This is a genomic window from Solemya velesiana gill symbiont, assembly GCF_002020805.1.
Lineage (GTDB): Bacteria > Pseudomonadota > Gammaproteobacteria > Chromatiales > Chromatiaceae > Sedimenticola_A.
The window spans coordinates 1-42,559 of record NZ_MPRJ01000008.1; the positions used below are offsets into that span (position 1 = coordinate 1).

General features: G+C 56.8%; 37 protein-coding genes and 2 pseudogenes. 21 read left to right on the plus strand and 18 right to left on the minus strand.

The genetic code is table 11. The features are described 5' to 3' along the window. Positions 1-170: 170 nt before the first annotated feature. Positions 171-566 (plus strand): HU family DNA-binding protein, encoded by a 396-nt coding sequence (locus BOW53_RS01905; protein ID WP_078485837.1) that lies wholly within the window; start codon positions 171-173, stop codon positions 564-566. A gap of 67 nt (positions 567-633) precedes the next feature. On the opposite strand, the gene BOW53_RS01910 is transcribed toward BOW53_RS01905, so the two are convergent. The 3 genes from BOW53_RS01910 to BOW53_RS01920 all read right to left on the minus strand — a co-directional run bounded on the left by BOW53_RS01910 (position 634) and on the right by BOW53_RS01920 (position 3,912). After that, on the minus strand, positions 634-1,164 hold the full coding sequence (locus BOW53_RS01910) for a retropepsin-like aspartic protease family protein (protein ID WP_245831958.1): 531 nt from the start codon (positions 1,162-1,164) through the stop codon (positions 634-636). 180 nt (positions 1,165-1,344) lie between these two features. After that, on the minus strand, positions 1,345-1,809 hold the full coding sequence (locus tag BOW53_RS01915; protein ID WP_172838729.1) for an MlaC/ttg2D family ABC transporter substrate-binding protein: 465 nt from the start codon (positions 1,807-1,809) through the stop codon (positions 1,345-1,347). A gap of 261 nt (positions 1,810-2,070) precedes the next feature. Further along, a complete protein-coding gene (locus BOW53_RS01920) occupies positions 2,071-3,912 on the minus strand; it encodes a hypothetical protein (RefSeq protein ID WP_135606960.1) in 1,842 nt (613 codons plus the stop codon). Positions 3,913-4,574: 662 nt separating this feature from the next. On the opposite strand from BOW53_RS01920, the gene glk reads away from it, so the two are divergent. The 7 genes and pseudogenes from glk (at position 4,575) to BOW53_RS01955 (ending at position 8,882) form a co-directional block, all read left to right on the plus strand. After that, the gene (gene glk, locus BOW53_RS01925; RefSeq protein WP_078485841.1) at positions 4,575-5,552 is read left to right on the plus strand and encodes a glucokinase; all 978 of its coding nucleotides are present in this window, start codon (positions 4,575-4,577) and stop codon (positions 5,550-5,552) included. 322 nt (positions 5,553-5,874) lie between these two features. Continuing rightward, a complete protein-coding gene (locus BOW53_RS01930; RefSeq protein WP_135606961.1) occupies positions 5,875-6,282 on the plus strand; it encodes a thioredoxin domain-containing protein in 408 nt (135 codons plus the stop codon). After that, positions 6,279-6,452 carry a HEAT repeat domain-containing protein gene (locus tag BOW53_RS01935; RefSeq protein WP_172838730.1) on the plus strand — a complete coding sequence of 58 codons (174 nt, stop codon included), beginning with the start codon at positions 6,279-6,281 and terminating at the stop codon, positions 6,450-6,452. The genes BOW53_RS01930 and BOW53_RS01935 overlap by 4 nt, the downstream gene beginning before the upstream one ends. A 149-nt stretch (positions 6,453-6,601) precedes the next feature. Beyond that, entirely contained in the window at positions 6,602-7,156 is a 555-nt protein-coding gene (locus BOW53_RS01940; RefSeq protein WP_078485844.1) for a hypothetical protein, read from the plus strand. Next, positions 7,146-7,531: pseudogene (locus tag BOW53_RS01945) on the plus strand (DUF423 domain-containing protein). The gene BOW53_RS01940 and the pseudogene BOW53_RS01945 overlap by 11 nt, the downstream one beginning before the upstream one ends. Continuing rightward, positions 7,528-8,460 (plus strand): class I SAM-dependent methyltransferase, encoded by a 933-nt coding sequence (locus BOW53_RS01950; protein WP_078485845.1) that lies wholly within the window; start codon positions 7,528-7,530, stop codon positions 8,458-8,460. Before BOW53_RS01945 ends, BOW53_RS01950 begins: the two are co-directional and overlap by 4 nt. Continuing rightward, on the plus strand, positions 8,457-8,882 hold the full coding sequence (locus BOW53_RS01955) for a YqaA family protein (protein WP_078485846.1): 426 nt from the start codon (positions 8,457-8,459) through the stop codon (positions 8,880-8,882). The genes BOW53_RS01950 and BOW53_RS01955 overlap by 4 nt, the downstream gene beginning before the upstream one ends. A gap of 56 nt (positions 8,883-8,938) precedes the next feature. Here BOW53_RS01955 and BOW53_RS01960 read toward each other — a convergent pair whose 3' ends face one another. From BOW53_RS01960 to BOW53_RS01970, 3 genes are all read right to left on the minus strand, one after another. Further along, complete coding sequence (locus tag BOW53_RS01960; protein ID WP_078485847.1) at positions 8,939-9,643, minus strand: hypothetical protein; 705 nt, start codon at positions 9,641-9,643, stop codon at positions 8,939-8,941. Between the two features lie 194 nt (positions 9,644-9,837). Next, the gene (locus BOW53_RS01965; protein WP_078485848.1) at positions 9,838-10,476 is read right to left on the minus strand and encodes a response regulator; all 639 of its coding nucleotides are present in this window, start codon (positions 10,474-10,476) and stop codon (positions 9,838-9,840) included. Continuing rightward, positions 10,473-12,302, minus strand: a complete 1,830-nt coding sequence (locus BOW53_RS01970) for a sensor histidine kinase (RefSeq protein ID WP_135606962.1) — start codon at positions 12,300-12,302, stop codon at positions 10,473-10,475. Before BOW53_RS01970 ends, BOW53_RS01965 begins: the two co-directional genes overlap by 4 nt. A gap of 550 nt (positions 12,303-12,852) precedes the next feature. On the opposite strand from BOW53_RS01970, the gene BOW53_RS13645 reads away from it, so the two are divergent. The 6 genes from BOW53_RS13645 (at position 12,853) to BOW53_RS01995 (ending at position 17,578) form a co-directional block, all read left to right on the plus strand. Then, positions 12,853-13,398, plus strand: coding sequence for a hypothetical protein (locus BOW53_RS13645; protein ID WP_342748389.1), 546 nt, complete (start codon positions 12,853-12,855; stop codon positions 13,396-13,398). Beyond that, entirely contained in the window at positions 13,392-14,237 is an 846-nt protein-coding gene (locus BOW53_RS13650) for a hypothetical protein (protein ID WP_342748390.1), read from the plus strand. The genes BOW53_RS13645 and BOW53_RS13650 overlap by 7 nt, the downstream gene beginning before the upstream one ends. Next, a complete protein-coding gene (locus tag BOW53_RS01980) occupies positions 14,237-15,076 on the plus strand; it encodes a metallophosphoesterase family protein (protein WP_245831960.1) in 840 nt (279 codons plus the stop codon). The genes BOW53_RS13650 and BOW53_RS01980 overlap by 1 nt, the downstream gene beginning before the upstream one ends. A 69-nt stretch (positions 15,077-15,145) precedes the next feature. Next, positions 15,146-16,510, plus strand: coding sequence for a sigma-54-dependent transcriptional regulator (locus tag BOW53_RS01985; protein WP_078485850.1), 1,365 nt, complete (start codon positions 15,146-15,148; stop codon positions 16,508-16,510). A gap of 174 nt (positions 16,511-16,684) precedes the next feature. Beyond that, positions 16,685-17,221 (plus strand): sigma-70 family RNA polymerase sigma factor, encoded by a 537-nt coding sequence (locus BOW53_RS01990; protein WP_078485851.1) that lies wholly within the window; start codon positions 16,685-16,687, stop codon positions 17,219-17,221. Positions 17,222-17,245: 24 nt separating this feature from the next. Further along, on the plus strand, positions 17,246-17,578 hold the full coding sequence (locus BOW53_RS01995; RefSeq protein WP_281254010.1) for a response regulator: 333 nt from the start codon (positions 17,246-17,248) through the stop codon (positions 17,576-17,578). A gap of 6 nt (positions 17,579-17,584) precedes the next feature. On the opposite strand, the gene BOW53_RS02000 is transcribed toward BOW53_RS01995, so the two are convergent. From BOW53_RS02000 to def, 10 genes and pseudogenes are all read right to left on the minus strand, one after another. Further along, positions 17,585-18,013, minus strand: coding sequence for a hypothetical protein (locus tag BOW53_RS02000; protein ID WP_078485853.1), 429 nt, complete (start codon positions 18,011-18,013; stop codon positions 17,585-17,587). A gap of 94 nt (positions 18,014-18,107) precedes the next feature. Then, positions 18,108-19,026 (minus strand): annotated as a pseudogene (locus BOW53_RS02005) (AEC family transporter). A gap of 19 nt (positions 19,027-19,045) precedes the next feature. Further along, positions 19,046-20,497, minus strand: a complete 1,452-nt coding sequence (locus BOW53_RS02010) for a TrkH family potassium uptake protein (RefSeq protein ID WP_078485854.1) — start codon at positions 20,495-20,497, stop codon at positions 19,046-19,048. A 76-nt stretch (positions 20,498-20,573) separates the two neighbouring features. After that, entirely contained in the window at positions 20,574-21,947 is a 1,374-nt protein-coding gene (gene trkA / locus BOW53_RS02015; protein WP_078485855.1) for a Trk system potassium transporter TrkA, read from the minus strand. A gap of 81 nt (positions 21,948-22,028) precedes the next feature. Next, positions 22,029-23,399: a sigma-54-dependent transcriptional regulator gene (locus tag BOW53_RS02020; RefSeq protein ID WP_078485856.1), complete on the minus strand. Its 1,371-nt coding sequence runs from the start codon at positions 23,397-23,399 to the stop codon at positions 22,029-22,031. Next, positions 23,396-25,624: a sensor histidine kinase gene (locus BOW53_RS02025; RefSeq protein WP_078485857.1), complete on the minus strand. Its 2,229-nt coding sequence runs from the start codon at positions 25,622-25,624 to the stop codon at positions 23,396-23,398. Before BOW53_RS02025 ends, BOW53_RS02020 begins: the two co-directional genes overlap by 4 nt. After that, the gene (locus tag BOW53_RS02030) at positions 25,606-26,184 is read right to left on the minus strand and encodes a DUF4390 domain-containing protein (RefSeq protein ID WP_078485858.1); all 579 of its coding nucleotides are present in this window, start codon (positions 26,182-26,184) and stop codon (positions 25,606-25,608) included. The genes BOW53_RS02025 and BOW53_RS02030 overlap by 19 nt, the downstream gene beginning before the upstream one ends. Further along, positions 26,181-27,533: a 16S rRNA (cytosine(967)-C(5))-methyltransferase RsmB gene (rsmB, locus tag BOW53_RS02035; RefSeq protein ID WP_425442882.1), complete on the minus strand. Its 1,353-nt coding sequence runs from the start codon at positions 27,531-27,533 to the stop codon at positions 26,181-26,183. The genes BOW53_RS02030 and rsmB overlap by 4 nt, the downstream gene beginning before the upstream one ends. Next, entirely contained in the window at positions 27,517-28,443 is a 927-nt protein-coding gene (fmt, locus tag BOW53_RS02040) for a methionyl-tRNA formyltransferase (RefSeq protein WP_078485869.1), read from the minus strand. Before fmt ends, rsmB begins: the two co-directional genes overlap by 17 nt. A gap of 144 nt (positions 28,444-28,587) precedes the next feature. Then, on the minus strand, positions 28,588-29,121 hold the full coding sequence (def, locus tag BOW53_RS02045) for a peptide deformylase (RefSeq protein ID WP_078485860.1): 534 nt from the start codon (positions 29,119-29,121) through the stop codon (positions 28,588-28,590). Between the two features lie 140 nt (positions 29,122-29,261). On the opposite strand from def, the gene BOW53_RS02050 reads away from it, so the two are divergent. The 7 genes from BOW53_RS02050 (at position 29,262) to recQ (ending at position 41,509) form a co-directional block, all read left to right on the plus strand. Continuing rightward, positions 29,262-30,299 (plus strand): LysM peptidoglycan-binding domain-containing protein, encoded by a 1,038-nt coding sequence (locus BOW53_RS02050; protein ID WP_078485861.1) that lies wholly within the window; start codon positions 29,262-29,264, stop codon positions 30,297-30,299. Between the two features lie 5 nt (positions 30,300-30,304). After that, positions 30,305-31,471 carry a DNA-processing protein DprA gene (gene dprA / locus BOW53_RS02055; protein ID WP_078485862.1) on the plus strand — a complete coding sequence of 389 codons (1,167 nt, stop codon included), beginning with the start codon at positions 30,305-30,307 and terminating at the stop codon, positions 31,469-31,471. Between the two features lie 94 nt (positions 31,472-31,565). Next, positions 31,566-32,042, plus strand: coding sequence for a Smg family protein (locus BOW53_RS02060; protein WP_078485863.1), 477 nt, complete (start codon positions 31,566-31,568; stop codon positions 32,040-32,042). Between the two features lie 125 nt (positions 32,043-32,167). Continuing rightward, entirely contained in the window at positions 32,168-34,447 is a 2,280-nt protein-coding gene (gene topA, locus BOW53_RS02065; RefSeq protein ID WP_078485864.1) for a type I DNA topoisomerase, read from the plus strand. Positions 34,448-34,697: 250 nt separating this feature from the next. Continuing rightward, entirely contained in the window at positions 34,698-36,053 is a 1,356-nt protein-coding gene (locus BOW53_RS02070) for an efflux RND transporter periplasmic adaptor subunit (RefSeq protein ID WP_078485865.1), read from the plus strand. Further along, complete coding sequence (locus tag BOW53_RS02075; RefSeq protein ID WP_078485866.1) at positions 36,053-39,175, plus strand: efflux RND transporter permease subunit; 3,123 nt, start codon at positions 36,053-36,055, stop codon at positions 39,173-39,175. Before BOW53_RS02070 ends, BOW53_RS02075 begins: the two co-directional genes overlap by 1 nt. 183 nt (positions 39,176-39,358) lie before the next feature. Next, on the plus strand, positions 39,359-41,509 hold the full coding sequence (recQ, locus tag BOW53_RS02080) for a DNA helicase RecQ (RefSeq protein ID WP_425442881.1): 2,151 nt from the start codon (positions 39,359-39,361) through the stop codon (positions 41,507-41,509). 47 nt (positions 41,510-41,556) lie between these two features. Here recQ and BOW53_RS02085 read toward each other — a convergent pair whose 3' ends face one another. Together BOW53_RS02085 and BOW53_RS12665 are read right to left on the minus strand one after the other, a co-directional pair. After that, positions 41,557-42,117: an APC family permease gene (locus tag BOW53_RS02085; protein WP_078485867.1), complete on the minus strand. Its 561-nt coding sequence runs from the start codon at positions 42,115-42,117 to the stop codon at positions 41,557-41,559. Next, entirely contained in the window at positions 42,118-42,288 is a 171-nt protein-coding gene (locus tag BOW53_RS12665) for a hypothetical protein (protein WP_172838731.1), read from the minus strand. Positions 42,289-42,559: the final 271 nt, after the last annotated feature.

Below are 42,559 nucleotides of genomic sequence, written 5' to 3' on the forward strand. Positions count from 1 at the left end.
GTAGCTCATAAGTGCTTCGTCTCTTGGTCGGGAGAAGCGCCGACTCTACCAGCTGGCCCTTCAACTACCAATTGCACTTATTATCCGAAACCGCCTTTTATAACGGTTGGAAAAATAACAAACTATGCTATTTTTACGATGCAACATCTCACGATCACCAGGAGTCATAAATGGCCGTTAAGAAAAAAACCGCGAAGAAGACAGCTGCCAGGAAGGCACCGGCAAAAGCCGCTGCTCCTGCTAAACTGAAATCCATCGGGAAAAAGCAGACCAAGCTGCAGATCATGCAGGCTATCGCTGAAGATACTGGCCTCACCCGCAAACAGGTCGGAGAGGTTTTCAACTCTCTTGGCGACCTGATCCAGCGCCACATGCAGCGCAGGGGTTCTGGTGAGTTCGCCATTCCGGAGATCGGCGTAAAGATCCGCCGCGACAAAAAGTCAGCCCGCAAGGCACGTATGGGACGCAACCCTACCACTGGCGAAACCATCAAGATTGCAGCCAAGCCGGCTACTACCGTAGTCAAGGTAACTGTACTTAAAGCCCTCAAAGACACCCTGGGCTAAAACGCAGGTTGTTTACGGCATAAAAAACGGCGCCCCTGGCGCCGTTTTTTATTGTTCCCCCCAACCCTCAATACTGCCGTAGCGTCAGGCTTCCATCACGCTGGACGAGCTCAAGTTTTTTAAGGAAGCTCATCCCCAACAGCACTTCGTCGTCGCCCAACAACGTTGGCAGAATACTGGCCCTTACGCCCTCAACACTTATGCTTCCAAGGCTGACACGATCAAGAACCGTCCTCCAGGACATCACGTTGCCATTGGCAGTACGGCTCGTAAAAGCCGGACCGCGCTTCAATCCAATGCGATCAGCCAATACCTGGGGAATTGCAACGTCCGTAGCCCCCGTATCCAGCAGAAATACAACGGGAACACCGTTTATGCGACCGCTGGCGACATAGTGCCCCGCCCTGTTCCTCTCCAGCACTACTTCGCGAACACCTTGCTCATCCACAATGACTTCAATATCACTGTTAGGGTTGACTGCCCGCTCGAGCTGGTCCTGGAACAGCAATGTAAGCAGTCCGATCAGCAAGACCCACCCACCAATCATCATTCCCTTGCCAAGACGACGGGCACCCTCTTTATTTCCTACACCACTCATATTCACTTAACCGCCCACATAAACGTGGATGACACGATATAAAAGACCCCTGGCATACAAAGTAAAGCTGTTACTAAACGGGCTTACCATGCTAGACACCCTGGAGAAAAACGATCTCTCATTGTGACAACAAAAAAGGGCCGGAGATCCGGCCCTCTTCATAAAATACCAGGTAACCGATTACCTGTAACGGGGCCAGCTTCTGTAGCCAGGCGTTTGTGACCTGAAATATTGCCTGTAGTAGGCTAATGCACTGTTACCGTTTGCCTCCACGTCAAACACCTTCCAGCCATCGCTGCTGCGATAGAAGCGGAATTTCATGCGGGCGGGATAGCGGCCAGGATTCTGAATCGAAACATTGACAGAAACAACTCCTCCCCGACCCCTTCGGGTAGTCGGCATGGTGTAGTTCTGGCCTGAAAAACCTTTCAACTTTTTCGCCAGCGTCCCCAGAAAATTCTGTTTCAATTTAGACGCCATCTTCCCACGCTGCTTCTCGTTCATCTGATGCCAACGGGGCCCGCTGCTCCAGCGCGCCATGTAGTCGAAATCAAAATAGGGGGCGATTTCAGTATTAAGGAAAGCGGCGAGTTGCTTTGGATTAGGACGCTGCTTTCCACCGACAAACTTCATCAATTTCTTCAAACCCTGCTGCAGGATCGCAGAGGGTGCAGGCGCCTGCGCCTGGCGAGCCATTCCAGGCCCATATCCATAACGACCCGGCTGGGACTGTACCGTACCCGCCGAAAAAACCAATACGCTCAACAAAGCCACTGACCAGAAACGCATACTCCCTCCTCCATTTATTTATTATGCTGGAATACAGCTAAGCTGTTTCCCAACAAAACACACACTCGCCGGATTTACAAGATAAATCCGGTGAGTGTGTTTAATTGGAATCAGAGTTCATCCCACAGTTCGTCGAAATCCAGGTCTTCCCCCTTCAGCTGTACTCAGAGGAGGCGCTTCAACCACGATCTCCTCGGCTTCCACCTCCTCGACAATCGCGTCGCTGACCGCCATCTCGTCAAAAGAGACCTGAACAAATGAAGCCGAACCGTCGAGCATCTTGTTCAGATTGATTTTATGCTCCTTGTTTCCATAGATGAGCGTGATCTTGTCATCTTCCGCTGAAAAGAACGGCTCCGTAATCAACGACTGGCTACCCGCCTGGGAACTCTGCAGTAACCCTGGAATGATCTCCATATCACCCGAGGCACGTTGACGATTGACGCCAACCGGTACCGTATCGCCCTGAAACAGCTCCACGCCAAAATCAATGGTATCTCCACCCTCGGACATCAACCACCGGATGACCCCCAGATGCAGATCTCCCAAGAGGCCACTGATCCGTTTTTGAACGGCGACCAGGTCCCCCACATGCACTGAAGTTCGGCCTGAACCAAACCATCCGAGGTGGAAGCCGTTCTGGCTCTCGTCGATTATCCAGCAGTCCCTGGCTGGCTCACCTTCTATCTCATCGCCTCTGTCGAACACTTCAACCGGTTTCTCCAACTCTTCCTGGGCCGCACGCTCTGAAAAACCGGTCAAATGACCCGCACCCTCCACTACGTGCTCATCGAACTCAGGATGTCTCGGTACCGGCTCCTCCTCTCCCTCACCAGCAAAGGCGTTCACCCCATAACCGCCAGAAACAACCTCGTTCAGATCTGATCCGCCCATCACTGCGTAAACGTTTTCCAGGCCACTGTAGAGGATCACATCGCCAGTGGACTCGGTCCGGTCAGTTGCCCGCTTCGCACCGATACCCCAAGTGAGCATCAGCCTGGCCAACAGATCCGAGGATACAGAATCCCTGACACTCATTGGGCGATTGGAGCCAACCGGAACGGCCGATGAATTGACACGCTCCAGTTCCTCGGCGAGGAATTCCGCCAATCCCTGGGTGTCAAGAATCCAGCCTCGCTCCACTTGCTCATCACTACCCAGCCCCTTGTAGCGAGGCGCTTCATCCGCCTTGCTGTCAACCAGAAAGAGCCCGGTATCGCCATCTGCCTTGCCAAGCTCTATCAGGTTGCTCTTGGGTGCCCAGCGTTGCAAAGCAAAATAGACCCGCTCAACTTCGCCCTGCAGCATCCGGTAGGGTCCGGAGAGCGAAAGCAGCAGGATCTGCTTATAGAGCGAGGTTGCAGTCTGCAGGTCTCCCACTCTGGGATCTTCGTTTTCCAGGGGTTTCTCGTGTAGATTGTGATCGGCAGCATAGCTGTAGAGACCATGGGTCTCATGCCACAGCCACTTTGGCGCGGGCTGATAGAGTTGAAAGGAACGCAACAGCATCTGCCCGAGAAAGTAGATGACCTTGTGTATTGCCTCTGCCCGTCCGCCCTTGTGAAGCACCCTGCCGGCCAGGGACTCGTGATGAAACTGGTTCAACGCCAGCTTGTAGGCCTGTACAACCAGGGTACACAGCGCTGTCACGAGTTCCGCGGCGGTTTTGTTGCGCTTGCTCAATGGCGGTGGCTCACGCAGATAATGCTCAGCCAGCGTCTGAAGCACAAACTGAAGCGGCTGGTCCATTAGCGCCAGCATTCGCATACGCTCTGTTGGTGCGATTTCAGTACTGTTCATCTGCTTGAGCTTGGCATAAAGCTCTTTTGCAGTCTGGCCCACATTACCTGTTGGCAACCCCTGCACCCAGTCCTCAAATGACTTGATTGTAAAGCTATCGTCCCCCGGAGCAGGTGGCTCGCAATTGGGCAATAAAAAAGGATTGCTGGATTTTGTCACGCCAAACTCCTTTCTATGCTGACACTGACTCCACTCTCGACTGCAGGCACCGAAATATCGGGCAGCCATCAAAAATCAGTTCAATTATTATGTTTATCCTCACCATCCTATCAGCGTTCCCTGGAATACAGCATCAGAATGCTCTTTCAGTCCCGCATCGACAGGAATGGGTATAAAAACCAGTATTCCCCAAACTCAGTATAGACGCTCATCCCTGGTTTATGATGCTGCTGGGTAAAACAATTCCGGTTTCGCTACTGAAACGACATATGCCACCAACTTCGTATATACCGCCTCTACGGTTTTATCGGAAATTCCGGTCACATTTCAGCTCGTCTAAATTGCGGCAGACAAAATACGAGTATCTTACCGAGTTCTTATATAGCGACTGATTTATGTCCCCAATCCATGCTTCCCGACCTGCGGCCTATAAATCTACCGGCGCCGTAATATGAGCCTTCTTTGAAGGGCATTTCTTTGCCTGAAACCAGGGAACACGATACGCCACCATGGGTTCGCTGCCCGAAGACTCACCCCGCCGGAGCCAGTATCAGCGATTTTTACAAATAAAATCAATCATATGAATATTGATAAAGACAAACTTAATCTGCTGTACTACCCTGCACTACGAACTAATAAATACATTCAGGATAAGGAGTTGCATGGACATCATTACTGGCGATATTGGTGGCACCAATGCCCGTTTGGCCCTTTGCCGGATCGGTGCTAATGACATAGAGATTGTCACACAGACCACTTATCCCAGCGGGGAATACGCCTCACTCGAAAAGATAGTAAAAACTTTCAGTGAAAACCTCGAAAGTGAGCCGGATGCCGCCTGCTTCGGCCTTCCCTGCCCCATCACCGGCGGTGTATGCAACACCACCAACCTGCCATGGAAAATCAGCCAGAAGCGACTGCAAAACACCCTCGGAGGAACCGAAACGCACCTGATCAACGACCTCGAGGCCCTGGCCTGGGGTATTGGCGGACTGAGCCAAAGTGACTTCCTGACCCTGCAGGAGGGAAATGGCGACGGTGCCGGCAACGCCATGGTTATCGCAGCTGGAACCGGACTAGGCCAGGCAGGTCTCTACTGGGACGGCGATGTGCATCTCCCATTTGCCACGGAAGGCGGGCATTGCGATTTCGCCCCTGCCGACGAATTGCAGATTGAGTTATTGCGGTTTGCACAGAGAAAGCATCAGCATGTCAGCTGGGAGCGCCTTGTATCCGGCCCTGGACTGGCGACCATCTACGACTTCATGCTCGAGTATCGGGATGTTCCGGCCCCCGATTGGTTCGAGGAGCTCAAAGAGGGCGACGATGTCGCTGAAATTGTCTCTACAAAGGCGATCCAGGAGGTGGACGATCTCTACACCGAGGCAGTCGGCCTCTTTATCAGGCTGCTTGGGACGGAAGCCGGTAACCAGGCGCTTAAAATGAAAGCGACTGGCGGCGTATTCATAGGCGGCGGGATCGCACCAAAAATGCTCGACTGGATACAGATGCCGTTCTTCATGGAAGCCTTCCTGAGCAAGGGCCGCATGCGGCCACTCCTCGAACAGATGCCTGTACATGTAATCACAACCAACAACACCGCTTTACTGGGAGCGGCTATCTATCAACAAAGCATCTGATCAAACAAAACCTGAGAGTTCACAGAAAGTTCACTGCAAAACGAGTTTCTTGCTATTTCAAATCAGCGAAAGATCTATTACCTGCATGCGTTATCTCGACCAAACTGACCAGAAGAAGGCAACTTTCAATCGCCATGCTTAGGAAATCTGACTAACATTTTGTCTGCCCACAAAACCCAAGGAAACCCTCCGTTTTGCCTGCTTCCTGAAGATCAGATATGGTGCGCAAAATTGATCTTCATTCGAGAACCCCGATGACCGAAAACCGAACCCCGCCAGGCGCCCTGCTACTGATAGCCCCGCCTGCCCTCACTGCCCGTCGGTGCTGGACTCCCTTGGTCGATTGTTAAAGGAGGGCAAGCTAGGACGACTGGAGGTCATCAACCTGGGAGAACATCCCGAGGTTGCCGAGGAACTGGGGGTGCGTTCTGTCCCTTGGACCCGCATCGGCACGTTTGAAATCGCCGGCAACCACACTTATGGCGAACTGAAGAAATGGGCAGATAATGCCCAAAGCGGTGAAGGGACGACCGCCTACTACCAGCACCTGCTTGAGAACCAGCAGCTCGAACAGGTGATTGCACAGATCAGAGAACGGCCAGGCACCCTGGTCAATCTTGTGGTTCTGCTCGCTTCCCTGGCCCCCCCATGGCAGTCCGCATCGGAATCGGTGCCGTGCTGGAGGATTTTGCTGGTACAGAACTACTGGAAACCATCGTCCCGGAATTGATAAGACTCACCCGAGCTGAAGAGCCCCAGATACGCGCCGACGCCTGCCACTATCTCAGCCTCACTGAAAACAGCGAAGCGCTCAATGCAATCCGCCCCCTGTTAGCAGACGAGGACCCCGAAGTGCGTGAAATCGCCATGGAATCCATCGCCATCCTCGAAGCAGTTTAAAATTTGGCGTAGAGAATATCGCGCTTTTGTAAGCAAAAAGAGAAGATCAGGCACCCCAAGAATACATTGCACCCCTCAAAGATCCCTGTGATCGTGAAATCCACGGGGTTAAAATCCTCTGAATAGTTGCCAAACCAAGGAAATCAACCATGGCCCAATTGCCCGATCGGCATCAGCAGATCATTACCATACATGCCGCTTTCATCAACCAGGTGGTGCAGTTCAGCCAGAGCGAGGCCGACCGCCTCCACTATGAACAGTTGCTCAAGAGCGCAGAGGAGAACGGATGGGCCGGCCTTGTCAGCGCCATTCGCCAAATCGTCGCCGGCCAGCGGGACATGAGCGCCATCAAGGGACTGGACGAAGAGGACCAGGTGATCGCCAAGGCGATCATGCGCGGTCTGCATAATCCCGCCACCCTGCCCGACCCCAACGCCAAGCCGGATCCGACTATGGCTGTACCCGGAATGGCCGGGATGATCCAGGCGGCAGCCAGTGGAAACGTGGAAGCCCTGACACTCATCTCCAACATGGCAGAACAGATGAGCAAGGCCGGCGGACCCATGGCCAGGTTGGCCTCGTTGATCCGCCCCCTGATCAACGGTGAACGGGATCTGGACAAACTCTGCAAGGGAATGAACACCCAGACCGAGCAACTGGTCCTGGGAATCCTCGATGAACTGGCCAAGACCGATGTTCACTAGGGCAAGGCTTTTTCTGATTCTTGGTGCACTGAACGGCTTCCTGGCCGTCGCCCTGGGTGCCTTCGGAGCACATGCCATTCGTGGCCAGGTGAGCGACTATCACTACGATGTATTCCAGACCGCGGTGCAGTACCAGGTGCTGCATGCATTGGCTCTGTTAGTGGTTGGCCTGCTGGCTTTTCATTTCCCGTCACCCTGGCTTAAACGTGCTGCATGGCTTTTTTTGGTGGAATTGTGCTGTTCTCCGGAAGCCTCTATCTCTTGGCCACTGTGGGTTCACGCACCCTGGGTATCATCACCCCCATCGGCGGCCTCGCCTTCCTGATGGGATGGGCCAGCCTGCTCATGGCCCTATGGCGAATGGACAGGGAATGACCGATTTCACCCCCTTTATCAACCGGCTGAAAAAAAACACCCGGCATATCAGCAAGTGGGCGAGGCGGCGCGGAATCAGCTGTTATCGGCTCTATGATCGGGATATCCCCGAGTTTCCGCTGGCAGTGGACTGGTATGAAGGGCGGGTGCATCTCCAGGAGTTCGCAAAGCAGAGCAGGTCATTCAGTGAGCAGGCCAACGAACTGGCCACAGCCATCGCAGACGCCCTGGACATCTCAGCCGAAAATATCGTTTTCAAGACAAGGGAGCGCCAACGGGGTCTATCCCAGTACGAAAAGAGTGACGAGCAAAGCGACGATTTCGTGGTGCAGGAAGACGGGCTAAGATTTCTGGTCAACCTGCAACGCTACCTGGATACCGGACTGTTTCTGGACCACCGACAGACCCGCGCCATGGTGAGGGAACTGGCCAGGGACAAGCGCTTTCTCAACCTCTTCGCCTATACCGGAAGCTTCACGGTCTACGCTGCCGCCGGCAGCGCGACGACATCGGTCACAGTCGATCTATCCAACACCTATCAGGATTGGTCGAAGCGAAACTTCGAACTCAATGCAATGGATCTCGATCTGCACCGACTGGTCCGTGAAGATGTATTCGGCTTTTTGGAGAAAGCGGCTTCAAAAAAGGAGAGATTCGACCTGATCGTAATGGACCCGCCCAGCTTCTCCAATTCCAAGAAAATGAAAGAAGTGCTGGACGTGCAGCGTGACCACCTGCGACTTATCAGAGGCTGCCTGGAAATTCTCAATCCCAAGGGAGAACTCTTCTTCTCGAACAACCTGAAGCGATTCAGGCTCGATCCAGAAATTGAGCAATTTGCGAATATCGAAGACATCTCCACGCAGACACAGCCTGAAGACTTCAAGCGACATAAACCCCACCACTGCTGGCGGATCAGTCATAAATGAACGAGACACTTGCCCTCTGGACACTTTTCTCCAGCAGTTTTCTCGCCTCCACCCTCTTGCCCGGTGGTTCCGAAGCAGTATTGGGATATACCGCAATTGAATCGACTGCATCCCTGCTCACCCTATGGAGCACGGCAACTGCCGGAAACACCCTTGGCGGCCTTACCAGCTGGGCTATTGGCTGGTGGCTGTTACGCCGCTTCCCGGACCGTGGACTGCATAAACCTGAACATCAGAAGGCACAACATCGGATTCAGCGATACGGTAGCCCACTCCTGCTACTCTCATGGTTGCCGGTGGTCGGCGATCCTCTCTGCCTGGCCGCAGGATGGAGCGGTATCCGATTGCTCCCAGCAGCACTGTTTATCGTCATCGGAAAAGGTTTACGTTATGGGATACTGCTCGCCCTACTCCCCCAGTAGTGGGGAGCAGGGTAGCATGTTCACCTTATAATCAAGCAGGCTGTAATTTTCCCTGGTCACATCCATACCTGTGATGCCATGGGTTGCAGGCGCGCGTCGTTTCCATACCACTTTTGCAGGTAATTTATCGCTTTTAGGTCCCGCACTGCATTGGGTTTCAATGCAATGGACAGGCTGTCAATTGTATTCTCCGTACCATCAGCCACATCTTCATTGACAGCACAAAGCGCATAGGTGTGACCGACATCAGAGGTGGTCATAACCTGAACAGTTTTTCTGATTACAACATCCTCCACCCTATGATTTACCAGTCTGTTTTTTGTGGAGAGTTCAGCCCACCCATTGAAAATTGACGCCAACTGAAACGTTTTTCGAAGTTGAACCGTTGACACATCCGATATGTTCTCGGGATAGACCACATCCACAAGTTGGTCCGGCTCAGCTCCAGCCAATGCCGCGCATCGCTCTCCAACTGCCATCATTCTGAACTCCGTCAAATCCAGAATCATGCTGTTGCTGGACGAAAGCGTAACAAGTTCATAGAGCAACCCGGGGTCGATTCTGGTAATGCCACACAGCAGCCATATCCGATCAATCATGCACTGTTCAGATATGGCACGGGCACTCTTCTCCGACATCTTCCCAGTCTTCAACCATTTGTATACCGCTTGTTCAGATGCCTCCGCATAACGCGAAACCTGCCGATAGGTGAGTCCGTCGCGTTTCATTATGAAGCGTAGCCTTTCTTGAAGTGTATTCATCCGTTTCGTCTTCCCTGCCAAGTTTCAACCGAGATAGCCCAAGGTCCATGCTGACCTGTTGTTTTGGGCGATTTAGAGCTGATCTAAACATGATATTTTCTCGAGTTGATTTGCAGCGGATAGGTACTTAATTCCTTGTAAGAAGTTCAGAATACACACACTAGGCTCTAATCCTACGTCACACGTAAGTGACGCTACATTACCAGGCCGTGTTTAAATGCATAGTAGGTGAGCTCCGCATTATTCTTGACATGCAGCTTTTCAAGTATGCGGCTGCGGTAAGTACTGATTGTCTTGACACTAAGAGAGAGACTTTCTGCAATTTCGCCTACTGTCTCGCCTGAAGCAATACGACAAAAAACTTGATATTCGCGGTTGGATAATGATTCATGAAGACTCTGCTCACTGTCACCCAGAAGCTGTTCGTTCAATAACTCACCCACTTCAGGACTTATATATTTGCGGCCTTCGGCAATCATACGAATTGCCATTACCAGTTGTTCTGGCGCGCTCTCTTTGGTCATGTAACCCGAAGCACCACTCTTCAGCAGGCGTATGGCGTATTGCTCAGGCGGATAGATACTCAAAATCAGAACAGGCAATTTCTTGTTTTCAGCACGCACCCGGTTCAAGGCTTCAATCCCGGCCATACCCGGCATGGCGATGTCCAACAGCAGCACATCCCAATGGCCTTCGCGAAGTTTCTTAATTACCTCATGCCCATCCGCCGCCTCGCCAGCAACCACCAGATCATCCGTATAATCTAGAATGGCTTTCAATCCCTGGCGAACGATAGCGTGATCGTCAGCTATCAAAACATGTATTTTTTTCATTCCGGTGCGTCTCTTAGGGGCAGCGATATTCTAATAACCGTGCCAATACCCTTAAATCCCCGAATTCTGAATTCTCCATCCAGTGTTGCTATTCGTTCAGACATAACCCTGACGCCATGTGATTGAAAATGATTGACATCTTCTTCAGAGATACCAATCCCGTTATCTCTGATCAATACGCGCATAAAACCGGCTTGCTGTTTTATGATGACATCCACTCGCCCCGCATTGGCATGGCGCAGCACATTGGTCAATGCTTCCTGAATGACTCGAAATACAGCGATCTTTACCAAGGAATCAGAAATCTCGTACTTAAGATCTATCCTGAGATTGCATGGAATACCGCTTCGCTTCTCAAATTCCGAGGCATGCCATTCGATTGCAGGTTGCAGCCCCAAGTCGTCCAGAATAGTCGGTCGCAGCTCGGTAACGATCCGGCGAATTGACGCAATGGCTGAATCCAGCAGTACATCCATGGACCGGGTCTTCTCTACAACAAACGCTTGCTTGTGTCCGACAGATTTACGAATCCAGGATGCGTCTAATTTAAGCGCTGTCAGTGCCCCCCCCAGTTCATCGTGAATCTCACGCGCAAGTCGGGATTTCTCTTCTTCGGTTATGGTTTGCAGATGGTTCGAAAGTGCCCGCAAGTGCTTCTCACTTTTAGACAGTGCCTCGGTACGCGCCCGCCCCCGCTCTTCCAGTCGCTCGTTTGCAATATCCAACTCCCGATTGGTCTGCTCAAGGGTGGCAAACATTTTATTGAAGCCTAGAGTCAACTGCCCAAACTCATCCCTTGAATCCCAGGAAATTCGGCGGGAAAGATTCTTATCTGCAGATACCCCGATCACAGCCGAGGTTAACAACCCTAAAGGTTTGGTAAAGTACCGGGTGATCACCAGCATCATGGCAATACCCCAGATGCACCATATCAGCGTGGCAGGCACTAACCATTCAAACATGGAAGCGAATCGCCCCTCCATCTCAACTTCAGGCAAGAATGCAATGACGGACCATCCACTTTCCCCGACAACAGATCTTGCTCCATAGCCAGGCTCGCCTGACACCCTCAACTGTTCAGGAAAATGCGTTTTGCCTGTCAAGGACCGGTGCCAATAGACCTCGACATTCCCTCCTTTTCCCTTTTCTGCAAAGTCACGCCCCGGCTTGTGATGCAATACTGGGACATCACCCGCATCAAGCAACAATAGGCTTGCGCCCTCAGGAAGCGGCACGCCATTCAACAACGTGATTATTTCACTCAAGGGCTTGACTGCCACCAGGGTTCCCAGATCATTGTCAAACATATCCACATGTCTGCAGGCGCCCACGAAGACCGGCCCATCCAGCCCATCCCAGTTATCCCGCAAACCAAACCAGACTTTATTCGGTGTGTTATTAGCCTGTTGAAAAACCCTCACATCCGAGAAGTTTCTGAAAACAGTGACCGGCTGCCCCTTCGCCACACCTACAGTCTCCAAACCATGGAAATTCAATAAAGACAGGGCTACGAATTGCTGACTCCCTGCAAACATCCGCTCCAACTCATCTGCTGCAAGTGTAGCTTTGTACTTCACAAGTTCGGGACTATTGGCCAGCGCACTGAGTTGGTGAGCGGAGAGACTGTAAACCGTGTTCATGCTGGCAGCTGCCCCCAACGCAGCCAGCTTCAGTTGGCGTGCCTCGTCGGCATAGATGTTCTTGGATTCATGTTCGTAATAGACATACACGAACAAGAAGGCAACACCTAATATCATCGCAGCCTGGTAGGTCACAAGACGAGTGCCAATAGAGTGACGCAGGGATATTCCAGTCTTTTCACTCACTGGGAATCCCCACCTGTCGAAGCTTCATGGTGGCACACAGCTGCGGAATACATATCTGCACCTGGAGCGACAAAAAGGTACTTGAATTCTCGGTCAAAAACTGCGACTCAGCTATGAGAGATACCAGCAAAAGCGAACTAATCCCGTTGCTGATATTAGGCGAAGACATTGACAACCCCTTTGTAACAAGCCCGTTGGACATGCAATAGCATAGCCTGATCACGACCGTAATAGTAATAATTTTCCCATTCAGGGATATTCAGAAGTATCCGGCTAACCACCTATATTAACCCACCAGCACTATCTGCGGTGCCATGCACATGATGCTCACACCCTGGATGCCCGGAACACCACCCAGTACATCCTGGTTACCACATCCATTGGAAATAATCTGCAAATCCAATGGTAACAGCTATTGCACTACGCGGATTTTCACGGGATAACACTGGGTGGAATACTTCCCCGGCGGAACCGGTCCCTTACTGAATCAGTGAGGACATTTTTCAAATAACAGTACAACAACGGTTAGACATTCCCAGAGGCCAACACTATGGAATTAGCACTCCCCGCCATCGTCGCATTCATCGCCTTGGCATCGATCATGCTCGCACCCAAGGCACGAGGTGAAGGCGCCTTTTTCAAGGGGCTGTCACCTGCCGGCCACCAACCACGTCTGCTGACCCTGACCTTTTCCCAGGTCACCACCTGGATATTTGCCAGATCACTGATGAACGCGGCCATTCTTGGGTTCTATTACGGCATCTGGGGCACCCTGGCATGCGCTGCCTATTACCTCTCTTTCCTTACCGGCGGCAGGATCATCGACAGCCTTCGCTTCCAACATGGCTACGACAGTGTTCAGGCCTTTCTCTCTGACCGGTTCGGGCGCTGGGGAACGCGCTGCTACAACTTCGTTATAGGCATCCGGTTAGTCAGTGAAGTGTTCGCCAACCTGCTGGTCATCGGTATCCTCTTCGGTGCCGCTGGCAGCGAAGCCTATACCCTGGCAGTTGTCGGACTCGCAGCAATCACTCTTTTCTACTCGATGCTGGCGGCCTCCACGCCTCACTGCGCACAGATTTCTTTCAGATGCTGATCTTCATGCTGGTACTGACGCTGCTAATCGCTCTCGCATTCGGCGGTGGTCATTTCAGTTTCGACACGCTCCTGTTCAAGCCATTTGACATCTCACAACCCGGACCGATGCTGATGCTGGTCGCCTTTCTCCAGATCTGGAGCTACCCGATGCATGACCCGGTTATGATGGATCGAGGCTTCCTGTCCGATCGCGAAACCACGCGCAGAAGCTTCCTGCATGCCGCATGGATCAGCGCACTCTGCATCACCCTGTTCGGCAGTCTCGGCGTAATCGCCGGTGCCAACGCAGAAGCAGGCGAGGCAATGAATGCCGTACTCACGCGTCTGCTCGGGGATTTGCCCATGCTGCTGTTCAATGCAGCCCTGGTAATCTCCGCCATGTCCACGCTGGACAGCACCCTCTCCAGCTCAAGCAAGCTTGTCGCATCGGACATGGGCGTCATCGACGCCAGCCTGCGCAACGGTCGACTCACCATGGCCCTCTTCATGCTCGCCGGCTTGGCGCTGGTATTTGTTGGAAACAAGGACCTGTTCAGCGCGGTTGCGGTCAGCGGCACAGCCTCTCTCTACCTGGCGCCGGTGATCTTCTTCTCCCTCTGGGGCAGACGAACCGAAATTCCGGTTTGGAGCTATCTCGCCAGCCTCCTGCTCGCAATAAGCGGAGCTGCGCTCTATTTCACCGAGTCAGCGGGACATACCCAATGGTTGGGTGATATCCACAAGTACACCAAGCTGCTCTATATCTCCATTACGGTAATGGGTGTCGGCTGCCTGTTCTTCTGGGTCGGCGAAAAGGCATCCGGCCGCAACGCCGAAACCGCAACTTCCACGGCCTGATGATGGACCTGGGCCAATTCGAAGAGCCCCTGCTGCTGTTTGGAGGACCCTACAGCAACCTGCAGGCAACCCAGGCGCTGCACATGGAAACCGATCGACTGGGTATCCCGCCCGAACGTGTGATCTGCAATGGCGATATTGTTGCCTACTGTGCGCAGCCCGAGGAGACAGTGGATTTTGTCCGCGACTGGGGCATTCATGTTGTGGCGGGAAATTACAAAACCTCCCTTGCCGCGGGCAGCCCTGACTGCGGCTGCGGCTTTGAAGCCGGCACAGCCTGCGCCCTGCTCTCAGACAACTGGTACCCCTTCGCCAATGCCGCCATAAGCGATGAAAACCGAAACTGGATGCAGGGACTACCCCATGCCATCCGGTTCGGCCTCAACAGTTTCAAATTCCACGTAATCCACGGCACACCCAGCGCAATCAACCGTTTTGTCTTTGCCTCGACACCCAGGCAAGAGAAACAGGCTGAGCTTGAGACAGCCCGTACCGACGTGATCATCGGTGGCCACTGCGGCATACCCTTTGGTGAACGACTGGGCAACGGCTACTGGCTCAACACGGGTGTTATCGGTATGCCGGCCAACGATGCCACCAGGGAAGGATGGTACCTTCTGATTGCAGGAGAGCGTCACGGCATCCGGGCCAGCTGGCATCGCCTGGGCTATGACAACCAACAGGCATATAGCGCCATGACCGAGGCCGGAATGAACAACGGTTATGCCGATGCCCTTCAGAGCGGCCTCTGGCCGAGCATGGACGTACTGCCTGAAAGTGAACGGACATTAAGGGGAAAACCCATATCTCTGGATGACATGATACTTGAACGGGATTGAAGCAAAGGACGTCAATCTCGGTTATCCCCTGTTTATCCGCGCACGCAAAAGGGGTGTTAATCTGCAGGCATGAAAAACCGATTGCTCATCATCGAGGATGACGCCGGACTCAACCAGATGCTCCAGTTCCATTTCGAGGATCTGGGTTTTGATGTAACCGGTGTCAGCAACTGCAGCGAGGGCATGCTGCAGCTGAATGAAAACGCCTTCGACCTGCTGCTTCTTGATCAGCAGCTGCCAGATGGAAACGGTCTCGACCTGCTGACAGAGATCTGCCAGAAGACACCGGGGCAGGCGGTGATCATGATGACTGGACAACATGACCTGGAACTGGCGATCCAGGCAATCAAGGCAGGCGCTGCTGACTTCATCCACAAGCCGATCAGGACCGAAGCGCTGCAGCACGTCGTTGAAAGGGTGCTGGAGAACAAGCGCCTCTCGAGGCAAGTTGAAGCATTGCAGCAAGAGACGCCGGATGACCTGGAACAACGGGAACTGATCGGCCGCAGCGATGCGATGCTGAAGGTCAGTAAAGAGATCGCCCTCAGCGCCGCCAGTGACGCCACGGTCCTGATCACAGGCGAGTCCGGCACAGGCAAGGAGGTGGTTGCGCGCCTGATACACATGCACTCAGGCAAAAGCGGTCCTTTCACCCCCGTCAACTGTGCCGCCATCGTGGACACACTCCTTGAGAGTGAACTGTTTGGCCATGAAAAGGGGGCCTTCACCGGGGCAGAAGCACGCAAACCCGGCAAGTTCGAACTGGCCCAGGACGGCACCATTTTCCTTGATGAAATCGGCGAACTGGCTCAGCCACTCCAGGCCAAACTGCTGCGCGCCCTCCAGGAACAGATGTTCGAACGGGTGGGGGGTACCCAGCAGATAAGGAGCAACGCCCGGGTCATCGCCGCCACCAACAGGGACCTGTTTGCCGAGGTGAACGCCGGCAACTTCCGCGAGGATCTCGCCTACCGACTGAAGGTGATATCCATTCACCTTCCCTCCCTGCGTGAACGAAAAGAGGACATTCCACTGCTGGCAAAGGCACTGGTGGAAAAGATCGCCCGAAAGATCCACAAACCACCATTGAAACTCACAGATGAAGCTATCCATGTACTTCAAAGCTACAACTGGCCAGGCAATGTCCGTGAGATGGAGAATATCCTTACCCAGGCCCTGGTCCACGCCAGGGGGAGCCTGATCACCCCCGATCTGCTGCAACTGGATGCAGCCGGCCCCATGGCAGCGGCATCCCCCACTTCGGCCGCTAACCCAAACCAGGCCCAAAAAAGCCTGGACCAGGTGGAAGCCGAGCACATCCAGCTTGTTCTCGATCACACCGGTGGACACAAGGGAAAAACCTGCGATGTCCTCGGAATATCCAGGCCCGCCCTGGACCGCAAAATCAAGAAGTACAACCTACGCCTGCCCTGATGGCAGCGCATATCTTGGCCTTTTAATCATTCGTTAAATGTAATGTTTCGTTATAACGAAACGTTACATCACTCAAACATAAAATTCGATTGATTTAATATAAATCAATAGGTTACAAAGATGGCACGGCTCCTGCTCTATCTCAGCATTCACAAACAACAGAGAGATTAAGAAATGAGCAGCCTTGCCCTGAACGCCGACAACTTCAACGACATCACCGTTTCCACAAAGACCGGAAATGAACGCTTTTACAACCAGCTCGTCTCGGCCTACTCCAACGACCTGCATCGCTACGCTTATTGGCTCTCAGGAGACAAGCATACGGCTGAGGACCTGGTACAGGAGACACTGCTCAGGGCCTGGAAATCACTGAACCGACTCCAGGACCGAAAAGCGGCGAAGGGCTGGCTGATGACCATCCTGAGACGGGAAAACGCCCGTCGTTTCGAGCGCAAGCAGTTGCAGCAATCTGACATACCACTGGAAGAGCTGAGCGCGGCCGAGACAACCTACGATACCTCTACCGAGGCCTTTGTTCTGCGCCGCGCCATGGATGAACTGCCCGACGAGTACCGGGAGCCCCTGGTGAAGCAAATTATCGGCGGATACTCCCAGAAAGAGATCGCCTCCCAACTCGGGATCACCTCAGCCGGCGTCGGTACCCGGCTGTTCCGCGCACGCCAGAAGCTGCGTGACATGCTGGCAGCCTGAATCGAGAGACAGCCCGAGGACAATCTGCCCCTGGCACAGCTGCTGACCCTGGAGTTCGAAGAGATGGGGTATGAAGTGACGCTCTCTGAGAGTTGCGAAGAGGCCCTGGCATATTCCCATGGAATACGATTCGATTTGGCACTGCTTGACTACAATCTGCCGGACGGGCTAGGCACCGAACTGATGACAGAACTTCAGCGAATGCAGCCCCATCTGAAGATCATCATCAGCAGTGCCGACCCCTCTGTTGAGCGCATCAGCAACAATCTTGGTGCCCTCGCCTTCATCCGCAAGCCGGCAGGAGCCCGGACACTGAACAGCCGATTCATAAGGGCGCTAAACCCCAGGGCCTGTTAACAGATCCTAACGCAATACCAAGCGCTGATCCTGGGGATACCAAGTACCGACCCTGGAGCGACCGAAAGGACTGTCCTTTCCAAGACCTGAAATACGCACCCGCAAGAATCGGTATTCATCATTGTTTCTCAGGCGCTTGATCCTGCTTTCGGCGTTACGATAAGACGCCTTGAGTTCTCTGCGCTCATATCGACTCAACCGGCCATCAGCCATGTAATCCTGGTATCTCTTTTTGAGGCGCTTCTGCTGCTTGCGCAACCTCTGGACCTCGCGCTGGGTCAGTTCACCCACCTTGGCACCCTCGCGAATCTCCATTTTCTGATGGTTGGCGAGATTCTTGAAATGTCCGTGATGAGCATATTTACCGGCCGAAACAGGCTGTGACAGGCCAACCGCGGCCAGGGTAATCATTGCAACTGCGATAATGCGTTTCATAATCTTCGCTCCTTTCCATTGATCGTGGAGACAGATTACGCCTGCGCAGATGAATGAAGGCTGAATAGGATACAGGTCCAGTCTTAAAAGCAGATCAGAGTAACCACTGCAACCACAGCGGCAGCGTCAACAGGGAGAGTACCGTGGATAGCGTAACCGCACCGGCATAGAGGGCGGGATCGAGTCTATAGCGGTCACACAGCACCACGCCAAGCACCATGGAGGGCATGGCAGCCTCCAATGTGATAGCGGCCACCAGCCTCGGCTCAAGGCCGCCGACCGTGGCGATCCCCAAAGCCAGCAATGGCATGGCCAGCAGTTGAATCACCAGTACCGGCCAGAGCAACAGCATCTGCCGGGATTTGAGGGTATCCCAGCGCAATCCCATACCCAGTGCGATCAGCATAAGCGGAGCGACCGAGGGGGCGATCTTCTCGAGAAAACCCTCAATCCATGCCGGGATGGGAACCCCCGCCAGGTTGAGAATCACACCGGCAATCGCTGCCCACAGCGGAGGCACCTTAAGTAGTGCCACGAAGGGATGTTCATCCTGCTCACCCTGTTCGCCGTAGTGCCTGGCAAGCATCACACTCACTGTCAGCAGCAATGGTGTACAGGCAAACAGGTCATAATGAATGGCCACACTTCGGGCCCAGGTTACCCAGGGTCTGCTCCAGCACCGGCAGACCCATGTAGGTGGCGTTGGGCCAGGCCGCGGCAAGCACCAGGGTTCCGGTTATCTTGTGCGAGACACCCCGACGCTGGTAGATAAAACCACTCACACCGATAGCTGCCAACACGCAGATTGCTGCAATGGCTGCAATCCAGATACTGGAGGTGCCCAGGGGCGCCCGCCAGAGTACCAACAACACCAGTGCCGGCAACAACAGGATAAACACCAAGCCGGTAATCGCCTGCCGGGTCTGGTCCGCTTCCAGCCCCATGGGGCTCATCAACCGCCAGAGCACACCGCAGGCAATCAGTGCCGCCATCTGTCCCAGTACACTCAGCATGTTCGATACCGCCTAATCTCTACTTACGCCAGTAAGCAGGCGTCAATAGAACAAGAAGAGTAAAAATCTCCAGGCGCCCCAGCAGCATGGCAAAGCAGAGTATCCACTTGGCCGAGTCATTGATGCTGGCGTAGTTGGTCCCCACCGACGCCAGTCCGGGTCCCAGGTTGTTGATGGAAGCGGCCACGGCAGAGAACGAGGTCATCAGGTCCAGCCCGGTCATCGCCAGACCCAGATACATGAAGGTGAAGCTGGCCACATAAAGCGCAAAGAAACCCCACACCGCTTCCACCACGCGCCGGCTGATGGTCTTCTCTCCCACCCGGATCGGAATCTGGGCGGAAGGGTGGATCAGGCGCGTGATCTCCCGCAACCCCTGCTTGATCAGGAGCAGGGACCGGATCACCTTGATGCCGCCACCGGTGGAGCCCGCACAACCGCCGATAAAACTGGAGAAGAGCAGGACGATGGCGATAAAACCCGGCCAGACCGAGTAATCAGCGGTGGTGAAACCGGCCGTGGTACCGATTGAGACAGCCTGAAAAATGCCCTTGGTGAATGCCTCGTTCCAGTTGCCATAAGCTCCCATTGCGTAAAGGCTGATGCTCACCACCAGGGAGACCAGCACCAGGATGGTCAGGTAGAAGCGGAACTCGCTGTCCTGCAGATAGACACCCGGGGAGCGGCGCCTGAAGGCGATAAAGTGGAGTGCAAAGTTGGCCCCGGAAATCAGCAGGAAGACCACCGCGATCACCTCGATCAGGGTGCTGTCGAAATAACCCATACTGGCGTCATGGGTTGAGAAACCGCCAATGGCAATCGTGGAAAATGCGTGACCGATGGCATCGAACAGGCTCATCCCGGCAACCCAGTAAGCCAATGCACAAGCCAGGGTAAGACTGAGATAGATAAACCAGAGGGCCTTTGCGGTCTCGGTTATACGAGGCGTCAGCTTGGAGTCCTTCATCGGACCCGGGGTCTCTGCCCGATAGAGCTGCATACCACCGATACCCAGCATCGGGAGCACCGCAACTGCCAATACGATGATACCCATACCGCCCAGCCACTGGAGCTGCTGACGGTAGTAGAGAATGGAGCGTGGCAGATCGTCCAGCCCGACGATAACCGTGGCGCCGGTGGTAGTCAGCCCGGAGATGGATTCGAACACCGAATCGGTGAGCGACAGGTGCGGATGTTCTGCCAGGGTGAACGGCAGCGAACCTGCCAAGCCCAGCACGCTCCAGAACAGCACCACCACCATGAAGCCGTCACGCAGTCGCAGTTCCCGCTTTTGATCCTTTACCAGGATCCAGGAAACAGCGCCGATCATCAACAGGAGGACGAAGGCGATCATGAAAGCTGAAACAGCCCCATCGCCATACCAGAGGGAGACCAGCACAGGCGGAAGCATGGTCAGACTGAAGAGCATCAGCAGCACACCGAGGATGCGTTGTACGGCACTGAATTGCATCTACCCCTACCGCCTTGCCTTCAAGTTATTTGAGTCTGTTATTGTCGCTGCTTCATGCCGCATGAGGGTCATCAACTCACAGAAAGGTAACACCGACCTGGAAGAGGCGCTCCACTTCCGGTATCTGCCGTTTATCCGCAAGGAACAGGATCACGTGATCCTCCGACTTGATCACCGTATCGTGGTGGGCGATGAGCACCTCGTCACCCCGAACGATCGCCCCGATATTGGTACCCTTGGGCAGATCAATCTGTTCAATGGTTCGACCCACCACCTTGGATGAATTCATGTCACCGTGTGCTACCGCCTCAATCGCCTCAGCGGCACCGCGGCGCAGGGAGTGCACCATCACCACATCACCCCGCCGCACATGGGTGAGGAGACTCCCTATGGTTGCCTGTTGCGGTGAAATAGCGATATCGATGGGACCACTCTCGACCATGTCGACATAGACCGCACGGTTGATCAGCGCCATTACTTTTTTCGCCCCCAGCCGCTTGGCCAGCATGGCTGAGAGGATATTGGCCTCGTCGTCGTTGGTCACGGCGCAGAAGACATCGGTGTTTTCGATGTTCTCCTCCAACAGCAGGTCTTCATCAGCCACGTCACCATGCAGAACGATGGTCTTCGGCAGGTCCTCAGCCACCTTTTGGGCTCGCTTCTTGTCCAGCTCGATCAGTTTCACCTGGTAGTCACGCTCCAGTGCACCGGCCAACCGCTTGCCGACATTTCCGGCACCGGCGAACATCAAGCGCTTGGAGGGTTTATCCAGTTTCCGCATCTCGCTCATCACGGCACGTATGTGTTTCGTGGCAGCGACAAAGAAAACCTCGTCATCCGCCTCGATCACCGTATCCCCTTCCGGTTTGATAGCACGACCCTGGCGGTAGATTGCGGCCACCCTGGCCTCCACATGGGGCATGTGATCGTAGAGGGTGCGCAACTCGTTGCCCACCAGCGGCCCGCCATGGTACGCCCGCACCGCCACCAGCCGCACACGCCCGCCGGCGAAGTCCAGTACCTGCAGTGCGCCCGGGTTTTCCACCAGCCGCATGATGTAGTCGGTGACCAGCTGCTCCGGGCTGATCAACACATCGATAGGCAGAGAATCCTGGGAAAAGAGCTGTGGGAACTTGGTGTAGCCCTGGGCCCGCACCCTGGCAATCTTGGTCGGTGTGCGGAACAGGGTATAGGCGACCTGGCAGGCGACCATGTTGATTTCATCACTGTTGGTCACAGCGAGGATCATATCAGCATCCTCGGCGCCCGCTCTCAGCAAAACCTCCGGCTGGGCAGCATGCCCCTGCACCGTGCTCAGATCCAGCCTGTCCTGCAGGGCATGCAACAGCTCGGGATTCTGGTCCACCACGGTGATGTCATTGGCCTCGGATGCGAGGTTGTTCGCCACGGAAATTCCGACCTGGCCGGCGCCTAGAATGATGATTTTCATTTTTCTTTTGTGGCCTGTTTACACAAACGCAATTGATATTCTAACCCGCAATTCTTGGGCCTGTTAACACAATGCGGCTACTCAGCGTCGCTCCTTGATTTCCACGCCCAGTGAGCGCAATTTTCGGTAGAGATGGGTGCGCTCCATGCCCGCCTCTGAAGCCATGCGGCTGACGTTACCAACGTGTTTCTCCAGCTGGTATTCAAGATAGGCCTTCTCGAACTGTTCCCGGGCCTGGCGCAGGGGCTGATCGAAGGAGACCGGAAATGACTCACCCCCTGCAGCAGAGACCTGCGAACCACCAAGTGCGGACTCTACCTCATCCTGGGATATGTCCTCGCCCACACCCATGATCAGCAGGCGCTGCACCAGGTTCTTCAACTCCCGGATATTGCCGCCCCAGCCGTGATTTCTGAGAAAATTCTGTGCGCCCACATCGAAGCGGCGATACTGGAGCTTGTCCTGCTCCACAAAATAATCCACGTAGGCATTGAGCAGGTCGGGTACATCTTCACGATGTTCGCGCAGGGCGGGGATGCGCAACGGTACAACGTTGAGATGATAGAAAAGATCCTCCCTGAACTTACCCGCTTGCACCAGGTTTTCCAGGTCGTGCTGGGTGGCGGCGACGATACGTACATCTATCTGTACCGGCTCTGAGCCACCCACACGGAGATAGGAGCCAGTATCCAAGGCGCCCAGCAGTTGAGCCTGCACCTCCATTGGCATATCCGCGACCTCGTCCAGGTAGAGGGTACCGCCCCCCGCCTGCTCCAGTGCACCATAGTGAACCGTGCCGTTATCTTCGCTGCCGAAAAGCTCAAGTGCGGAATTGCTGCCGGAAATGGAGGTGACAGATACATCCACGAAGGGTCGCTCACGCCGTTGACTCTGGGAGTGGAGATAGCGGGCGAAGGTCTCTCGACCGCTACCCGGTTCACCGGTGATCAACACCCAGGTGTCGTGTTGCGCGATGCGCTTTACCTGTTCCCTCAGACGCAGCATCACCGCGCTGTGACCCGTGGGTTCAATTACGTGAGGGGTGTGACGACGCAGGCCGATATTCTCCTGCTGCAGCTTGTCCGCCTCCAGTGCACGCTCGACGGTGAGCAGCAGCTTGGCCAGGGAGAGGGGCTTCTCCAGGAAATCGTATGCCCCGTACCGGGTGGCCTCCACCGCCGTCTCCACAGTGCCGTGACCGGACATCATGATCACGGGACATGGCAGGCCGTTATCGGCTTCCGCCCACTCCTTCAGCAGGGTGATGCCATCAACATCCGGCATCCAGATGTCCAGCAGCACCAGGTCGGGCCGGCGTTCACGCAGGGCACGGCGGGCGCTGGCGCCATCTTCCGCCACATTAACCTGGTAGTCCTCGTCAACGAGGATCTCCTGGACCAACGACCGAATATCGGGTTCGTCATCCACCACCAGAATAAAGGGACCACTCATCCCGCTTCGCTCCTCGAATTAGGGCCTGGAATCTGTGCACAGGCCGCCACATCACTCATGTTTGCCATAAGAACCGGAAGGCGTAGGATAACGCAGGCACCCGCCTTGGGGCGATTCTCGGCCCAGATTCTTCCACCATGCTCCTCTACGATCTTTTTCACGATGGCCAGTCCGAGCCCTGACCCCTTGGTCTTGGTGGTGACATAAGGTTCGAATAGATGTGACAGGATCTCTTCATCAAAGCCGACACCATTATCCAAAACGCCCAGCTCAACGAAGTGACAATCCGCCTCAACCTTCCTGCAGGTCGCCACCCTAACCAGGGGGGGCTCGACACCCTCAACCGCCTCCATGGCGTTCTTGAGCAGGTTCAAAAGCACCTGCCTGAGCCGTCGCGAATCAGCTTCAACCAGGGCACCATCCGTATTGAGCGAGTACTCCAATCCGGCCTCCATGCCTGCGCTGCGATAGAGATCCAGCACATCGGTAACCAGTGCATCAATCTCCACGGGCTCGGGATTCATCTGGGGTGGCTTGGCATACTCGGAGAAGGCATCAACCATATCCTTCATCGACTCAACCTGCTGCACGATGGTATGGGTGGCCCTGTCGAGCACATCTGAATCCTTGGGCTCCATCTTGTTGAGGTACTTATGGCGCAGTCGTTCCGCGGCAAGCTTGATGGGAGTAAGCGGATTTTTGATTTCATGGGCCAGCCGGCGTGCAACTTCCCCCCACGCGGCATCACGCTGTGCCCGCACCAGCGCGGTGATCTCGTCGAACACCAACACGTACTCCGCAAGCTCACCCTCCGGCTGCTCCAGGATCGTACCCCGGCACAGCAGGATCTGCCGCCCATCTGCTCCGTAGAGCACGATCTCCTCGCGCCAATCCTGCTGCTGGGACACCACGGCAGTTGTGATCGCATCAGAAAACTGCCTGAGATGGGGAGGCTGAGACGTCACATCGTCGAGAGAGAGATCCAGCAGGGTATCGCTATCCAGCCTCAGGATATCGTGGGCCGCCTGGTTGGCGGTGCGGATCGTACCTGACGGATCCAGCACCAGGACGCCCGATGAGAGACGTCGCAATACCGCTTCCAGGTAGGCATGCTGCGCCTCCACCTCGAGCTTGCTGCGGGTAGCCTCGTCCCGTGCCTGGGCGATGCGCCGGGTCATGGCATTGAAAGATGCCACCAGGAAACCCAGTTCGTCCTTCGCCTTGGGCAACGGCAGCTGCATGTCGTAGTCCCCGTCAGCCACCGCACGGGTTCCCTCGGCGATATCGGCAATGGGCGCCACCAGCCGCCGGGCGGAGTAGAACGCAGCCCAGATGGCGGCCAGCAAGCCGAACAGCAGAACCAGGGCCAGGGCGATGGTAAAGGTGTTCTTCAGGCTGGTACGCAGAAAAGCCAGTTCCTTGTAGCGGTTGTAAGCCCCCTGCACTGTTCCGGTCAACGTGGTGATGTCTGTGGAGGTGGTGTAAATGGCCTGCAGCAACATACCGCGTACGGGCTCGTTAACCACCACGCGTACCGTCAGGGGCTCATCTTCGCTGCCCAGGGTGAGTCCTACAAAATCACCTCCTGACCTGACCTGCTGCAGAATGGAGCTGTCGGGCTCATCGGGAACCAGGATAGTTGGGTCCACATTGACGCTCGCTATTACCTGCCCGGTGGATTCCAGCAGCACCAACTCGGTGGCTCCCGCTTTTTCACGCAGATCCTCGAGACTGAGGGAGAGACCCGCCACGGAACTGCCCTGCAAATCCTCCAGCAGGCGCTGGGTGGTCTTCAGTCGCTCACGTTTATGGAGATCCAGGGAAGCCTGGCTGAGCGCCAGGGCATCCTCCATCGCCTGGTCGATCTTCACGTCGAACCAGCTGTCGATACCGTGCAGAAGAAACTGTTGGGAGTAGTAGTAGACAACCGCCGCCGGAGCCAGGGAGAGCACGATAAAAACCACCACCATGCGCAGGGTGAGATGCGAACCCGAAGCGTGACTTCGATAACGGATCACAAGCTGGACAATATTGATACCGACCACGATCACCAGGGCGGCAAGCCCCAACACACTGGCGATCAAGAGTGGGATAAACAGCTGGCTGAGTCGCTCGGCATTCTGCACAGCGCTACTCATCAGGTGCAGGGAGAGCAGCACGAGCACCAGCAGCAGCACTGCCGGCAGGGCACTGGCGGTGAAATGCCTCAGGGCACCAGGAGCCATCGTTTCCACTCGCTGGTCAGCTTCCAGGCCGGGGTAAGATAGGCCATTGGCCTCAAGGGCAGCGGCAGCGCCTCGATGTCGAGAACGGTTTCCAGCGCAACTTCGTACTCGACACCCGCTTTCAGGTGGGTCTGCTCAAGAACCGGAAACTTGCGTATCTGCCCCAGGGCGGACAGGGCTGACTGGCGGGTCACAAAACTCTGCTGCCCCCCGGATTGCAGATCGGTCACCTGGTAGATCTCGGCCAGGGCCTGGTAACGAAGCTGGTAGCGCAGGCGAACATCCAGGACATCCTGTTCCCAGATCCAGGCGCCCTTTCGCCTCACCTGCAGGCGGACCTCGAGTGTCAGGGGCACGCCATTGGCCAGCGCCTCAAGGGCCTCATCGGAAAAACGGTAATCGATATCGGCGTTCAGCAGGTACTGCTCCTGATCCGGAACCAGCTCCATGTGAGTAACCTCAAAACCGGCATCTGCTGATGCAAATGCAGGAAAAGCCACAACGAGAGCCACCCAGACCAGGCCGATCAAGCTGATTTTTTGGTGGCAACTGTTACTCATTCCGTCTTTTCCAATCTGGCGTAGTAAAACCCATCCATCGTCCCTTCACCGGGCAGGGTCTGCCGTCCTACAGTTCTCGGATGGCCCCATTCGGTCATTATGGGCCGTTCCCGGGCATCCTGCTGCAGGTCCATAAACCGGCTCACCTGTTGTTCATTCTCCTCGGCCAGCAGGGAGCAGGTAGCGTACAAAAGCATACCTCCGGGTTTGAGCAAGGGCCAGATTGCATCCAGGATCTCTCCCTGAAGTTTCACCAGCCCATCGATGTCCTCATCACGTCGCAGCAGCTTGATATCGGGATGGCGACGTATCACACCGGTTGCGGAACAGGGCACGTCCAGCAGTATCCGATCATACCCGGCTTCCGACCACGCCCCCTCGGGATGCGCCGCATCCCCCTGGCAGACCGTTGCCTGTAGCCCCAATCTTTCCAGATTTTCATTGATACGCTCAAGCCGCGTCTCATCCACGTCGATGGCTGTAAGCTGCAGACTGTCCGGCACCATCTCAAGGATATAACAGCTCTTGCCGCCTGGCGCGGCGCAGGCATCCAACACCTGCTGTCCCGGCTGAAGATCCAGCAGTTCGGCGGCGAGCTGGGCGCCTCCATCCTGTACCGACACCTCTCCCTGAAGAAAACCGGGCAGGGACTCCACGTCACAGGGCCTGTCCAGTACAACCCCTGTTTCAACGCCAGGAATCGGCCTGGCAGTAATCGAGGCCTGCACCAGTTTGTCGAAATAGGCTTCACGAGTCAGGCGCGACCGGTTTACCCGCAAACTCAGTGGCGGGTGGCTGCGAAACACCTCCGCAATGGACTGCCAGTGATCCGGCCAGTTTTTCTGAAGCCTCCCCAACAGCCAGGCTGGCAGGGCATGCCGGGCTACCGGGTTGTCATCGATATCCTGTAACAGCTCATCCTGCTCCCTCTGGAAACGGCGAAGCACGCCATTGACCAATCCAGGCGCCCAAGGGCGCCTGCGCTTGAGAGGCCGGGCGGCATCCACCGTCTCCTTTACCGCCGCATGTGGAGGCACCCGCATCTGCATCAGTTGATAGAGCCCCACCATCACCAGCGCCTTCACCTCGCCATCCTTGGTCTTTATGGGGCGTTCGAGCAACTGGCCAAGCAACGCCTCAAGGGTCGGCCACCGGCGAGCCACGCCAAAGCAGATCTCCTTAACAAAGGCGCGATCCCGCTCCCGAACATTTTGCATCTCGGAGGCGAAAAGATCTGACAGGGATCGACCCTGGGCCATCTGCCAGACCAGGCGAGCGGCAATCCCGCGGGCATTCCCCCGGCTTGGCGCCTTCTCACCCTGAGACCTGCCCTTAGCCAAGCAGGACACCATCCAGCGAGTTGGCATTGAGAAAATCGGCTGCGCTCATGGTCCGTTTACCCGGTAGTTGCAGTGTGAGTATCCTGAGCAGGCCGGTGCCCGTTGCAACATCGATCCCTGCCTTGGAGCAGACCACCACCTGCCCCGGAGACCCACCGGCCTCCCCCTCCAGGGGCTCAGACTCCCAAATACGCAGTGCCTTGCCCTCCAGGTCCACCCGGGCCACTGGCCAGGGATTGAACGCACGAACCTGCCGATCTATCTCCACAGCGCTTCGGTTCCAGTCGATCCGCGCCTCGGCTTTTTCGAGTTTGGAGGCGTAGTTGGCCAGGGCATCATCCTGGATCTCCGGTTTGAGGCTTTGATCCGCTATACCCGGCAATGCCTCCATCAGCGCCTCGGCCCCCATCTCCGACAGCCTGTCATGCAGGCTGCCGCCGGTCTCCCCGGCAACGATCGGGCAGCGCTTTTTCAGCAGCATGGGACCGGTATCCAGCCCCTCCTCCATCTGAATGATGGTGATGCCCGACTCTTTATCCCCCGCAAGCACTGCGCGCTGAATAGGGGCTGCACCCCGCCAGCGAGGCAGCAGCGAAGCGTGGATATTGATACAACCCAGTCGCGGTGCATCCAGCGCCCGTCGCGGAAGAATCAAACCATAGGCAACCACCATCATCAGGTCGGCCCCGTGCTCCTCCAGGCAGAGCAGATCCTCTTCCGCCTTGAAGTTTTTCGGCTGAAACACAGGGATACCATGCTCCACTGCAACCTGCTTCACAGGGCTTGCTGTGAGCTTGCGCCCACGCCCTGAAGGCCGATCCGGCTGCGTGTAGACCGCCACGATCTCCTGCCCCGCAGCCAACAAGGCCTTGAGAGAAGGAACAGAAAAATCAGGGGTACCGGCGAATATGATCTTCATTTTGTCTCGCACCACCATCTGTCCGTGTTTTTTTATTCTTGTGGACCCGCCGGTTCACTCCTGAACAGCGGTTCCTTGAATTGGGACCGGTTTCGCAGCAATCCCCTGGAAACCGGATAGAGTTCTCTTGTGTCGACCAGGTTATCAGATGACCGGTGTTGCCGGGCGGGAGGCTGACTGGTTGAGACGCGCCTCTTTCTCCAGCTTCTTCCTGATGCGTTGGCGTTTGAGGCTGGAGAGATAATCGATGAACAGCTTGCCATCGAGATGATCGAGCTCATGCTGTATGCAGACCGCCAGGAGACTGTCGGCTTCGAGTTCAAATGGATTACCGTCTCGATCCAGGGCAGAGACCTTGATCCTGTCGGCACGGGAAACTTTTTCGGCGACATCGGGCACCGAGAGGCAGCCCTCTTCCATCTCCTCGATCCCCTCTTTGGCTGTAATCTCGGGATTGATGAGGCAGAGCGGCTGATTCCTCTCCTCGGAGAGATCGATGATCACGACACGCTGGTGAACATTGACCTGGGTGGCAGCGAGACCGATGCCCGGCGCCTGGTACATGGTCTCGAACATATCGTCGACCAGCCTGCGGATGGTGTCGTCCACATCCGCCACAGGCTTGGCCTTGGTACGCAATCTAGGGTCTGGAAAATGCAATATATCAAGAATTGCCATTGGGAATTCCGCAAATCTATAGTACAAAGATAAAAATTTTCGCTAACATTATGATCATACAGGATTCTGTGTCAGGATTCTGACCCAGTTACCTGTATCCCGGAACAAGTACATAGCAGAAGAACTGCAAAGGGACCGCCATGCTAACTTCCAGTAAAAAGCTTGCCTGCTTTATTTTGGGTCTTCTCCTCTCCACAGGTGCGCTGGCTGCTGATCCTGTAGCCGTCAACCCGGCCCACCCCGACCGTCACGTGGTTGTCCGCGGTGACGCCCTGTGGGACATCGCAGAGAAGTTTCTGCGTGATCCATGGCAATGGCCAAATGTCTGGCATGTGAATCCGCAGATTGAGAATCCTCATCTCATCTACCCGGGCGATATCATCACCCTGACCTATGTCGACGGGCAACCCCGGCTGAGCCTGCAGCGCGGCTCCCTGGTCAAGCTCTCGCCCCAGGTCCGCTCCACCCCGCTGAGTGAAGCGATTTCGGTTATACCCCTGGATGCAATTCATCCGTTTCTCACGCGCCCCTTCGTGGTTGACAAGGACGAGATGGATACGGCGCCTTACGTCGTCTATTTCGCCGACGAGCACCTGATGGGCGGCAAGGGCCTCAGGGGTTACGTTCGGGCTATCGAGAATACAGACAATAACAGGTACGACATAGTTCGCCCCGGCGATGCATACCGCGATGCCGATACTGACGAAGTGCTCGGTTACGAGGCGCTGTTCATCGGTAATGCCGACCTCCAGAAGACCGGCGACCCGGCAACCGTCGCCTTCAGCAACTCCGAACTCGAGATCCTGAAGGGAGATCGATTGATCCCGATCAGCCGCGAAGTCCAACTCGAAAACTTCTATCCGAAGGCCCCCGGCAGTGATGTCAGCGGCAGCATCATCTCGGTACTCAACGGCATCACCCAGATCGGCCAGTACAATGTCGTCGTCCTCGACCGCGGCGCCAATGACGGCCTGGCGGCCGGTCATGTATTGACCATCATGCATCGTGGCCGCACCGTCAGGGATGTGGTCACCCCGGAATCCGCTGACACGGTCACCCTTCCGGATGAACCGGCAGGCAACATGATGGTGTTCCGCACCTTCCCCCGGGTCAGTTTCGCCCTGGTGATGAAGGCAACCCGGGCCATCCACGTCAAGGACCGGTTCATCAATCCCTGACAGGCATGACATTGCAGACCGAGGGAAGGACCCCTCCTCAGAAATCCGGGAAGGCATCACGAAACAAGGGACTGGCCTATTGGCTGGCCCTTTTGCATGCCCCGGGACTGGGTAGCCGCGGGTATAACCGGCTACTCAAGGAGACCTCTCCCCAACAGGTTTTCGAGAATCCCGGCCTGGCCAATAAACTTGGGTCGGTACGCTGCGACCTGGGAAGCTACATCCGCAATCCGGACTGGGACGCGGTAGAAACTGACCAGCAGTGGGCCGAAGCAGCGGGCCACCACATCATCACCCTTGAAGATCCGCTCTACCCGGCACTGCTGGCAGAGATCGATGATCCACCTCCGGTGCTCTTCGTAGTGGGAGATCCTGCGTGCCTGGCATTGCCCCAACTGGCGATGGTGGGTTCCCGCAACCCCTCAGCCTCCGGCCGGCAGACCGCCAGGGATTTCGCCTTTCATCTTGCACGCTCCGGCCTGGCCGTCACCAGCGGCCTGGCCATCGGTGTTGACTGCGCCAGCCATGAAGGCGCATTGGAGGCCAACGGCATTACGATAGCTGTCACCGGCACCGGACTGGACAGGGTTTATCCCGCCCGCCACCACGAACTTGCTCATCGAATCCGGGACAACGGCGCACTGATATCAGAATTCCCCCCAGGCACACCGGTGCTGCCGGGCAACTTTCCACGGCGTAACTGCATCATCAGCGGACTGAGTGCGGGCACCCTGGTGGTGGAGGCCGCACTCAAGAGCGGCTCGCTCATCACTGCCCGCCTGGCCTCTGAACAGGGCCGGGAGGTGTTTGCCATTCCCGGCTCTATCCACAACCCCCTGGCCAGGGGCTGCCATCAGCTGATACGCCAGGGCGCAAAGCTGGTGGAATCATCCGAGGACATCATCGAAGAGTTGAGCCCTCTCCTCGGCACACTCATCCCTGACACCGGTGAAACCCCGCCCCGGAAACCCGACTCCGCCCCCCGGCAACTGGACGACGAGTATCTGCAGTTATTGGGCAACATCGGCTTCGACCCCATCCACGCCGACCAGCTGATCGAACGCAGCGGCCTCCCCCCCGAGACTGTTTCATCAATGTTACTATTGCTCGAACTCGAAGGTTATGTATCATCTCTATCAGGCGGACGGTTTTGCCTTACCGGCAAAAACTGACGCTGAAAGGCCTCCAACACGCCCCAAAACGGCGGGAGACCCGGAGATCGGCACCCAAAAGGTGTCACCAGAAGTCCTCAAACAAGGATTCAGAATGAACGAAAATGTCGTCGATATCCTCATCTACCTGTATGAAAACTACATGGATGGCGACCAATCCACACCCTCGGACCAGGCCCAGGTTCACGAAGAACTTCTGCAGGCGGGCTTTCCCGAGCGTGAAATAGACAAGGCATTCGCCTGGATGGACGAACTTGCCCTGCACCAGGACAGCCAGTCCTACAGTGATCACACTGAACACTCCATCCGAATCTACACGGATGAAGAACAGAGCCGCCTGGATGCAGACAGCCGCGGGCTGCTGCTGTTCCTGGAACAGAACAGCATCCTCGACCAGGCAAGCCGCGAACTGGTTATTGACCGGGCCATGGCCCTGGACAACGTCCAGATCACGATTGAAGAGCTGAAATGGGTGATCCTGCTGGTGTTGATGAACCAGCCTGGACAGGAATCCGCATTCGCCCAGATGGAAGACCTGGTCTATAACGACATCCCTGTCTTCCTGCACTGAAAAAAGACCCTTCGAGGGGGTAAAATTGCCCCCTCGATTCAAATGTCGCTTGCCTCAGAGCCTGAAATTCCACTATCCTCCGCCGCTTATCTAAGGAAAAGAGCGCCATTTCAAGCGGAAAATTCATGAATCTGGTCATTGTAGAATCGCCAGCCAAGGCCAAGACAATCAAGAAATACCTGGGCAAGGACTTCGAAGTTCTCGCCTCCTACGGCCATGTGCGTGACCTGGTGCCCAAAGAGGGTGCCGTGGATCCCAGCAACGATTTCAAGATGAAATACCAGGTCATCGAGAAGAACGACCGCCACGTCCAGGCCATCACCAAGGCGCTGAAAAAGTCGGACGCCCTCTATCTCGCAACTGACCCGGACCGCGAGGGTGAAGCCATCTCCTGGCACCTTTACGAGTTGCTGAAGAGCCGCAAGCACCTCAAGGACAAATCGGTACACCGGGTGGTTTTCAACGAGATCACCAAGAAGGCGGTACAGGATGCCGTTGCCAGTCCCCGCGAACTCTCCATGGACCTGGTCAACGCCCAGCAGGCGCGCCGCGCCCTGGACTACCTGGTAGGCTTCAACCTCTCACCCCTGCTCTGGAAGAAGGTGCGCCGCGGACTCTCCGCCGGACGCGTGCAGAGCCCCGCCCTGCGCATGATTGTTGAGCGCGAAGAGGAGATCGAGGCGTTCAAGGCACGGGAGTACTGGACCGTTGAGGCGGATCTTGCAAAAGAGGGCCAGAAGTTCACCGCCAAACTGACTCACTTCAACCAGGAGAAGCTGGAGCAGTTCAGCATCACCGATGGCGAGCGTGCCGCAGAAGTCGAAACCGCCCTTCTGGCGGCGGCAGACGGCAAGCTGCTGGTAGACAAGGTCCAGAAGAAACAGCGCAAACGCAACCCGGCCGCCCCGTTCACCACCTCCACGCTGCAGCAGGAGGCGGACCGCAAGCTCGGTTTCACCACCCAGCGCACCATGCGCACCGCCCAGCAGCTCTACGAAGGTATCGATACCGGCAGTGGTGCCGTGGGTCTGATCACCTACATGCGTACCGACTCCGTACACCTGGCAGACGAGGCCCTGGACGAACTGCGCGGCTTCATCACCGAGCGCTTCGGCGCCGAACAGCTGCCCAAGCAGTCCCGGGTTTTCAAAACCAAGTCGAAAAACGCCCAGGAGGCCCACGAGGCAGTACGCCCCACCTCGGTGCTGCGCACCCCGGACGAGCTGAAGAGCCACCTGACCAAGGATCAGCACCGTCTCTACGAACTGATATGGAAGCGCACCGTCGCCTGCCAGATGATCCACGCCACCATCAACACCGTGGCGGCAGACCTGGCCTGCGGCGAGGGCAACACATTCCGGGCCAACGGCTCCACCATCGCCAATCCCGGCTTCATGGCGGTCTACATGGAAGGCGTGGACGACGCCAAGAAAGGGGACGATGACGAGAAGATGCTCCCGCCCCTGGGCGAAGGTGAAAAGATCGACCTCGGCGCCATCCGTCCCGAGCAGCACTTCACCGAGCCGCCACCGCGCTACAGCGAAGCGAGCCTGGTAAAGGCCCTGGAGGAGCACGGCATCGGCCGCCCCTCCACCTACGCATCCATCATCTCCACCCTGCAGGACCGTGAGTACGTGCAGCTGGAGAAAAAGCGCTTCCACCCCACCGATGTGGGCCGTGTGGTCAACAAGTTCCTGACCAACTATTTCACCAAGTACGTGGACTACGGCTTCACCGCCAACCTGGAAGATGAGCTCGACGCCGTCTCCCGTGGCGAGGAGGAGTGGATCCCCCTGCTTAAACAGTTCTGGGCGCCTTTCAAGGACCGCATCGACCACACCCAGGAGAACGTCAAGCGCAGCGACGTCACCCACGAGGCACTGGATGAAAAATGCCCCGAGTGCGGCAGCCAGCTCTCCATTCGCCTGGGTCGCCATGGCCGCTTTATTGGTTGCACCAACTACCCAACCTGCACCTACACCCGTGATCTGAACGGTGACCAGAAGGAGCAGGAGGAGCCCCAGGTGGTGGAAGGCCGCAAGTGTCCGGAGTGCAGCTCCGACCTGGTGATCAAGAAAGGCAAGTACGGCAAGTTCATCGGCTGTTCCAGCTATCCCGACTGCTGCTACATCGAACCGCTGGAGAAACCCGAAGACACCGGTGTCACCTGCCCCAAGTGCAACAGTGGCACCATGATGAAGCGCAAGTCACGCCGCGGAAAGATCTTCTACTCCTGTTCCACTTACCCGGATTGCGACTACGCTACCTGGAATGAGCCCCTGGCCGAGCCCTGTCCGAACTGCGGCTGGCCGATACTCACCATCAAGACCACCAAGCGCAAGGGCACTGAAAAGGTCTGCCCCCAGCAGGAGTGTTCCTTCTCCGAACCGGCGGAAGACGCCTGATCAGCACCTCGGGCCGGAGTGATCTATTTCACCCGGCCCATTCGTCATTCCCCATTCCCTGCATTTTGTTTCCCCCGTCATTACATGAATGCCGGGAACCGGAAGGTCAAATCATCGAGCCAAACACCAACGCCTCACGAGTCAGCAACACTCTGTAACAATTAATTACCCCGCTGAAATCACAACCCTCGAACCATAGGGTAAGATGCAGGTCTAACAGAACCATAACCAACAACTCACGGGGATCTCCATGGCAGCAACAACCAGACGCTGGGTCACCCTGGTACCGATAATCATCGGCATAGCCGCCATCATGTTTCTGAAAAAGAACAAGATGGAACCGGTGCAGGAGCCCCCTGCCGAGAAGCCCCGCCTAGTGCGGGTGATTCCCGCCCCCAGTGTCACCATTGCCCCCAGGGCAACCGGCCACGGCACAGTGCAACCCGGCCGAACCTGGGAGGCGGTTGCCCAGGTGAAAGGCAGAATCGTCGAGAAACACCACCGGCTGGAGAAAGGTGCTTTCATCGAGGCGGACATCCTGATCCTGCGCATCGACCCCACTGACTATGAATTGGCCATCGCCCAGGCCGAGGCCGACATCCAGGCCACACAGGCACAGCTCAACGAACAGGACGCCAAGGACGCCAATACCCGGGCTTCCCTCAAAATCGAGGAGGCGGCCCTGGTACTCAACGAAAAAGAGCTGCAGCGCAAGCGAAAGCTGGTCGGCAAGGGCGGTGTCAGCCGCTCGGGCCTTGAGAGCCAGGAGCGCAGCCTGCTGAGCCAGCAACAGAGCGTGCAGTCCCAGAAGAACACCCTGAACCTGATTCCCACCCAGAAGGCGCTGCTCGAAGCCCAACTCGCCCGTCACCAGGCGACCCTTGCCACTGCCCGGCGCAACCTGGCAAATACAGAGATCCGCATGCCCTTCACCGGCCGCATCGCATCGATCAACGTGGAGCAGGAGAAGTACGTGAGAGAGGGTGAAGTTCTGGCCAGCGCCGACGGTATGGAGCGGGCCGAGATCGAGACCCAGATTCCCATCGACCAGATGAGCAGCCTGTTCCGCACCACCACCCAGGCCACTAACATCCTCAACCTGACCGAGCTGGAGGGCCGTAACGGTATTGGGCTGGATGCCCGGGTGGATCTGCGGGAGGGCGCCCTCAATGCCAGTTGGGAGGCCCGTTTCGCCCGCATCAGTGACACCCTCGACCCCAAGACCAGGACCGTAGGCGTCATCGTGGAAGTGGATCAGCCCTATTCCGGGGTCGAACCGGGCAGGCGCCCTCCCCTGTTCAAGGGGCTCTTCGTGGAAGTGACCCTCAGCGGCAAGCCCCGTCCCGATAGCCTGGTGGTGCCCCGCTCCGCCCTCCACGATGGCAGGGTGTACATTGCCAACGAGGAGAACCGTCTCGACATCAGGAAGGTGGAGATTACCCTGCTGCAACCCGAGTACGCGGTTATCGGCAGTGGCCTGAAAGCCGGTGAGCGCATCGTGGTCACCGACCTCAACCCCGCCATCCAGGGCATGCTGCTCGATGCCCGGGACGACAAGCGCAGCCTTGAAAGACTGACCAGCCTTGCCGGGAAGGGATCGAACTGATGATCGCCTTCTTCGCCCGCCACCCGACCGCCGGCAACCTGTTGATGCTGTTCCTGGCGATACTGGGCCTGTTTGCCCTCCCCGGCCTGCAGCGTGAAACCTTCCCCGACTTCGCTGCCGAGAAACTGCAGATCACCGTCCCCTACCCCGGCGCCAGCGCCGAGGACGTGGAAGAGGCGATCTGCCAACGCATCGAAGAGGCCGTAGAGACAGTCAACGACGTGGCCGAGTTGAGTTGCGAGGCCCGGGAGAACCTGGCCATTGCAGTTGCAGAGATGGAAGAGGGGGGAGACATCGTCCAGTTCATGGATGACATCAAGAGCCAGGTGGAGGCCATCAACACCTTCCCCGACCAGGCTGAGCTGCCGGTGATCAAGGAACTGGGTCGCACGGACAACGTGGTTGCCATCGCCATCACCGGCCCCATGGCCTCCAATGACCTCAAGGCCTATGCCGAAGAGGTGAAAGAGACCTTGCAACGACTGCCCGAAGTCTCCCAGGTGGACATCAACGGGTTTTCCGACCGCCAGTTGCGGATCGAGGTGCCGGCCCGGGCCCTGCGCCAGTATGGCCTCAGCATGCCCGACATCGCCAACACCGTGGCGCGCCAGGGCATCGATCTCCCCTCCGGCTCACTGGAAACCAATGACCGGGACCTCCTGATCCGCTTCACCGATCTGCGCCGCACTACTGATGAACTTGCAGAATTAACAATAGTGAGCGCTAACTCAGGCGCCGAAATCCGACTTGGCAGTATCGCCAGTATCAGTGACCGTTTCGAGCTGGACGAGGACAAGATCCTGTTCAACGGCCGGCGAGCCGCGGTGCTCCAGGTGATTAAGACCAAGCAGCAGGACACCCTGGTGGTGAAGGATGCGGTGAACAGTCTGCTGGAGGGGAAGATACGCCCCACCGCCCCCCAGGGCGTGGAGTTTTTCATTACCCAGGACCGCTCCTCCATCGTCCGTGACCGCCTCAACCTGCTGACAAAAAACGGCGGCCAGGGGCTGATCCTGGTGTTCCTGGTGATGTGGCTCTTTTTCCAGGGACGCTTCGCCTTCTGGGTGGCCATGGGTCTGCCCATCTCGTTCCTTGGCGCCCTCTACTTCATGAGCGTGCTGGGACTCACCATCAACATGATCACCATGGTGGCGCTGCTCATCGCCATCGGCCTGCTGATGGATGACGCCATCGTCATCTCCGAAAACATCGCCACCCACCTGCGCCGCGGGAAAAGCGCCATGCAAGCGGCAATCGACGGCACCAAGCAGGTCTCACCCGGCGTCATCTCCTCGTTTCTCACCACCATCTCGGTATTCGCCCCCCTGGCCTTCCTCTCCGGCCACATGGGCAAGGTGCTGCAGTTCATCCCCATGGTACTGATCCTGGTGATCGCGGTGAGCCTGATCGAGGCCTTCATGATCCTGCCCCACCACTTGGCCCATTCACTGAAGCACCACGAGAAAGAGACCTCGCGCTTCCGCCAGGCCTTCGACAATCGATTGATCAGCTTCCGGGACAACACCCTCGGCCACATCGTGGATTGGGCGATACACCAGCGTTATTGGTTCATCGGCGGCATCGTCGCCCTTTTCCTGCTCAGCATCGGCATGCTGGTGGGGGGCAAGCTGAAGTTCCAGTCCTTCCCCGACATCGAGGGCGACATCATCGAGGCACGGCTGCTGCTGCCCCAGGGCACTCCCCTGTGGCGCACCGAGGAGATCGTCCAGCGCATCACCCGGGGAATCGAGGTCGTGAACCGGGAGTTCACCCCTCTTCAGCCCGACGAAAACCAGCTTGTGCGCAACGTCCAGGTGCGCTTCAACAGCAACCAGGATGCCGGCGTGAGCGGCCCCCACGTGGCCACCGTAACCGCCGACCTGCTCACAGCCGAGAAACGGACCGGCAACCTGGACGACATCATCAATCGCTGGCGTGAAGAGGTAGGTGAAATACCCGACCTGGTAGCACTCAACTTCAAGGAGCCTACAATCGGCCCCGGTGGTATCCCCCTCGAGATCCGCCTTACCGGACCCAGCCTCGACCAGCTGAAGCAGGCCTCCCTGGAACTCCAGGAGTGGCTGAAGCGCTACAAGGGGGTATTCGACCTCTCTGACGATCTGCGACCGGGCAAGCCCGAGCTGCGACTCAGGCTGCGCGACGGCGCCCTGGCCCTGGGCCTCGACGCCTCCACCATTGCCAACCAGTTGCGCGCAGCTTTCTATGGCACTACCGCCACCGAGATCCAGCTCGGCTCTGAAGCCTACGAGATCGACGTGCGTTTGGCGGCGGACGACCGCGCCACCCTCACCGATATCGAAGCGTTTCGCATCACCACCGCATCAGGGGCGCAGATTCCCCTGAGCGCCGTGGCTCATATAGAGCAGGACCGGGGTTACGCCCGCATCCAGCGCATAGACGGCGTGCGCACCATCACCGTCACCGGCGACCTCGACACCCGCGTGGCCAACGCCCGAGAGGTGGTGGAGCACACAAAAACCAACTTCCTGCCGGAATTGCTCAAACGCCATCCCGGGGTAAGCACCAGCATCGAGGGCCAGTCCAAGCAGACTGCAAAAACAGGCTCTTCAATGATACGCAGTTTCTCCATAGGCCTGATCGGCATCTTCATCCTGCTGAGCTTCCAGTTCCGCAGCTACGCCGAGCCGCTGATCGTGATGGCGGTGATCCCCATGGCACTGATCGGCGTGGTCTGGGGCCACCTGTTGATGGGGCTCAACTTCACCATGCCCGGCATCATCGGCTTCGCCTCCCTTGCCGGTATCGTGGTCAACGACTCGATCCTGCTGGTGGAGTTTCTGAAGCTGCGCATTCGCGAGGGCCACAGCATTGTGGAGGCGGCCAAGCTGGCCAGCAGGGAACGCTTCCGTGCGATCCTGCTCACCTCCATCACCACAATAGCCGGCCTCACCCCACTGCTGCTGGAGAAGAGCATGCAGGCCCAGGTACTGATACCCCTGGCCACCAGTATCGTGTTCGGCCTTCTCGCCACCACGCTGCTGGTACTGCTCGTAGTACCTGCCCTGTACAGCATCCTGGGGGACTTGGGCATCACCTCCACGGAGAAAGAGCAGGAACTGCTGGAGATAGAGACCGCCTGAAATTTCGCCGCGAGGGCGCGGCTCCCACAAACGCTCTTACTGTAGGAGCCGCGCCCTCGCGGCGATGGTAGTGGCACGAATCTTTAGGTGGCTCATCAAGGCACAAAGGCACGGCTCCGACTAAACCATCACTATGACCCCTACCTGTAGTTACAGTGTTTAAGTGCCAAGCCACGCCGTATAATGGCTGACCAGCAGTCAACCGGCCACAACATGCAGCGCGCCCACCGTATTCTCAACGACACCTTCGGCTACAGTGATTTTCGCCACAACCAGGAGGCGATCATTGCCACCCTGCTGGAGGGGAAAGATGCCCTTGCCCTGATGCCAACCGGCGGCGGCAAGTCCCTCTGCTACCAGATCCCATCCCTGGTCCGGAATGGTGTGGGCATCGTCATTTCGCCCCTGATCGCACTGATGCAGGACCAGGTGGACGCCCTGCGCCAAATCGGCATCCGGGCTGCCTTCATCAACTCAAGCTTGAACACGGCAGAGCGCCAGGGGGTGGAACAGGCCCTGCTCGCCGGCGAGCTGGACCTGCTCTATGTCGCCCCCGAGCGGCTGCTGATGCCCGGCATGCTGGATATGCTGGACCAGCTGGAAATCGCGCTGTTCGCCATCGACGAGGCCCACTGCGTCTCCCAGTGGGGCCACGATTTCCGCAAGGAGTACCAGCGTCTTTCGGTACTGCACCAGCGTTTCCCGGCAGTTCCCCGCATCGCCCTGACCGCAACCGCAGACGAGCGCACCCGTAGCGAGATCATCGAGCAGCTACAGCTGGAACAGGCAACCCATTTCTTCAATAGCTTCGACCGCCCCAACATTCGCTACACCATTGCCGAGGGCCAGAACGGCAGGGACCAGCTGTGGCGATTCCTGGAGCAGGAGCACCCCGAAGATGCCGGCATCGTCTACTGCCTGTCGCGCAAGAAGGTGGAGGACGTTGCCCAGTGGCTCACCAGCCGAGGACGTACCGCCCTGCCCTACCACGCCGGACTCTCTGACGAGACCCGCCGGGAACACCAGGCCCGCTTTCTGCGCGAGGAGGGCGTGATCATCTGCGCCACCATCGCCTTCGGCATGGGCATCGACAAACCCGACGTGCGCTTCGTGGCTCACCTCAACCTACCCAAGAGCATCGAGGCCTACTACCAGGAGACCGGGCGTGCCGGACGCGACGGGGAACCGGCCAACGCCTGGATGAGCTACGGCCTGCAGGACGTGATCACCCTGCGCCAGTTCACCCAGAACACCGACGCCGAAGAGCAGTTCAAGCGCATCACCCACCACAAGCTGGAGGCGATGCTGGGGCTGTGCGACATCACCGGTTGCCGCCGGCAGACGCTGCTCGGCTACTTCGGCGAAGCGTTGGTCGAGCCCTGCGGCAACTGCGACAACTGCATCACACCGCCCGATACCTGGGACGCCACCGAGTCGGCCCGCAAGGCCCTCTCCTGCGTCTACCGCACCGGGCAACGCTTCGGGGTCAACTACGTCATCGACGTCCTCAAGGGCAAGGAGGACGAGCGCATCCAGCGGTTCGACCATGATCACCTGAGCACCTTCGGCATAGGCAAAGAACTCGACAGCACCGGCTGGCGCAGCCTGTTCCGACAGCTTATATCCCTGGGGTACCTGGAGATCGACGCCGAGGGCCACGGCGCCCTGCGCCTGAGTGAGAAATGCCGCTTACTGCTTCGCGGAGAAGAGACACTCGAACTGCGCAAGCAGCGCAAAGCCACAAAAAAGGAGAAGCGCAGCAAAGCATCGGGAAGCCTGCCCCCCTGGCATCAACCCCTGTTCGAAGCCCTGCGCAGCCTGCGCCTGGAAATCGCCCAGGAACAGGGGGTTCCGCCCTACGTCATCTTCCATGACAGCACCCTCCAGGAGATGGCCGGGAAGCGGCCCGACTCCCTGGAGCGCATGCGCTACATCAGCGGCGTAGGCGAAAAGAAGCTCCAGGCCTACGGCGTGCAGTTTCTTCAGTTGATCCAGGAGCACCCCCTGCCCGAAATCCTCGACAACCGGCTCAGCGACACCATCAACGAGACCCTCAACCTGCACAACCAGGGACTGGATGCCGAGGCGATCGCCCGCCAGCGTGAGCTGAAGGCCACCACCGTCTACAACCACTTTGCAGAGGCCATCGAGACAGGCATGGTGGATGCGCGAGAGGTGCTACCTCTTAGCGACGCTCAGTACGCGGAAGTCCTGAACACCATCGAATTGCTGGGCATCTGCGAAGAGGGCCGGGTGAAACCCCTATTCGAAGCCCTCGACGAGACCTACGACTACGGCATCCTGAAATGCGTTGTGGCTGCTGAATGTCTTTAGGCACCCAACTCAGAGATGAACCCATACCTCGGTAAGCGTGCCAATGTTCAGAGCACCAACCCAACCAAACCGTAGATCGCAAACGAGCCACTCACCAGGAAACCTATAACCGGCACCCATCTCGGCACCGTCCAGATGCCTTCCGGGACCGGCTTCCCCTTGAGCCATGCGAGTGAGAGGTTGACCAGGGAAAAAACCATGAGCGTAATGATCGAGGTGGCCGTAGCCAACTCCACCAGCGGAAACCAGAGCGCCAGCACCGCGATCAACAGCGTGATCAGCGCAGTGGCAATCAGCGGTGTCCTGGTTTTGGGGTGGATGTAAGCAAGCCGACCAGGAAGGCTGCCCATGTTTGCCAGGCCGTATAACACCCGGGAGGCGAGTATGACCTGGATCAGGGCGCTGTTGATGATGGCGAACAGCGCCACCATGCTGATCAGCGTCGCCTCCTCTCCCGTGCTGTACTCGTAGACCAACGCCAGCGGCGCCTCGCTCGCCGCGAGCTGCTCCAGGGGAACCGTCAGCACGGCGACCAGGCTGAGCACGACATACAGCAGGGTGGTCACCACCAGGGTAATCACGATCCCCAGCGGGAGAATCCGATCCACCTATTTCACCTCTTCGGCCACGTTGACCATATCCTCGAAGCCGAGAAAGGCGTAAAAGGCCAGCAGAGAGGCAGCCAGCACGCCGGTCCAACCCGAGGGATCGCCAACGGAAAACAGCTCCGGAAGCCTTGGGGGTAAAGTTGTAAAACCCTCCCGGGCCACCCAGATCACCAGCAGCAGCCCCCCCGATCACCACCAGCGTGATTACCGATGCTGTCAATACGGACTCGTTGATGCCCAAGGCAGCGATCATCCCCAGCATCAGCACGAACACCACCGTCGCACCCCCTCCTGGCAACCCAGTAAACTCACCGAGGTAGCCGACAAAGGCATTGGCAAGGGTGGCCCTAGTGGGTCACGCGTAAAGTTAACAATCGAATTGTGTAGCTTGATATAATGAGGCATGGCAAATAAAACAGCACCATTTTGTATCACAAAAGAT

Bases quoted from the DNA above. Each gene is read 5' to 3' on its own strand.
- BOW53_RS01980 (WP_245831960.1), top strand. From the start codon at position 14,237: ATGATGGACCTGGGCCAATTCGAAGAGCCCCTGCTGCTGTTTGGAGGA.
- BOW53_RS01990 (WP_078485851.1), top strand. From the start codon at position 16,685: ATGAGCAGCCTTGCCCTGAACGCCGACAACTTCAACGACATCACCGTT.
- BOW53_RS02020 (WP_078485856.1), bottom strand. From the start codon at position 23,399: ATGAGTGGTCCCTTTATTCTGGTGGTGGATGACGAACCCGATATTCGG.
- BOW53_RS13650 (WP_342748390.1), top strand. From the start codon at position 13,392: ATGCTGATCTTCATGCTGGTACTGACGCTGCTAATCGCTCTCGCATTC.
- BOW53_RS13645 (WP_342748389.1), top strand. From the start codon at position 12,853: ATGGAATTAGCACTCCCCGCCATCGTCGCATTCATCGCCTTGGCATCG.
- BOW53_RS02075 (WP_078485866.1), top strand. From the start codon at position 36,053: ATGATCGCCTTCTTCGCCCGCCACCCGACCGCCGGCAACCTGTTGATG.
- glk (WP_078485841.1), top strand. From the start codon at position 4,575: ATGGACATCATTACTGGCGATATTGGTGGCACCAATGCCCGTTTGGCC.
- BOW53_RS01950 (WP_078485845.1), top strand. From the start codon at position 7,528: ATGACCGATTTCACCCCCTTTATCAACCGGCTGAAAAAAAACACCCGG.
- BOW53_RS02030 (WP_078485858.1), bottom strand. From the start codon at position 26,184: ATGAGTAACAGTTGCCACCAAAAAATCAGCTTGATCGGCCTGGTCTGG.
- BOW53_RS01960 (WP_078485847.1), bottom strand. From the start codon at position 9,643: ATGAATACACTTCAAGAAAGGCTACGCTTCATAATGAAACGCGACGGA.
- def (WP_078485860.1), bottom strand. From the start codon at position 29,121: ATGGCAATTCTTGATATATTGCATTTTCCAGACCCTAGATTGCGTACC.
- BOW53_RS01940 (WP_078485844.1), top strand. From the start codon at position 6,602: ATGGCCCAATTGCCCGATCGGCATCAGCAGATCATTACCATACATGCC.
- BOW53_RS01965 (WP_078485848.1), bottom strand. From the start codon at position 10,476: ATGAAAAAAATACATGTTTTGATAGCTGACGATCACGCTATCGTTCGC.
- BOW53_RS02070 (WP_078485865.1), top strand. From the start codon at position 34,698: ATGGCAGCAACAACCAGACGCTGGGTCACCCTGGTACCGATAATCATC.
- recQ (WP_425442881.1), top strand. From the start codon at position 39,359: ATGGCTGACCAGCAGTCAACCGGCCACAACATGCAGCGCGCCCACCGT.
- BOW53_RS02060 (WP_078485863.1), top strand. From the start codon at position 31,566: ATGAACGAAAATGTCGTCGATATCCTCATCTACCTGTATGAAAACTAC.
- dprA (WP_078485862.1), top strand. From the start codon at position 30,305: ATGACATTGCAGACCGAGGGAAGGACCCCTCCTCAGAAATCCGGGAAG.
- BOW53_RS02050 (WP_078485861.1), top strand. From the start codon at position 29,262: ATGCTAACTTCCAGTAAAAAGCTTGCCTGCTTTATTTTGGGTCTTCTC.
- BOW53_RS02025 (WP_078485857.1), bottom strand. From the start codon at position 25,624: ATGGCTCCTGGTGCCCTGAGGCATTTCACCGCCAGTGCCCTGCCGGCA.
- BOW53_RS01985 (WP_078485850.1), top strand. From the start codon at position 15,146: ATGAAAAACCGATTGCTCATCATCGAGGATGACGCCGGACTCAACCAG.
- fmt (WP_078485869.1), bottom strand. From the start codon at position 28,443: ATGAAGATCATATTCGCCGGTACCCCTGATTTTTCTGTTCCTTCTCTC.
- BOW53_RS01905 (WP_078485837.1), top strand. From the start codon at position 171: ATGGCCGTTAAGAAAAAAACCGCGAAGAAGACAGCTGCCAGGAAGGCA.
- BOW53_RS02010 (WP_078485854.1), bottom strand. From the start codon at position 20,497: ATGCAATTCAGTGCCGTACAACGCATCCTCGGTGTGCTGCTGATGCTC.
- BOW53_RS01910 (WP_245831958.1), bottom strand. From the start codon at position 1,164: ATGAGTGGTGTAGGAAATAAAGAGGGTGCCCGTCGTCTTGGCAAGGGA.
- BOW53_RS01955 (WP_078485846.1), top strand. From the start codon at position 8,457: ATGAACGAGACACTTGCCCTCTGGACACTTTTCTCCAGCAGTTTTCTC.
- BOW53_RS02000 (WP_078485853.1), bottom strand. From the start codon at position 18,013: ATGAAACGCATTATCGCAGTTGCAATGATTACCCTGGCCGCGGTTGGC.
- topA (WP_078485864.1), top strand. From the start codon at position 32,168: ATGAATCTGGTCATTGTAGAATCGCCAGCCAAGGCCAAGACAATCAAG.
- trkA (WP_078485855.1), bottom strand. From the start codon at position 21,947: ATGAAAATCATCATTCTAGGCGCCGGCCAGGTCGGAATTTCCGTGGCG.